Here is a 56,215-nt window from a genome sequence, read left to right on the forward strand (position 1 = left end):
GGCGAGGCCGTGATCGTCTATCCCGAGGCCACCATCAGCCGCAGCTTCGAGCTCAAGGAGTTCAAGACGGGCGCGGCGCGGATGGCGCTCGAGGCGGATGTGCCGATCGTTCCCATCGCGATCTGGGGCACCCAGCGGATCTGGTCCAAGGGCACCGAGCGCAGGCCGGGGCGGCACCGGTATCCGGTGGTGGTGCAGGTGGGCGAGGCCCTCGAACCGCACGGATCGCCCGACGATCCCGCCGCCGTCGCCGCGCTCACCGAACGACTGCGCGCCGCGATGGGCAAGGAGCTGCTGCTCGCCCAGACCGGGTTCCCGGCGCCCGCCGGTGAGGCGTGGGTGCCGGCCCGGCTCGGCGGTGGCGCACCGGCGCCCGACGTGGCTGCTGAGCTGGAGCGCGAGGAGTTCGCGCAGCGGCGGGCCCGGCGTGCGGCCCGCGCGGCCAAGAAGTCGTCATAAAGACGGATATGGTGCAGGTCACTCCGGGTTGGTAGGTTTGCCGGGATCGATCGTCAGCGACGGAGGAGACCTATGACGCAGCCGCCGAACTACCCCGGCGACAACCAGGGTGGCTTCCCGCCGCCGCAGGATCCGCAGCAGCCGGGCGGCCAGCCGGGGCAGGGATTCCCGCCCCCGCCGCAGCAGCCCGCTCCCGGCTTCCCGCCGCCGCAGGGTGCGCAGGGCTTCCCACCGCCGCAGGGCGCGCAGGGTTTCCCGCCGCCGCAGCCGGGCCAGGGCTACCCGCCCCCGCCCGCCGGTGGCTACCCGCCCGTGCAGGGCGGCTACGGCGCACCGTACGGCGGCCCGCAGAAGTTCAACCTGGGTAACGGCTTCTCCTGGGCCTGGAACAAGTTCACCAAGAATGCGCTCGCGCTGATCGTTCCCGTCATCGTGTACGGCATCATCCTCGGCGTCATCGCCGGCGTCGGCTACTCGCTGGTGTACTCGAACGGCCTCGACAGCGTGACCACCGATGACTCGGGGAACATGACGGCAGCCCTGAACCAGACGGGCACAGTCGAAGCGATCATCTTCTCGTTGATTCTGACGGTGGTCGCCTACCTCATCACCGCTGCGTACGTCTCGGGGCTGTTCGATATCGCCGACGGCAAGCAGGTGGGCATCGGCTCGTTCTTCAAGCCCCGCAATGCGGGCCAGGCCATCCTGACTGCCGCGGTGCTCGGCCTCGTGGCCGGGCTCGTCGGTTCGATCCCCTACGTGGGCTTCATTCTCCAGATCGTGGTCGGGTTCATCGCCACCTTTGCGATCCTCGTGGTCGTCGACCGCGGCGTCTCGCTGGCCGATGGCGTGAAGCAGGGCCTCGATGTGATCAAGCGTGACGTGGGCAATTCGATTCTCGTCGTCGTTGTCGCCGGTCTTCTCGTCCTGGTCGGATCGATGTGCCTCGTCGGCTCGCTCATCGCTGTGCCGGTGGCGGGCCTGCTGCTGGTGAACGCCTACCGCCTGATCTCGGGCGGCCAGGTGGCTCCGGCCACCCCGTAGCGACAGACGAAACGGCCCGCCCCGTGTTTCGGGGCGGGCCGTTTCGTGTCTCGGACCGCACGGTGGTGTTGCGCCACTTGATATGTTTGCTGCGATAAACAGTTCAATGACGGAGGAGACTTTATGACGCAGCCGCCGAACTACCCCGGCGACAACCAGGGCGGGGTGCCGCCCCAGGACCCGCAGCAGCCGGGCGGACAGCCGGGGCAGGGGTTCCCTCCGCCGCAGCAGCCCGGACAGGGCTTCCCGCCGCCGCAGGGCGCGCAGGGCTTCCCGCCTCCGCAGCAGGGTGCCGGTTATCCGCCGCCCGCCGGCGGCTACCCGCCCGCGCCGGGCGGCTACGGCGCCCCGCAGACGCAGTACAGCGTGGGCGACGCGTTCAGCTGGGCGTGGAACAAGTTCACCAAGAACGCCTGGCCGCTGATCGGTGCCGCGCTGGCCTTCGCCGTCATCATGGCGGTCGTGAGCTCGCTCGTGTACTGGGTCTTCTCGCTGACGATCACCAACGTGCAGGAGGTCGACTACGACGACGGGTCGATCGGGTACACCGGCGACCTCACCGCGGGATCGTACGTGACGGGCATCATCGGGATCGCGGTGATCGTGTACCTCGCGTTGCTCATCCAGGCCTCGTACACCACCGGACTGTTCGACATCGCGGACGGCCGCAAGGTCACCGTCGGCTCGTTCTTCAAGCCGCGCAACTTCGGCTCCGCCGCGGGCGCCTCCGTCCTGGTGACGCTGGCGCTGATCGTCGGCTACATCCTCTTCATCATCCCGGGCATCATCGCCGCCTTCTTCCTGGCGTACTCGGTGCTGTTCGCGGTGGATAAGAACATCGGTGGCGGCGCGGCGCTCAAGGCGAGCTTCAACGCCGTCAAGGCGAACGCGGGCAACTCGATCCTCACCACCTTCCTCGCGGGCCTGGTCTCGGCCCTGGGCGCGGTGCTCTGCTACGTCGGCGCACTGGTCACCGGCCCCCTCGGACAGCTGGTGCAGATCTACGCCTACCGCACCCTCACCGGTGGGCAGGTCGCACCGAAGACGCAGTAGTCCTCGGACGTCGCACAGCGGCCCGTTCCACCTCGGTGGGGCGGGCCGTTCGCGTTCTCAGGCAAGGAAATCGAGCACTGCGCGATGGAACCGGGCCGGCGCCTCGCGGTGCACGGTGTGCCCGCCGCCCAGTTCGCGGAACTCACCGTGCGGCAAGGCATCGGCCACCAGGCGCAGGTGCTCGGGCTTGAGGAAATCGAGGGGGCCGCCGGAGATCACCAGCGCCGGCTGCGGCGTGCTCGCCACCCGCTCCCACCACGTAGGGTCCGGATCGAACTGCGGCAGCACCGAATCCATCATGGTCTTGTCGAAATTGACCAGCGCGCCCGGTGATTGCACCACCTGCTTGACCGCCAGGCGCAGCCGCCGTGCCGTGATCGGTGCATCCATCGATTCCGGCACCTGGTCCGCGTGCTGGGGCAGCGGGGGCATCTCCTCGAGCGCCAACCGGCGTACCGCATCCGGCCGCCGCCAGGCCAGGCGCAGCGCGGTCTGCCCGCCCAGGGAATGGCCCACCACATCGAACCGGTCCAGGCCCAGCTCGTCCACCACCCGCTCGGCGTCCGCGGCGAGTTCGTCGAGCAGATACTCGGGGGAGTGGTCGCTGCCGCCGTGGCCCCGCTGGTCGTAGGTGATCGTCGGGCGGCCCGCGGCGCGCAATGCCCGCGCCGTGCGGCGCCAGGTCCGGTGGTCGGCGGCCATCCCGTGGATCAGCACCACGGGCGGACCCGACGGTGCCGCCACCTCGCGGCGCTGCGCGCGCAATCGCACGTCGCCGGACCGGATGTAGTGGTGTCGCACCCGGTCCATCGTGCCACTCATCCCAGGGCGTAGCTCAGCGCGATACACACCCCGGTGCCCGCGACGATGCTGAGCACCGCGTTCCGGCGGGCCAGGTGCACGGCGGCGGTGGCCGCAACTCCCGCGAGCTGGGGAATGCCGTGCGCCGAGGCCGCGTAGTCGACCGACGCCAGGCAGTACGCGGCCAGCACGATCGCCGCACCGGCGGGCATCCAGCGACCGAAGTCCGCCAGGAGGGGAGAACCGCGCAGCACGCTCGCCAGGCCGAACGGGGCGAGGCGCAGAGCGAAGGTCACCGCCGCGGTCACGGCGACCCCCGCGAGCAGATAGGACACGCTAGGCATCGGCCAGCTCCTCCTCCCGCACCGCGGTTGCGGATCGACGACCGGCGTAGTGCCGCACCATCAGCAGGCCCGCGAAGGCGGCCATCGCCACCAGCAGCATCGCGCCCGGGGTGAGGGTCACGCCGATCACCGCCGCGCCCACCGCGAGTGCCGCGGTCACGCGGTCCCGGTCCGCGCGGTAGGCGTCGATCACCAGCACCACGAACAGCGCGGTGAGCACGAAGTCCACGCCGGGAACGTCCTTGAGGAAGGCGCCGCCGGCGAGCGCGCCGCACAGCGAACCGGTGACCCACGATCCGTGCAATCCGGCTTGGGTCACCAGGATTCGCCGCCCCGTCATCGTGCCCGACGGTGCCGTGGTCACCAGCACGTAGGCCTCGTCGACGAGGGCGTACACGCTGTAGGTCTTGGCGATCCGGCCCGTCACGGCGTGCAGCGGGAAGGTGAGCCCGTAGAACAGGTGGCGCGAGTTGACCAGGAAGGTGGTCGCGGCGATCGCCGCCAAAGGCGTGGCGGCGGCGAGCATTCCGACGAGCAGGAACTCGACCGAACCCGCCAGCACCACGGCGGAGGTGATCGGGGCCATCCACCAGGGGAGCCCGTTGCTGGTGACGACGACACCGAATCCGAGGCCCAGCACGAACAATCCGAACCAGACGACGGCGACGCGGGAGGGAACCTTCACGAAGAACAATCCTATTTCGAACTTCGCGCAATAGGGTTGCCAATATTCGCCCAGAGTGGGAGAAGTGCGCAATAATAGTGTGATGGATTCCCTCGATCGAGCAATTCTGGACGAGCTGGTCCGGGATGGGCGCCTGACCAACCAGGAACTGGCGCACCGCGTCGGCCTCACACCGGCACCGTGCCTGCGGCGCGTGCGCCGGCTGGAGGCCGACGGCGTGATCACCGGCTACACGGCCGTCCTCGACCCCGCCGCGCTCGGCAAGGGATTCGAGGTCCTGATCAACGCCGATCTCTCGGCCAACGACCGGGCTTCGGTGGAGGCCTTCGAATCCCGGGTCGCCGCGATGGAGGAGGTGATCGAGGTGCGCCGCATGTTCGGGCTGCCCGACTATCTGATCCGGGTCCGCGTCGCGGATGCCGAGGCCTTCGAGAAGTGGCTCACCACCCACCTCATGGGCGACCCCGCCATCGTCCGGGTGGATTCGAGGATGACGATGAAGGTGGTCAAGTGAGCGAGGCCCCCGACGGTGCGGTGGCCGCCCGCATGCTCGCGGCGGTGTGGCCGGGCGCCACCGTGGAGCCGCTGCTGGAGAGCGAGAACGCCACGTACCGCGTGCGCGGCGGCGAACGTCCCGCCGTGCTGCGGCTGCACCGGCCCGGCTACCAGAACGATGCCGCGATCGTGTCCGAGCTGGACTGGATCGATGCCCTGCGGCGCGCCACCGATGTGTCCCTCGTCGAGCCCCTCACCACATCGGGCGGGCGCATCCTCGCCGATCCCGCGACCCGCCGCCGCGCCGTGCTATTCGCCGAGGTACCCGGCGGCCCCGTTCCCGACGATCAGCTCGACGCGGCGCATTTCGCCGCCCTGGGGGCGATCGCGGCCACCTTCCATCACCACGCCGAGCGCTGGACCCGCCCGGCGGGATTCACCCGCTTCTCCTGGGACGTCGATGACACCATCGGACGTCGCCCGCGGTGGGGGGACTGGCGCACGGGGCTGGGTGTGACCGCGGCGCACCGTCGCGCGATCGCCCCGGCGGCCGCCCGCGCGGCGGAACGGATCGACGCCCTCGGGCGCACCCCCGACCGGTACGGGCTGATCCACGGCGATCTGCGGGCCGCGAACCTGATCACCGCGGGTGACGGATTCACCGTGATCGACTTCGACGACAGCGGGTTCGGCTGGCACCTCTTCGAATTCGCGGCGGCCACCTCCTTCGTCGAGACCGATCCGCGGCTGCCCGCGTGGGCGAGCGCGTGGATCGCGGCGTATCGCGGAGGGCGTGATCTCCCCGCGGAACACGAGGCGCTCCTCGCCGATTTCGTGATCCTGCGGCGTTTGCAATTGCTGGGTTGGCTGGGCACTCACGGGCATGCGCTGGAAGCGGATCCGGCTTTTGCGGACGGCACCGCCGAACTGGCGCAGGCGTACCTGGGCGGGCGGCTACTGTGAGCGCGTGAGCTTCCCGGAATCGGTCGCCGCGCACGTGGTGCGCTACGGCGGCACCTTCGCGCCCCTGCCCATCGACCGCGCCGAGGGCACCTACGTGTACTCGGGTGATCGCCGCTGGCTCGACTTCACCTCCGGCCAGATGAGCGCGATCCTCGGGCACAGCCATCCGGCGATCGTGGACACCGTGCGCCGCGAGATCGGCACCCTCGATCACCTCTTCTCGGGGATGCTCTCGCCACAGGTGGTGACGCTGGCGGAGCGGCTCGCCGCCACCCTGCCCGCGCCACTGAGCCACGTGCTGCAACTGACCACCGGCGCCGAGTCCAACGAGGCCGCACTGCGGATGGCCAAGCTGTACACCGGCAAGCACGAGATCGTCAGCTTCTCCAAGTCCTGGCACGGCATGACCGCCGGCGCCGCCGCGGCCACCTACTCGTCGGGGCACAAGGGCTACGGCCCCACCGCGCCCGGCAACTTCGCCCTGCCCACGCCGAACGCCTACCGCTCGCGGTTCGTGGACGCCGCGGGCAAGTACGACTGGGAGTCGGAGTTGGACTTCGGCTTCGAGCTCATCGACGCGCAGTCCACCGGGTCGCTCGCCGCGTGCCTGGTGGAGCCGATCCTCAGCTCCGGCGGCATCATCGACGTGCCCGTCGGCTACCTCGCGGCCCTGCGGCGCAAGTGCGACGAGCGGGGCATGCTGCTCATCGTCGACGAGGCGCAGACCGGCCTGTGGCGCACCGGCGCCGCGTACGCCTTCGAACGCGACGGCATCGTCCCCGACATCCTCACCCTCTCCAAGACCCTCGGCGCGGGGCTGCCCATCGCCGCCGTGGTGACCAGCGCCGAGATCGAGCAGGTGTGCCACGAGCGCGGTTTCCTGTTCTTCACCACGCACGTCAGCGATCCGATGGTGGCCGCGGTCGCGACCACGGTGCTCGACGTCCTGGGCGATGGCGTCGACGACGGGGTCGCCCGGGAGGTCGCGGCCCGCGGCGCCCGGCTGCGCGCGGGACTCGATGAGCTCGCACGGCGGCACCAGGCCATCGGCGACGTCCGCGGCCGCGGACTCATGCAGGGCATCGAACTGGTCACCGACCGCGACACCAAGGAACCGGCCAACGAGCTGGGGAAGCTGGTCACCCAGCGCTGCTACGACCGCGGGCTGCACATGAACGTGGTGCAGCTGCCCGGCATGGGCTCGATCTTCCGGATCGCGCCGCCGCTCACCGCCACCGACGCCGAGCTCGACGACGGCCTCGCCATCCTCGATTCCGCCCTGACCGGATAGGCGTCGCCGGCCGGTCGGTACCGCTCCTGCGTGACTCTCCGATTCTGTCCGCACCGGACAAGTTGTCCGGTGCGGACGAAATCCGAGAGTCGTTCGTCACTGTGGGCCCTGCGGCGTACCCTCGGCGCAACGCTGGACTTCGGGGGGAGCCATGCACAATTTCGTGGAACGGACGACGCCGAAACGCGATCGGCTGTTGCAGTTCACTGCGGCGCGGGTCGGTCTCGACATCGTGCTGCGGGACGGGTTCGGCGCGGTGAGCCTGACCCGGATCGCCGAACTGCTCACTGTCACCGCGGACTTCGAGGTGTCCGAGCGAACCCTGCGCAGGCGCTACGGCACCCCGGCCAGGCTGATCTTCGGCGCGCCGTGGTGGCTCCCCGACCCGTACGCCGCCACGGCGAGGGTGTTGCACCCACGCCCGCTGCCGCAGGGACCGGTGTGGCCCACGGGCCCGGATGCCGACGCCGCCTCAGTGATCGAGGGTGACGATTTCGAATGGCCGCCCGCCGAGTTCTTCACCGCCGCCGGCATCGCGGATCCGCTCGGCGATCTCGACTACGCATCGCCGTGTCCGATCTCGCTCCGCGACTTCCTGCACGACCTGCACATCGTGGAGTCGGCGCATCTCCTGGGCGGTGATGTCGCCCGGCAGCTCGCGGCGATTCGCGCACTCGCGGGCGCCGAACCCGACGTCGGAGCGTGGCTGGCGGCAGCGACGCAAGCCCACGTCGAGCGGCTCGCACCCGTCCTCGCCACGGTGTTCGGCCTCGCAGGTCAAAGTGCGGCCCTGGCGGCCCACGCCTATGCCGGCGCCGCCCGGGAACTGGAGCCGGCCCTGTCGGCGCTGGCGGTAGCCCGTTCCCGCCTCCGCGGGGGAGACCGCGACGCCGATGTGCGCGGGGCGGGAGCCGCGCTGCACCGCGCCCGGGCGGAGGTGTTCGCGCAGTTCACCGAGATTCTGTCCGTCACGGACAGAATCCGAGAGCCGTCGGAACGGGGCACCGTCGTCTCCGTGGGCGGGCCCGACGCGGGGCTGCCCTTCCGCCGCCGCGGGCTCTGACGCCGATCAGGGCACGAAGCGGTAGCCCATTCCGGGCTCGGTGACGAAGTACCGCGGGTGGGCCGGGTCCGGTTCCAGTTTGCGGCGCAGCTGGGCCAGGTACACGCGCAGGTAGTTGGTCTCGCGCGAGTACGACGGGCCCCACACCTCGTGCAGCAGGGTCTGCTGCGAGACCAGCCGATCGGCATTGCGCACCAACAGGTCCACGATCTTCCACTCGGTGGGCGTGAGCCGCACCGGCTTACCGTCGCGGGTCACCGTGCGGGCCTCGAAGTTCACCTCGAAGGCGTCGGTGGTCACCGGGGCGGGGGCATCCACCAGCCCGGTGCGGCGGACCTGCGCCCGCACCCGGGCGAGGAACTCGTCCATGCCGAAGGGTTTGGTCACGTAGTCGTCGGCGCCGGCGTCCAGCGACTCCACCTTGTCGTCGCTGCCGTGCCGCGCCGACAGCACGATCACCGGCGAGGCGCAGAACTCGCGCAGCTTCGACAGCACCGTGACCCCGTCGATATCGGGCAGGCCCAGGTCGAGGATCACCACATCGGGTGTGCGCTCGCGCGCGATCTGCAGCGCCGACCGGCCGTCGCCCGCCGTCTCCACCTCGTACCCGCGGGCCTTGAGATTGATCCGCAGCGTGCGGCAGATCGCCGGCTCGTCATCGACCACCAGAACGAACGTCACGACATCTCCTTCGCATCCGGTGAAACCGGCTGTGCCGCCGGTAGGTCGACGATCATCGTGAGGCCGCCACCCGGGGTGTCCTCCGCGGTGATCGTGCCACCCATGGCCTCGGTGAGACCGCGCGCCACCGCCAGGCCCAGACCCACACCATTGCCCGCGGGTGCATCGCCCATCCGCTGGAAGGGCGCGAACATCTTCTCGCGCTGCGCCTCCGGGACCCCGGGACCGTGATCACGCACGTGCACCTGCAGGCGATCGCCGTCCGGGGTGTGCACCCCGGACACACCCACCGTGACCGGCGTGCCGTCCGAGTGCCGCACCGCGTTCTCCACCAGATTCGCCAACACCCGCTCCAGCAGGCCGGGATCGGCCATCGCGGTGGGCGCATCGTCGGCGAACTCGAACGACAGATCGGCATCGGGGAGTGCGGTCCAGATCGCGGGCAGCACCTCCTCGATCCCCACCTCGCGGGTGAGCAGGGTCAGCGAATCCGATTCCAGCCGCGACATGTCCAGCAGATTCCCCACCAGGGAATCGAGCCGGTCGGCGCTCTCCTCGATGGTCTCCAGCAGATCGGCCTCGTCCTGCTCGGACCACTCCACATCGTCGCTGCGCAGCGAGGTGACGGCCGCCTTGATCCCGGCCAGCGGGGTGCGCAGATCGTGGGAGACCGCGCTCAGCAGCGCCGTTCGGGCACGGTTGCCCTCGGCGAGGGCCCGTGCCTGGCTCGCGGCGGCCGTCAGCGCATCCCGGTCCATCCGCGCCGCGGCGTGCGCCGCGAAGGCCACCAGCAGTCCGTGCTCGGACGCCGACAGCGGGGCGCCGTTCACGGCGAGCGCGACGGTATCGCCGATCACCGAGGCGTCCGTCGCGTCCTCCGGGGTCGACGGGGCGTCACCGTCGGAGTACACCACCGTCCACGGGTCCGACGGGGTCTCGCGCCGCAGCAGCGAGGCACCGCGCAGGCCGAACGTGGACACCGCCTCGTCGAGCAGGGCGGGCAGCTCGTCGTCGGCGGCCAGCAGCGTGTCGGCCAGGCCCGACAGCACGTCCGCCTCCGCCCGTGCCCGTGCCGCGCGGGCCGTCTGCCGCGCGGCCAGCGAGACCACGCTGGCCACGGCTATCGCGGTGAGCACGAACATCACCACCGCGAAGACGTTCTCCCCGGACGACACCGTGAACGTGTAGAGCGGCGGCGCGAAGTAGTAGTTGAGCAGCACCGAGCCCAGCAGCGCCGCCGGCACCGCCGGGCGGATGCCGCCCACCAGGGCCACCGCCACCGTCAGCATCAGGTACAGCATCAGCTCGGTGGCGAACGAGTGGTAATCGCGGGTGTTGGCGAGCACCGCGGTGAGCGCCGGCGGGCCGGCGAGCGCCAGCACCCAGCCGGCGATGGTGCGCCGCTTTCCCAGGAGCGCCGAATCGGAGCGATCCAACCGCGGCAGGCCGCGGCGGCGCTGCGCGCCCGCGGCGCGCTCGTGCGTCACCACGTTCACGTCGATATCGCCCGAACCGTCGATCACTGCGTCCGACACCGACCGCCGGAACAACGACGCGATCGGTCGGTGCCGCGACTGGCCCAGCACGATCCGGGCCGCATTGATCGACTGCGCGTACTGCAGGATCGCCGCGGCCACATCGTCGCCGGTCACGATCTGGAAGGTGCCGCCGAGGGATTCGGTGAGCTGCCGCAGCTGCGTGAGGGCGGCCGGGGAGGCGCCGGACAGGCCGTCGCTGCGCGCCACGTACAGGGCCTTCAACTCACCGCCCGCGCCCTTCGCAGCGAGCCGGGCACCGCGCCGCAGCAGGGTGGTGCCCTCCGGCCCGCCGGTCAGGGCCACCACGGTGCGATCCCGGGTGGGCCACACCGTGGAGATGCCCTGCGCGGAGCGGTACTGCTCCAGCTTCTCGTCCACCCGGTCGGCCAGCCACAGCAGCGCGAGTTCCCGCAGCGCCGTGAGGTTTCCGACCCGGAAGAAGTGGGAGAGCGCGGCGTCCACCTTCGCCGGCGCGTAGATGTTGCCGTGCGCCATGCGGCGGCGCAGCGCCTCCGGCGTCATGTCCACCAGCTGCACCTGATCGGCCGCGCGCAGGACCGCGTCCGGGATGGTCTCGCGCTGGCGCACGCCCGTGATCGACTCGACCACATCGCCCAGCGACTCGAGGTGCTGGATGTTCACCGTGGTGATCACGGTGATCCCCGCCTCGAGCAGTTCGACGATGTCCTGCCAGCGCTTCTCGTTGCGGGAGCCGGGGGTGTTGGTGTGCGCCAGCTCGTCGACCAGGGCCACGGTGGGATGGGCCGCGATCACCGCGTCGGTGTCCATCTCCTCCAGCACCGCGCCGCGGTACTCCATGCGCCGCCGGGGGATCACGTCCAGCCCCATGAGCTGCGCCTCGGTCTGCGGCCGGCCGTGCGTCTCCACGTAGCCCACCACCACCGAGGTGCCGCGCGAGGCCCGTCGAGCACCCTCGGTGAGCATGGCGTAGGTCTTGCCCACGCCGGGAGCGGCGCCGAGGTAGACGCGCAACTGCCCCTTCGGCATTGGTCCCCTTCTTACGTCCGCAGTTACTTCCCGGTAGTGCTGAGCGCGAGGTTCAGATTCACCACATTAACCCGTTCCTGGCCCAGATAGCCCAGCTGACGGCCCTGCGTGTGCGCGCCGACCAGCGCGGACACCTGCTCGGCGCTCAGCCCGCGCGCCTTCGCGACCCGGGCCACCTGCTGCCGCGCGTAGGCGGGGGAGATGTACGGATCCACGCCGGAGAAGCTGGCGGTCACCGCATCGGCGGGAACCTCGGACGGGGCCACGGGCTTTCCCGGGACGGAGTCCTCGGCAGCCACCTTCGCGCGGCGCTCCTCGATCAGCGCCACCAGCTTGTCGCTGAACGGGCCCAGATTGGTGCCGCCGGTGGCGGTGGTGTCGTACTCGGACGCCGAGGGCCGCGCGTGGAACCACTGCGGACCGTCGAAGGGCTGCGCGAGCAGCGCCGAGCCGACCACCTGCCCGTCGCGTTCGATCTGCGAGCCGTTGGCCGCGCCCGAGAAGGCCACCTGCCCCACGCCCCAGATCACCAGGGGGAACAGGCCACCGAGGATCACGGTGAGCACGAGAAGCATGCGCAGCCCGGCGAGCAACTGGCGCGGGGCGGTGGTGAAGACGTCGTTCATGTGTCGTCCCTTTCTAGGACAGGCCCGGTAGCAGCGAGACCACGAGGTCGATCAGCTTGATCCCGATGAACGGCACGATGATGCCGCCGAGGCCGTAGATCGTCAGGTTGCGGGCGAGCAGCTTGTCGGCCGCCTTGGCCGTGTACTTCACGCCCCGCATCGCGAGCGGGATCAGCGCCACGATGATCAGCGCGTTGAAGATCACCGCCGACAGGATCGCCGACTGCGGGCTGGACAGCCGCATCACGTTGAGCACGTCCAACTGCGGCGCCAACGGCACGAACATCGCGGGGATGATCGCGAAGTACTTCGCGACGTCGTTGGCGATGGAGAACGTGGTCAGCGCGCCGCGGGTGATGAGCAGCTGCTTGCCGATCTCCACCACGTCGATCAGCTTCGTCGGGTCGGAGTCCAGGTCGATCATGTTCCCGGCCTCCTTCGCGGCGGAGGTGCCCGTGTTCATCGCAACGCCCACATCGGCCTGCGCCAGCGCGGGCGCGTCGTTGGTGCCGTCGCCGGTCATCGCGACCAGCCGGCCGCCCTCCTGCTGCCGCTTGATCAGCGCCAGCTTGTCTTCCGGGGTGGCCTCGGCGAGGTAATCGTCGACGCCCGCCTCCTCGGCGATGGCCTTCGCGGTGAGCGGATTGTCGCCCGTCACCATCACGGTGCGGATGCCCATGGCGCGCAACTGCGCGAAGCGGTCCGCCATGCCCTCCTTGACCACGTCCTTGAGGTGCACCACGCCGTGCAGCTGCGGGGCCGCACCGGGCTGCGCGTAGGCCACCACCAGCGGGGTGCCGCCGGACGCGGAGATCTCATCCACGATCAGTCGGGTGTCCACGGCGCCCAGCGTCTCGGTGTCACCGTGCTCGGTGGCCACCCACGAGAGCACGGCCGCGGACGCGCCCTTGCGCACCCGGGTGCCGTCGGGCAGGTCCACACCGGACATGCGGGTCTGCGCCGTGAACGGGACGACGGTGCCGATCTGCACGGTCGGCGCCTCGTGGCCCTGCGCCTCGGCGAGGTCCACGATGGAACGCCCCTCGGGCGTCTCGTCGGCCAGCGAGGCCAGCAGCGCGTTGCCCGCGAGGGTGTGCTCGGTGACGCCCGCGACGGGGTGGAAGGACGTGGCGCGCCGGTTGCCGTAGGTGATGGTGCCGGTCTTGTCGAGCAGCAGGGTCGAGACATCGCCCGCGGCCTCCACGGCGCGGCCCGATTTCGCGATCACGTTGCGCTGCACCAGCCGGTCCATGCCTGCGATGCCGATCGCCGAGAGCAGCGCACCGATCGTGGTGGGGATCAGGCACACCAGCAGGGCCACCAGCACCACGATGTCGATCTGGCCGCCGGAGTAGATCGCCATCGGCTGCAGCGTGGCCACGGCCAGCAGGAAGATGATGGTGAGCACCGTCAGCAGGATGTTGAGCGCGATCTCGTTCGGCGTCTTCTGCCGGTTCGCGCCCTCCACGAGGCCGATCATCCGGTCGATGAAGCTCTTACCGGGCTCGGTCTTGATCTCCACCACGATCCGGTCGGACAGCACGCGGGTGCCGCCGGTGACGGCGCACCGGTCGCCGCCGGATTCCCGCACCACGGGGGCGGATTCGCCGGTGATGGCGGATTCGTCGACCGTGGCCATGCCCTCGACCACGTCGCCGTCGCCGGGGATCACCTCGCCGGCCTCGACGATCACCTGATCGCCCACGTGCAGCTGCGAGCCGGGCACCTGCTCCTCGCCGGTCGCGGTCCTGCGGCGCGCGACGGTCTCCGTCTTCGCCTTGCGCAGCGATTCCGCCTGCGCGCGGCCGCGGCCCTCGGCCACCGCCTCGGCGAGGTTCGCGAACAGCACCGTGGCCCAGAGGAAGACGGTGACCGACCAGGCGAACACCGAGGGATTCACGATGGCGAGTGCGGTGGTGTACACCGACGACAGCCACACCACGAAGACCACCGGCTGGCGGATCTGCGTGCGGGGATCGAGCTTGGCGACCGCGCGGGGGAGCGCGGACTTCAGTTCAGCCGGGCTGAGCGCAGCGCTCACCGGGTCACCTCCGAGATCGGCGCGAGCGCGAGGGCGGGGACGAACGTGAGTCCGGCCACCAGCACCACGACGCCCACGGTGAGGCCCACGAACAGCGGGCGATGGGTGGGAATGGTTCCCGCGGTGGTCGGCACGGGCTGCTGCTTCGCGAGCGCACCCGCGAGGGCGAGGATCGCGACCATCGGCGCGAACCGGCCGAGCAGCATCGCCGCGCCGAGCGTGTAGTTGAACCACGGGGTGTCCACCGACAGGCCCGGGAAGGCGCTGCCGTTGTTGTTGGCGGCGGAGGCGAAGGCGTACAACACCTCCGACAGGCCGTGCGGCCCGTCGTTGGCCATCGCGGCGGTGCCCTGGTCCTGGATCACCGTGGACGCGGTGCCCACCAGCACGAGCGCCGGCATCACCAGGATGTACAGCGCCGCCAGGGTGATCTCCTGCCGGCCGATCTTCTTGCCGAGGTACTCGGGGGTGCGGCCCACCATGAGACCGCACAGGAACACCGTGAGCACGGCGATCACCAACATCCCGTACAGGCCCGAGCCCACGCCACCGGGGCTGACCTCACCGAGCAGCATGTTCACCAGGGCGGCACCGCCGGCCCCGGGGGTGAGACTGTCGTGCGAGGCGTTCACCGCGCCGGTCGAGGTACTCGTGGTGGCCGTCGCGAACAGCGATGTGCCCCACTGCCCGAACTGCAACTCCTGGCCCTCCAGCGGGGCGCCGGCCGCGCGCGGCGCGGTGCCCTGCCCGGCGAGCTGCGACCACGTCGAGATCGCCAGCGAGACCGAGAAGATCACGCCCATCGCGCCGAGGATCGCGTAGCCCTGCCGGTGGCTGCCCACCAGATTGCCCAGCATGCGCGGCAGCGCCACCGGGATGAGCAGGATGAGGAAGATCTGGAACAGGTTGGTCGCGGCCGTCGGGTTCTCGAACGGGTGCGCCGAGTTCGCGTTGAAGTAGCCGCCGCCGTTCGTGCCGAGGAGCTTGATCACCTCCTGCGAGGCCACCAGGCCGCCCGTGAGCACCTGCTTGCCGCCGTCGATGGTCGCGATGTCGTGCCGCTGCCACAGCGTCTGCACCACGCCCTGCGCCATGAGGATCACCGCGCCGATCACCGAGATCGGCAGCAGCACCCGCAGCGTGATCCTGGTCAGGTCCACCCAGAAGTTGCCCAGCCGGTCGGTGCGCGAGCGCACGAAACCGCGGATCAGCGCAACCGCCACGGCGATGCCGACGGCGGCGGAGACGAAGTTCTGCACCGCGAGGCCCACGGCCTGCGCGATCAGGTTCGCCATCGACTCGCCGCCGTACCACTGCCAGTTGGTGTTGGTGACGAACGAGATCGCGGTGTTGAGCGCCTCGTCGAAGCGCCACTGCCGCGGCGCGAAACCGGGCAGCCAGCCCTGCACCAGCAGCAGGATCGTGAGCCCGATGATGCTCACCGCGCTGAACGCCAGCGCGGCCACCGCGTAGGTGCGGTAGCCCTGCTCGGCCTCCGGATCGGCGCCGACCGCCTTGTACACGACCTTCTCCACGCGCCAATGCCGCGGAGTGGTCACCACGTGCGCCAGGTAGTCACCGAGCGGTCGGTAACAGATCGCCAGCGCGGCGACCAGCGTGAGGATCGTCAGAATGCCCGACGAGGTGTTCCCCATCAGAACTGCTCCGGGCGCAGCAGCGCGTACAGCAGGTACGCGAGGGTGAGGATCGCGGCCCCGAGGGCCAACGCGTTGGAGATGTCCATGGCCTCCACCTGACACCCCGAATCGGACGACAACGCCCGTCGTTAACGGCCCCCATGCGGGTCTTAACGACTTCTTGACGGATAATTCCTCGGTGACCGAACCTGCCGCCCTCGCATCCGAACGGCAGCGGATTCCGCCCGAGGTGTGGGTACTGGTCGCGGCCAGTTTCGTGATCGCACTCGGCTACGGCGTGGTGGCCCCCGCGCTGCCCGCCTTCGCCCGCACCTTCGACGTGGGCATCACCGCGGCCTCCGCCGTGGTGAGCGTCTTCGCGATCATGCGGCTCGCCTTCGCACCCGCCACCGGACCGCTGGTGCGGCGGCTCGGCGAGCGCTCGATCTACATGGCGGGCCTGCTGATCGTCGCGGCGTCCACCCTCGCGGTGGCCTTCGCACAGACCTACTGGCAGCTGCTGCTCTTCCGCGGCCTGGGCGGCGTCGGCTCGGTGATGTTCACGGTGTCCGCGATGGGCCTGATGATCCGCATCGCCCCGTCCGAGATCCGCGGCCGGGTGGCCGGCGTCTACTCGTCGAGTTTCGTGCTGGGCGGCATCTGCGGCCCGCTGCTGGGCGGCGCGCTGGTGGGCTTCGGCCTGCGGGTGCCCTTCGTGGTCTACGCCGCCGCGCTGGTGATCGCGACCGCGGTGGTGTGGTTCGCGCTGCGCAACTCGCAGCTGGCCCAGCCCTCGGCCGACGACGCCGGACCGGGGACGACGGTGCGCGAGGCCCTCGGCGATTCCGCCTACCGCGCGGCGCTGTTCACCGCCGTGATCTACGGCTGGGTGTTCTCCATGCGCGTCTCGCTGCTGCCGCTCTTCTTCGGCGACGTGCTGCACCAGCCCGCCGCGATCGCCGGCTACGCCCTCGCCGCCTATGCGCTGGGGGACGTGCTGGCCATGTTCCCCGCCGGCCGCGCCTCCGATCGGTTCGGCCGCCGCCCATTCATCGTGACCGGCATGCTGGTGATCGCCGTGGGCACCGCGGCGCTCGGCTTCACCGATTCGGTGCTCGTGGCCTTCCTCGTCACCGTGGTCGCCGGCTTCGGCACCGGCCTGGTGGCGCCCACGATCCAGGCCTCGCTGGCCGATGTGCTGCACGGCAAGGGCCGCGGCGGCAGCGCCCTCTCGGCCTACCAGATGGCGCAGGACGCGGGCACCATCAGCGGCCCCCTGCTGGCCGGCGCCATCGCCCAGTTCTTCGGCTACACCTGGGCGTTCGTGGTCACCGCGATCCTGTGCGTCTTCGCCGCCGGGGCCTGGATGCTGGCCCGCGAGACCAGGATCGCCACCGTCGCCCGGTGACGCGCCGCTACTGCCAGCTGGGCAGCCACAGCTCCAAGCGCCACCACCACATCGGGATCGGCGCGGCGGTCAGGATCGGCCACAGCCACGCGAAGTTGAGCACCACCAGCGTCGTGTACAAGACCACGACCCACTGTCCGAGCTGCTTGCGCTCGAAACCGAAGTACTTCGAGCGACCGTCCAGGCCCAGCACCTCGCGGCAGATCAGGGCGATCATGATGCACAGGAAGGGCATCAGCGTGAGCGCGTAGAAGTAGTACATCTGCCGGTCGAGATTGAGGAACCACGGCAGATAGGTGGCGAAGTACATGGTGACCGGGGCGGCGTAGGCCCAGTCCCGCTTGACGAACATCTTCCACAGCGACCACAGCACCACCGGGACCGCGATCCAGGTGAGCGCGGGCGTACCCACCGCCATCACCGCGCGCACGCAGGGGCCGTCGCCGCACATGCCGCTCGATTGGTCGGCGGTGTAGTGGTACAGCATCGGCCGCAGGCCCATCGGCCAGGTCCACGGTTTCGATTCCCACGGATGGTGATTGCCCGCCGAGTTGGTGAGGCTGTCGTGGAACTTGAGGATCGTGCTCTCGTAGTAGAACAGCGAGCGCAACGAATCCGGCACCCAGCCGAACGTGCCGCCGCTGGGCACCTGATTGCCCACCGCGTACCGGAAGACCGCGGTCTCCGAGGCGAACCACGCCCAGAAGGTGCCCAGGTACACCAGCACCGGGGTCACCCCGAGCGACATGCCCGACGGCACCACATCGCGCAGCAGCGTGCCCACCCAGGGCTTCTGCACGCCGTACGCGCGACGGTTCGCCACATCGAAGGCCAGCGACAGCACCAGGACGCCGATCAGGAAGTAGATGCCCGACCACTTCACACCGCACGCCAGGCCCACCATCAGCGCCGCCGAGAAGCGCCACCAGCGGAAGCCCAGCCGCGGGCCGTACGGGGAATCGTCGATCCGGCCCTCGACCGCCACCCGGTGCAGCCGCTCGCGCATCTGATCGCGGTCCACCAGGATCATCGAGAACGCGGCGAAGCCGAAGAAGACCAGGAAGATGTCGAGCAGCGCCACCCGCGACGAGACCATCGTGAGTCCGTCGCAGATCAGGAACAGGCCCGCGAGGCCGCCGATCAGCGTGGACCGCGACAGCCGCCGCGCCGCGCGGATCACCAGGAGGACCAGCAGGGTGCCGCACACCGCCGACATGAACCGCCAACCCATCGGCCCGTAGCCGAAGAGCCACTCGCCGATCGCGATCATCCACTTGCCCACCGGCGGGTGCACGATCAGGCCGAACCCGGGGTTGTCCTCGATCCAGCGGCCGCTGTCGAGCACCTGCCAGCCCTGCGGCGCGTAGTGCTTCTCGTCGAAGACGGGCGTCTGCACCGCCTGGGTGCCGAGGAAGCCGTCGTTGCTGGGGTAGCCCAGGGTGAAGAAGCGGGTGGCCGCAGCCACTGCGGTGAGCACGAGGGTCACCGTCCAGCCGAAGCCGCGGTCGGTGGCGCCGAAGACGGCGGGCGGCAGCGTGGGGCCCGGGCTCACGACTGCGCGGACCGGAGGGCGCTCGTGCGCGGGCGTTGCCAGTGCGGTCACCCGCCCCATCGTAGGGTGTTACCTGTGGGATCCCAGGAGGCGCAGGACGGAGCGGGTGTTCTCGTCGTGGCGGGAGTCCCGATGGGCAACCCCGGCGACGCCACCGCCCGGTTGATCGCGGCGCTCGGCGAGGCCGACATCATCGCCGCCGAGGACACCCGGCGGGCCCGCACCCTCGCCTCCCAGCTCGGTGTGGAGCTCCGCGGCCGGGTCCTCAGCTTCTACGACCACAACGAGCAGGGTCGTATCCCGCAGCTGCTCGACGAGATCGCCGGCGGAGCCCGCGTCCTGCTGATCACCGACGCCGGGATGCCCTCGGTCTCCGATCCGGGATACCGCCTGGTCGCCGCCGTCGTCGAGGCCGGGCACGCCGTCACCTGCCTCCCCGGCCCCTCGGCCGTGACCACCGCGCTGGCGCTGTCCGGGCTCCCCGTCGAACGGTTCTGCTTCGACGGATTCGCCCCGCGCAAGTCCGGCGCCCGCCGCACCTGGCTCGCCGAGCTCACCACCGAACGCCGCGCCTGCGTCTTCTTCGAATCCCCGCACCGGCTCGCCGAGACCCTCGCCGACGCCGCCGACGTGCTCGGGCCGGACCGCCGGGCGGCCGTGTGCCGCGAGCTCACCAAGACCTACGAGGAGGTGCGGCGCGGCCCGCTCGGCGAGCTCGCCGCCTGGGCGGCCGACGGGGTGCGCGGGGAGATCACCGTGGTCATCGCCGGTGCCGCGGCCGTCTCCACCGACCCCACCGATCACCTCGGTGCCGTGCTGCGCCGCGTGGAGGCGGGGGAGCGGCTCAAGGACGCCTGCGCGGCCGTCGCCGCGGAGACCGGTGCCTCCAAACGCGAGCTCTACGAGGCGGCGCTCGCCGCGCGCTGAGTCAGGATCAGCCGCAGGGCGCCCACCACCACGATCCCGCCCACCGCGAGATCCAGATAGTGGCAGGCCATCGCCCCCGCGTACGTGGGGCCGCCCCAGGCGTTCACCGTGAAGTTCGGATCCAACCCCGCCAGGACCTGCACCCCGGCCCGGAAGGCCGCGAACACCAGCAGCCCGAGCAGCGGCGCCGCCACCGCCAGTCGCAGCGGCGTGAGCGCCGGGCGGCGCGGCCGCCACCGTCGGCGCACCACGACCGCCACCAGGACCACCCCGACCACCGCCACCACCGCGTGCTGCGGCCAGGCCGCGGTCCACGGGACGAAGCCCGCCACCTGCGGATCGCGCCGCGTGTACAGCCATCCGCCGAATCCCACGCCGGCCGCGAAGGCGGCCCCGAGCAGCAGCAGGAAACGACGGATCAGGGGAGTGCGGACATCGACCATGGGGTGAGCCTCGCGCCCCGCGGCGCCCGCCGTCATCACTCCTGAGAGCGATATCCGACGATCGACGAGGCCTTGTCCAGGCACTCCCGCCACTCCGCGTCGGGCTCCGAATCGATGGTGATGCCCCCACCCACCCCCAACCGCAGGCGCCCGTCACGGGCCTCGACGGTGCGGATCGCTACGTTGAGGTCCAGGCCGGTGCGGGGGTGATCGATCCCGATCGCGCCGCAGTACGTGCCGCGGGTGTGCTTCTCCCACTCCGTGATCCGGGTCCGGGCGGCGATCTTCGGGGTGCCCGTCACCGAGGCGGGCGGGAAGGTGGCGTCGAGCAGATCGCCGCGGGTGATCCCGGGCCGCTGCCGGGCGGTGACCGCCGAGACCAGGTGCCACACCCCGGGGGCCGCCTCGATCCGCAGCAGTTCCGGGGTCCGCACCGTTCCCGTCTGCGCGACGCGGCTCAGATCGTTGCGCACCAGGTCCACGATCATCACGTTCTCCGCGACGTCCTTGCTGCTGGCGCGCAACCGTTCCGGCGGCTCGGCCAGCGGGAGCGTGCCCTTGATCGGGCGCTCGGTGAGCAGGCCGTCGCGCTCGGTGAGGAAGGTCTCCGGGGAGAAGGAGGCCACGGCGCCCCACTCGCCTGAGAGGTACGCGGCCTTGGCGGGTGAGGTGCGGGAGACGATGTCCGCGAACAGGTCCAGCGGATCGCCGTCGAGGTCGCCGTCGAACCGGGTGCACACGTTCACCTGGTACACCTCGCCGGCCCGGATCGCCTCCTGGCACGCGAGCACCGCCGCCCGGTGATCATCGCGGCGGGGCGCGCGCCAGGACGCGCTCCACCGGCCCGCCCGCCCCGGCGCGGGCGGCAGCCCGATGCCGGGATCGGTGCTCTCCCAGGTGCCGTCGGCGCGTTGCAGCAGCAGCGGGCCGGGATCGCCGCCGATCACCTCGGGGAGGAGCCGCCCGTCGCCGGGCACCGCATCCGGGTAGCCGACCAGCCCCAGCCAGGGCGCACCGTCGGGCAGGCGACCGGGCCGCAGCTGCGGGGCCGGGGCGATCACCGCGCGGTAGCCGCCCCAGGAACCCAGCAGCGCCGCGGGACGCAGGCCGCGATCACGCAACGTCCGCAGCAGCTCGACCGGATGCACCGCGCCATCGTGCCACGTGCACTCAGGGCGGATATGGGTGGTTATCCGGATGCGCCGGCACCCCGTTTCACGACAGGGTGTGAGACGAACTTCGAATCGACCGACATGGCAGAGGGTGGAGATGAATCGCGTGATCGACGGCGGCGCCGCACTGGGCGGCCGGCTGACCTGGGTGCACGTGGCGCACAGCGGTGCCCGCAGCCAGGTGCGGTTCTACGTCGACGGTGCGTACGCCGGCACCGCCGCCGCGGAACCCACGCCCGAGACCACCGTGATCGGGGTGGACCACGACGTGGTCTACATCCAGTACGGCGGCGACATCGCCCGTTTCCGGCGCACCGCCGACGATGCGGTCGAGGCCCTCGACGCGGTCCCCGTCGCGGGCGTGCTCTCGGCCTGAGCATCGTCGAATCGCGGTGGGTCCAGCGCAAACGGCCTTGCGCGCCCCCGATAAGCTGGGCCCATCATGGCTGCAGACAAGGCTTTCTACGTCACCACGGCGATCGCGTATCCGAACGGCGTGCCCCACATCGGGCACGCCTACGAGTACATCGCCACCGACACGATCGCGCGCTTCAAGCGCCTCGACGGTTTCGACGTCTTCTTCCTGACGGGAACCGACGAGCACGGCCTCAAGATGCAGCAGGCCGCCGCCAAGGAGGGCATCGAGACCAAGGCCCTCGCCGACCGCAACGCCGCCGCCTTCGAGGCGCTGCAGCGCGCCGTTGGCTCGACCTTCGACCGGTTCATCCGCACCACGGACACCGATCACTACACCGCCTCGCAGGACATCTGGGAGAAGCTCGCCGCGAACGGCGACATCTACCTCGACACCTTCGCCGGCTGGTACTCGGTGCGCGACGAGGCCTACTACGCCGAGGACGAGACCACCCTGCTCGAGGACGGCACCCGCGCCGCCATCTCCACCGGCACCCCCGTGGAGTGGACCGAGGAGGCCTCGTACTTCTTCCGGCTCTCGGCCTACGAGGACAAGCTGCTGAAGCTGTTCGAGGAGCGGCCCGGCTACCTGGAGCCCGCCACCCGGCGCAACGAGATCGTCAGCTTCATCAAGGGCGGCCTCAAGGACCTGTCGATCAGCCGCACCACCTTCGACTGGGGCGTGCCCGTGCCCGGCGACCCGCAGCACGTGATGTACGTCTGGGTGGACGCCCTCACCAACTACCTCACCGGCGCCGGCTACCCGGATGTCGATTCCGAGCAGTTCCAGCGGTACTGGCCGCCGAACCTGCAGATGATCGGCAAGGACATCATCCGGTTCCACGCCGTGTACTGGCCGGCCTTCCTGATGAGCGCCGGGATCGAGCTGCCCGAGCGGGTCTTCGCGCACGGCTTCCTGTTCAACAAGGGCGAGAAGATGAGCAAGTCGGTCGGCAACGTGGTCGACCCGTACCAGCTGATCGCCGCCTACGGCCTCGACGCGGTGCGCTTCTTCCTGCTCCGCGAGGTGAGCTTCGGCCAGGACGGCAGCTACAGCCACGAGGCCATCGTCGGCCGGATCAACGCCGACCTGGCGAACGAGCTCGGCAACCTGGCGCAGCGGTCGCTGTCGATGATCAACAAGAACTGCGCGGGCACGGTGCCCACCCCCGGCGAGTTCACCGCCGAGGACACCGCGCTGCTGGCCCAGGCCGACGCACTGCTCGCGACGGTCCGCGGACACGTCGACAACCAGGCGCTGCACCTGTACCTGGAGTCGATCTGGGCGGTGCTCGCCGAGACCAACCGCTACTTCTCGGCGCAGGAGCCGTGGAAGCTCAAGGCCACGGACCCCGCGCGGATGGGCACGGTGCTCTACGTGACCGCCGAGGTGGTCCGCCAGGTCGCGCTGCTGCTGCAGCCGGTGATGCCGGAATCCTCCGAGGAGTTGCTCACCCTGCTGGAGCAGCCGCGCGACGAGCGGACCTTCGCGGCCGTCGGCACCCGGCTCAAGGCCGGGACCGCCCTGCCGAAGCCGCAGGGCGTCTTCCCGCGCTACGTGGAGCCGGACGCCGAGTAACGACTACTTCGTCGTCGCCAGGACGGAGAACTGGGCCGAGGCCTTCTGCTTCGCCACGGCCTCGTTGGCGTCGCTGACCGTGGACACGTAGCGACCCACCGGCACGAAGCACCAGAAGACCTTGGTCGTGGGCTGGTTCGTGCAGGTCACCGAGGGCAGCGCCGGGATGCCCGCGATCGGCTGGTCCCGCGCCGCGAGGGCCTTGACGAAATCGGTGGCGGCCTTCTCGCTCCGGGTGCGGTACACCACGTTGCTGGCCTGGCCCACGAGATCGACGCCGGCGTCCTTGTACGTGGCGGCCTTGCTGATGTCGGGAATCCGGTGCAGCAGCCCGTTCAGGTCGTAGTAGCCGATGCGCAGCTCCGGGTTCGGTTCGGTGCCGCTCAGGGGCAGTGTCCGGCTGAGGATGCCGTCCTCGTCCGAGGGCAGCGAGGGCACCTGCGACGACGGTGTGGGCTTGAATCCCTTCACCTTCGGCAGCTCGAGCTGGAAGGCCTTGTTGACGAAGGTCGCGCCCTCGTCGGTGGTCGGGCCGGTGCCGCTCACGTTGATCACGAAGGCGCCCTCGGCGAGGTAGCTGTCGACGGTGCCGGGCTTGAACTCGCTGGCCAGCACGTTCGGGGTGCTCGTGATCGGCACCTGCCGCTGCGCGGTGGTGGCGCGGCGGATCGCCTCGACGGCCTTGGTCGCGTCCTGCGGGGTGTCGAAGCGGTACAGGCCGATCCGGACGGCGACCGACGGTGCCTCCAGCTTGTCGCCGCGCGTGGTGGTCATGCCGACGCGCATGTTGTTGGAGGAGAAGGCCTTGTAGGTCGCGTCCGGCACGCGCTCGCTGAGCTGGGTGCCGCGCAGCACGGGGAACGAGCGCAGCCCGGCGCCGCCGATGATCAGGCGCGGGTCCACCTCGTTGGCCTGGATCAGCGCCTCGTCGCCCATCCGGTTGCCCTCGACCACCCAGGCGGTGTCGGTGGACGCGGGCGGCTGCGGCTTGGCGGTGGTGGGGTAGGTGCCCGTGTCGAGCCCGGCGGGCACCTTCACGGTCGCGGCGGCCGACGATGCGCTGGGCGCGGTGGTGGGCTGGCCGCTCACGGTGGTGCCGCATGCGGCGAGCAGAGCGGCGGTGCTCACGACCAGCACCGGCAGGACGGACTTCTTCATCTGATTGCTCCTCGAATCGGTGGCGCCGCGTCGGCCGTTGTGGATGGCGCGGGCGCTTGGTACCGGATTAAACAGGGTCGTCGGTGTGGAGGTGCTACTTCGTGGTCGCGAGCACGGTGAATTGCGCCGCGGCCTTCTGCTTGGCGGTCGCCTCCGTCCTGTCGCTCACGGTCGACAGGTAGCGGCCGACGGGGACGTAGCACCACGTGTAGTTCGTGGTGCGGTGCGTTCCGCAGGTCACCGAGGGCAGCTGCGGGATGCCGGAGATCTGCTGGTTCCGCCCGTTCAGCCCCGCGGCGAGCGCGGTCGCCGCGGCGGCGTCCCGGGTCCGGTAGACCACGTTGCCGCGCTGCCCGACCAGATCGATGCCGGCGTTGCGGTAGTCCGCGTCCTTGCTGATGTCGGCGATGCGGTGGAGCACGCCGTTCAGGCCGTAGTGCCCGACCAGGAGGAGCGGCGTGGATTCGGTGCCGTCGAGCGGCAGGGTCCGGCTCACGATCGCATCGACATCGGTGGGGAGTGTGGCGACCCGGTCGGTGGCGGTCGGCTGGAAGGCCTTCAGCTTCGGCAGCTCCGCCTGGTAGGCCTTGGCGACGACTGCGGCGCCCTCGTCGGTGGTGGGACCGGTGCCGCTGATGTTGATGACGAACGGTCCCTCGGTCCGGTACGTGTCCACAGTGCCCGGCTTGAACTCGCCGGCGAGCACGTTGTCGGTGCCGGTGATCGCGATCCGGGGCTGCGCGGTGGTGGCGCGCCGGACGTCCTCGAGTGCCTTGAGCGCGGTCTGCGGATCGTCGAACCGGTACAGGCCGATGCGGACGGCGACCGTCGGGGAGTCGAGCTTGTCGCCACGCGTGGTGGTCATGCCGACGCGCATCGAGTTCGCCGCGAAGGCGGTCGCGGTGGCGTCGGGCACCCGCTCCACGAGGTCGTTGCCGCTCAGCACGGGGTAGGAGCGCATGATCGCGCCGCCCATGATGAGGCGCGGATCCACCTCGTTGACCTGGATCAGCGCGTCGTCGCCCATGCGATTGCCCTCGACCACCCAGGCGGCCTCGGCCGTGGGCGCCGGAAGCGGTTGTGCGGTGATGGGGAAGGTGCCCGTGTCCAGACCGGCGGGGACGATGACGGGCGCCTCGGAGGTCGAGGTGCCGGTCGAGCTCGGCGCGGTGGTGGGCTGGCCGGTCACAGTGGTGCCGCAGGCGGCCAGCAGGGCCGCGCTCGCCACGATCAGCGACGGCAGGATGGACCTCTTCATGTGACTTGCTCCTCGGTTCGGTTGCGCCGAGTCGACCAGGTGCTGCTTCGACGGCGCTTAAGGCCGGATTAAACATGGTCCCCGTGCGGGCCGTGGACGGAGTACGGGAACAATGGGGGACATGGGGAAGAAGAAGCCGCCGCCTCCGCTGCCCGCGCCGCTGGGCGGCCTGGTCGACGCCCACACCCATCTCGACGGCTGCCGGGCCCGCACTCCGGAGGACGTGCGCGCGCTCGTGGACCGCGCCGCCTCGGTGGGCGTGGAGCGGGTGGTCACGGTCGCCTGCGATCTGGAGCAGGCGCGCTACGTGATCGAGGCCTCGCGGTGGGACGACCGCGTGTACGCCGCCGTGGCCCTGCACCCGACGGACGCCCACCAACTGGAACTCGGCGGTGCGCCGGAGGAGTTGGAGCGGCTCGCGGCCGATCCGCGCTGCGTCGCGATCGGCGAGACCGGGCTCGATTGGTACTGGCTCGACAAGCGCGAGGATGTGGCCACCCCGGAGCAGCAGCACCGGGCCTTCGGCTGGCACATCGACCTGGCGAAACGGCTGGACAAGCCGCTGATGATCCACAACCGCGAGGCCGACGCCGACATCCTGGCCGACCTGGAGCGCTTCGGCGCCCCCGAGACGGTGATCTTCCACTGCTTCTCCGGCGATGCGGAGATGGCGCGCGAGTGCGTCGACCGCGGCTACGTGCTGAGCTTCTCCGGCACCGTCACCTTCTCGAACGCCGCCGAACTGCAGGAGGCCGCGCGTCTGGTGCCCGACGATCAGTTCCTCGTCGAGACCGATGCCCCGTACCTCACCCCGCACCCGTTCCGCGGCACCCCGAACGAGTCCTACTGCATCCCGTACACCGCGCGCTTCCTCGCGGAGCTGCGCGGGACGACGCCGGAGCGGATCGCGGCTTGTACCACTGCAACGGCGAAGCGTGTCTTCGGGCCACGCTTCTGACCTGCGAATATGTTCGGAAACTGGCACGTCGCCCGGTTCTCCGTTACCGTACCGTGATGTAATGGCGACCGAAACGTCGCCACTTGATCACTCGCAGTCCACCACCCGGGAAGTCACAGTGCCTGAGCTCGACGCAGACAACACCACAACGGCGGATCAGCGAGACAGCGCCCAGTCGCGCCCCGAGGTCCTCCCGCAGACCGGTCAGCGGACCGCCGAATTCGATGTCGCCCGCGTGCAGTCGCGGATGGCCGGCATCGACGGCACCACGGTCGACCTGGAGGTCGACCAGGAGATCATGGACCTCGAGTCCGAGGTCTACGGCGACGACGGGGCCCCCGAGGCCGTCGACGTCCCCGTCGAGACGGCTGCTCCCGTCGCGGAGGCCGCTGCGGCCGACGAGACCCCCGAGACCGAGGCGGCACCGTCGAAGTCGCGCCTCGCCGCCGCGGCGACGCGCCTGGAGAACGGCCCCGTCCGCGCCCTGACCGGCGCGATGCTCATCGCCGTCATGGCGGGCGGCGGCACCGCCGCGGCCATGTACACCGAGGTCACCGTCAACGTCGACGGTCAGCCGCGCGAGGTCTCCACGATGAGCCGCTCGGTGAAGTCGATCCTCAACTCTGCGGGTATCGCCGCGGGTGCCGACGACAAGGTCGTCCCGGCCCTGAACCAGACCGTCTCGCCCGACCAGCCGATCACCGTGCAGCACGCCCGTGACATCGCGGTCGACGTCAACGGCTCCGTGCGCACCGTGAAGACCACCGACCTGTCGATGGGCGCCGCCCTCGCCGCGGCCGGGCTGGGCGATCCGAAGAACTTCGTCTCCGTGCCCGCCGATGCGCCCGTCCCGCTCGACGGTGCGGCCGTCTCCGTGGTCACCCCGGTCGCGCTCACCGTGTCCGACAGCGGCACGACGGTGGGCGCCAACGCCGCGGGCCGCACCGTGGGCGAGTACCTCGCGAAGATGGGCGCGCCGCTGATCCAGCAGGATTCGGTGACGCCCGCCGCGTCCGCCCCGATCCGCCCGGGCATGACCATCAGTGTGGTCCGCAACCGCATCACCACGGTTTCCGTCACCGAGCCCTACACCGCGCCGCCGAAGAAGGTCGACGATCCGAAGCTGATCAACGGCAAGACCGAGATCAAGGATCCGGGCAAGCTCGGCAAGCAGGACGTGCAGTACCGCGAGCACGTGGTGAACGGCAAGGTCGTCTCCCGCGAGAAGCTCTCCGCCACGGTCACCGATCCGGGCGTTCCCGGCGTCACCGCCGTCGGCACCGCCCCGGGCGCGCCCTTCGTGCCGGCGGGTTCGGTGTGGGACAAGCTGGTGCAGTGCGAGGCCACCGGCAACTGGGCCATCAACACCGGCAACGGCTTCTACGGCGGCGTGCAGTTCGACTACGGCACCTGGCTGCGCCACGGCGGCGGCAAGTACGCCCCCACCGCCGACAAGGCCACCCGCGAGGAGCAGATCGACATCGCCCGCAAGACGCTCAAGGCGCAGGGCTGGGGTGCCTGGCCGTCCTGCTCGTCGAAGCTCGGACTGTCCGGCAACTCGGAGTAAGTAGACTCAGCCGTTGTGACCGGCGCCGAATTCAAGAATCAGGCTCGACTGCTCGGCCCCGCGGAGATCCGCGCGCTGGCCGGGCAGTTGTCCGTTCGGCCCACCAAGCAGCTCGGGCAGAACTTCGTCCACGACCCGAACACGGTCCGCAAGATCGTGACGGCCGCGGGCGTCCGGCCCGACGATGTGGCCCTCGAGGTGGGGCCGGGGCTCGGATCGCTCACCCTGGCGCTGCTCGACGCCGCCGCCTCGGTGACCGCGGTGGAGATCGATCCCGTTCTGGCGCAGCAGCTTCCGCAGACGGTCGCCGATCGCGCTCCGGATCTGGCGGGCAACCTCACCGTGATCGGCGAGGACGCGCTCAAGGTGACGGGCGAGCAGGTGGCTTCCGCAGGCGCCCCGACGGTGCTCGTGGCGAACCTCCCGTACAACGTGGCGGTGCCCGTCCTGCTGCACCTGCTCGCCGAGGTGCCGACGCTGCGCACCGTGCTCGTCATGGTGCAGTTGGAGGTGGCCGATCGGTTGGCCGCCGGACCGGGCTCCCGGGTGTACGGCGTCCCGTCGGTCAAGGCGGCCTACTACGGTGATGTCCGCAAGGCCGGCACCGTGGGGCGCGCCGTCTTCTGGCCGGAGCCGAACGTGGAGTCGGGGCTGGTGCGGATCGACCTGCGCGCGCCCGAGGAGCGGCCCGATGTGCCCCGCGCCGACCTGTGGGCGGCCATCGACGCCGCGTTCGCCCAGCGCAGAAAGACGCTGCGCGCCGCACTCGGCGGCTGGGCGGGTTCCCCGGTGCTGGCCGAGGAGGCGCTGGTCGCGGCCGGTATCGATCCGCGGGAGCGGGGCGAGAAGCTCACGGTGGAGCAGTTCGCCGCGATCGCCCGCGCCAAGGTCGAGCGGCCCGCCGCGGACGCCGATACCGCCCCGGCACCGTAGTCTGGACCGCGTGCTTTCCGTGGTTCCCCCGTCGCTCACCGTGCGCGCACCCGCGAAGGTGAACCTGCACCTCGGCGTCGGCGATGTGCGCCCCGACGGCTATCACGAGTTGCAGACCGTCTTCCAGGCGTTGTCGCTGCACGACGAGGTCACGCTCAGCCGCGCCGAGGAGCTGTCCCTGCACGTCTCCGGGGAGGGCGCGCAGGACGTGCCCACCGATCCCACCAACCTCGCCGCGCGGGCCGTGGTGGCGCTCGCGGAGCGGTACGGCCTCGATCCCGCGCTGCGGATCGCCATCGCCAAGGGCATCCCGGTGGCCGGCGGGATGGCCGGCGGATCCGCGGATGCGGCCGCCGCGCTGCTGGGCGCCGCGACGCTGTGGCACCTGGACCTGTCCCGGCCGGAGCTCGACGAGATCGCCGCGACCCTCGGCTCCGATGTGCCGTTCTCGCTGCACGGCGGCACCGCGCTCGGTACCGGCCGCGGTGAGCAGTTGATCCCCGCGCTCTCGCGCGGCGAGTTCCACTGGACGCTGGCGCTGGCCCGCGAGGGGCTGAGCACCCCGGCCGTCTACCGCGAGCTGGACCGGCTGCGCGAGGTGGGCGATCCGCCGCGCGCGGGCAGCCCCGACGATCTGCTCGCCGCCGTCGCCTCGGGCGATCCGAATCGCCTTGCGCCGCTGCTCGCCAACGATCTGCAGGCCGCGGCGCTGTCGCTGCAGCCGGGTCTGCGGCGCACGCTGCGGGCGGGCATGGAGGCGGGCGCCCTGGCGGGCATCGTCTCCGGCAGTGGTCCCACCTGTGCCTTCCTGTGCATCGACGCCGACTCGGCCGTCGAGGTGGGCTCGGAGCTCGCCGGTGCGGGCGTGTGTCGGACGGTGCGCGTGGCCTCCGGCCCGGTGGCCGGCGCCGAGGTGCTCCGCTAGATCAGCCTCCGCTGGACCGGCTAGGAGTCGAGCGCCTCGGTGAGCTCGAACCAGCGGGTCTCCTGATCGGCGAGCTCGTCTTCCAGTGCGGAGATCTTCTTCATCTCGTCGGCGAGGCCGGCGTAATCGCCCTGATCGTGGTCGGCGAGCGCGATCTTGGCCTTGTCGATCTGCTCGGTGAGCTTGGCCATCCGCCGCTCGACGGCGGTGACCTCCTTCTGAGCGGCCCGCAGTTCGGCGCCGCTGAGCCCGGGCGTGGACGCCGCGGGTGCGGCGGCCGCGGCCGCGGTGGTGTTCTGCTGGGCGCGGCGCAGCGCGAGGTACTCGTCCACGCCGCCCGGCAGGTGCCGCAGGCGGCGGTCGAGGATGGCGTACTGCTGGTCGGTGACGCGTTCGAGGAAGTACCGGTCGTGGCTCACCACGATCAGCGTGCCGGGCCAGGAATCGAGGAGGTCCTCCATCGCGGCCAGCATGTCGGTGTCGAGGTCGTTGGTGGGCTCGTCGAGGATCAGCACGTTCGGCTGATCCAGCAGGATGAGCAGCAGCTGCAGCCGCCGCTTCTGGCCGCCGGAGAGGTCCTTGACCGGGGTCGAGAGCTGCTCGGAGGCGAAGCCGAGGCGCTCCAGCAACTGCGAGGGCGTGAGGTCCTGCGCCTTGGAGCCGCTGCCCACGGTGAAGCTCACGGCCAGATCGGCGAGCACCACGCGGACCGGATCGTCCTGGTGCTCCTCCAGCTCGTCGAGCCGCTGGGTGAGCGTGACCACCTTGACGGTCTTGCCGCGCTTGACCGTGCCGGAGGTGGGGGAGACGGCACCGTCGACCAGCCCGAGGAGGGTCGACTTGCCGGCGCCGTTCACGCCGAGGATGCCGGTGCGCTCGCCGGGCGCGATGCGCCATTCGATGTCGCTGAGCACCTGCTTGTCGCCGTAGCTGACGGAGACGTCGAGGATGTCGACCACGTCCTTGCCGAGCCGGGACACCGCGAGCGAGGCCAGCTCGGTCTTGTTGCGGATCTCGGGGACGTCGGAGATCAGCGCGTTCGCCGCGTCGATCCGGAACTTCGGCTTGCTGGTGCGCGCGGGGGCGCCGCGGCGCAGCCAGGCGAGCTCCTTGCGGGCCAGGTTCTGCCGCTTCTGCTCGATGGTCGCGGCCTGCCGGTCGCGTTCCACGCGCTGCAGGATGTACGCGGCGTAGCCGCCCTCGAAGGGCTCGACGATGCGGTCGTGCACCTCCCAGGTGGCGGTGCACACCTCGTCGAGGATCCACCGGTCGTGGGTCACCATGAGCAGGCCGCCCTGGCCGGCGGGCCAGCGGGTCTTGAGGTGGCCGGCGAGCCATTCGATCGCCTCGACGTCGAGGTGGTTGGTCGGCTCGTCGAGGGCGAGCACGTCGTGGTCGCCCGCGAGCAGCTGGGCGAGCTGTACGCGCCGCCGCTGGCCGCCGGAGAGGGAGCCGAGGGTCGCGTCCCAGGGCAGGTCGGCGAGGAGCCCGGCGATGATGTCGCGCACCTTGGGGTTGCCCGCCCACTCGTGTTCGGGCGTCTCGCCCACCACGGAATGCCCGACGGTGTCGGTGTCGTCGAACAGGTCGGTCTGGGTGAGCACGCCCACGCGGACGCCGCCGCGCCGGGTGACGCGGCCCGAGTCGGGTTCGCGGGTGCCGGCCAGCATGCCGAGCAGGCTGGACTTGCCGTCGCCGTTGCGGCCGACGATGCCGATCCGGTCTCCCTCGTTCACACCGAGGGAGACGGAATCGAAGACCACTTTGGTCGGGTACTCGAGGTGGAGCGCATCCGCGCCCAGAAGATTCGCCATCGCGGTTCCAGATTACGCGGGCGCCTGTCAGACTGAACTAGTTGGATATGCGACTAATTCTGAGAGGCGTGCAGTGACCGACATCGTCACCTCCGTGTCCGGGGGCACCGGGCACATCGAACTGAACCGGCCGAAGGCGCTCAACGCGCTCACCATGGACATGGTGCACGCGATCGATGCGGCCCTGCAGGCCTGGGAGTCCGACGATGCGGTGACCCGCGTCCTGCTGACCTCCGCCTCGCCGAAGGCCTACTGCGCGGGCGGCGATATCCGGGCCATCCGCGATCAGGTGGTGGCGGGGGAGGACTTCACCCCGTTCTTCCGCGACGAGTACGAGATGAATCTGCGGCTCGCGGAATTCCCCAAGCCGGTGATCGCGCTGATCGACGGTGTGAACATGGGTGGCGGCGTGGGTGTTTCGATCCACGGATCGCACCGCGTGGTCTCCGAGAAGGCACTCATCGCGATGCCCGAGGTGGCGATCGGCTTCCTTCCCGATGTGGGCGCCACCTACATCCTCGGCCGCCTGCCGGAGGGCGTCGGCGAGCTGATGGGCATGACCGCCGCCCGGATCGGCGCGGGCGATGCACTGGCCGTCGGGCTCGCCACCCACTTCGTGCCGTCCGAGAACATGGGCGAGCTCAAGGACACGCTGCTGGAGGGCGGCGACCTCGACGAGTCGCTCGCCCGGTTCGGCGGTACCGCCCCGGCGGCCTCGCTGCCGCTCGATCAGGTGGCCGCGGTGTTCGGGCTCGGTTCGGCGCCGGAGATCCTCGCGGCCGTCGGGCAGGCCGACGGTGACTGGGCCGCGACCGCCCGCGAGCAGCTCGCCACGGCGTGCCCCACCTCGGTGTTCGTGACCTTCTCGCTGGTCCGCAAGGCCGCCGAGCGCACGCTGCCGCAGTGTCTCGCCGAGGAGGCGGTGGTGGGCGCCAAGCTGATCCGCCGCCCCGATTTCGTGGAGGGCATCCGCGCGGTGCTGGTGGACAAGACGCGCGATCCGAAGTTCTCCCCGGCCACCTTCGACGAGATCGATCCGCAGGAGATCACCGAGCTCGTCGGCGGCTGAGTCAGCCGCGACCGGCCGCGGTCGCCAGGATGTCGCGCAGTACCTTGCTGTCCTGCAGGTACTGCTCGTACGGGAAACCGCGGTCGGTGAGCGCCTTTTCGAGTTGTGCCGCGTAGTCGGTGCTGGAGGCGTGGAACCGCTCGGCGCCCTCCGGGGTGAGCCGCACCAGGCGCCGGCGGGCGTGGTCGGGGTCGACCTCCACGCTCACCAGGCCGTCCGCGGCGAGCGTGGAGAGCATCCGGCTGACGGCGGCGTCGGAGACCAGCATCGCCTGCGCCAGTTCGTGTTGCGTGGCGGGCTGCACCTCCTCCAGTGTGCCCAGCAGCCGCATCCGGCTGTAGCTCAGCGCACCCGGCTCGCCGTACTCGCGGGTGACGATCCCGAGCAGCATGGTGATGTGGTTCAGGACGTCGCCGAGGCCCTCGTTCGCTTCGCTCATGCACGGAGAATATCAGTCTTGATACGTTAATGTTAACAGATTTACATTCAAGTCATGAGTGATGCATACGAATTCACGGTCCAGTCCGCTGCGCCCCTGTTCCTCCCGCTCCTCGCGGTGATCGGGGCCTCGATCGGCTCGGTGCGCCACCGCGACCGGGCGCTGGAGATCTGGCAACGCTGGTGGCTGGTGGTGGCCGCGGCGGGCGGCTCGGTGTGGGTGGGGCTGAGCTTCCTGTTCGCGGGTGATGTCATGGCCGAGGCGATCGGCTTCCCCGCCGGCAACCCCTTCCAGTTCGAGATCGCCTTCGCCAATGTCGGTTTCGCCTTCCTCGCGGTGATCGCGGCGTACCGACGGCCGGAACTGCGGCTCGCCCTCGGCCTCGGGTACGGGATCTTCCTGTGGGGCGCCGCCTACGGGCACGTCTTCCAGTGGTTCGCGCACGGCGATCATCAGCCCGGCAACACCGGCGGCATCCTCGTCTTCGACATCGGGGTGCCCCTGCTGATCGTGATCCTGGCGCTGGTGGCCCGGCAGGGCCAGTCACACCCGACTGGCTATGTACTGCGTCGACGGGTCCCTCGAGGATGGGTCGCATGATCCTTTCGTGGGCCGCGATCGCGGGAATCACGGTGACCGCACTGGCGATGGTGCTCACCCCCGGGCCGAACATGATGTACCCTGGTCTCGCGCAGCATCGGTCAGGGCCGCGTCGCGGGGCTGATCTCGCTGGGCGGCACCGCCGTCGGCTTCCTGGTGTACCTGACGCTGGCGAATCTGGGGCTCGCGGTGGTCTTCGTCGCGGTGCCCTGGCTGTTCCTGGGCTTCAAGGCGGTCGGCGCCGCCTATCTCGGGTATCTGGCATGGCAGGCGCTGCGGCCCGGCGGACGAGGGCTGTTCGATACCGCTGAGCTGCCCCGCGATCCGGGCTGGAAGCTGTTCCGCATGGGGCTGCTCACCAATCTGCTCAACCCCAAGGCGGCCATCATGTACCTCGCGCTGATCCCGCAGTTCATCGATCCCGCCCGCGGTCACACGGCGGCGCAGGGCTTCCTGCTCGGAGGCATTCAGATCGCAGTATCGGTGGCCGTGAACGCCGCGATCGTGGTGGCCGCGGGAGCGGTCGCGGGGTTGATCCTGCGGCGTCCGGCGTGGGCGGTGTGGCAGCGCCGGATCACCGGAACGCTGTTGGGCGCAGTGGCTCTCATGCTCGCCCGCGAGGTCCCGCAGCGCGCCCGCGTCTGAAACCGGGCGAAAATCAGGTCGGGGCGTGTCATGTCGATCGTGATCGGTCTGCCCGCCGGTTTCCGAATCGGTCCCCTGGCGCCGGACTCAATCCGCCGCGGCCACCAGGGGCTCCAGCGTGAGGTCGGGGTGCTCCTTCTCGATGTACTGCAGCCGCCACTTGTCCGAGAACAGGGCCAGCAGGGCGCCGTCGGTGCGCTCGAAGACCTCCACGCCGCGCTGCCGGTTGAGCTCGTCGGCACTGGCGGCATCGGTGCGCCGGGCCACGCTGTACCCGAGGTGCTCCACCTGCACGTCCACGTTGAACTCGGTCTTCATCCGCGCGACCACCACCTCGAACTGCATGGGGCCCACGGCGGCCATCACGGGCGAGGCGTCGCCGCGGACATCGTTGCGCAGCAACTGCACCACGCCCTCGGTGCCCAGCTGCTCGATGCCCTTGCGGAACTGCTTGTACTTGCCGGCGGAGTCGGCGCGCACCACGGCGAAGTGTTCGGGGGCGAACGACGGGATGGGCGGGAACTGCACCTTGGCACCGTCGTACAGGGTGTCGCCGGGGGCGAGCGCGTTGGCGTTCACCAGGCCCACCACGTCGCCGGGGTACGCCGTCTCGACCGTCTCACGGTCGCGGCCCACCACCGTCATCGCGTACTTGGTCGCGAAGGGCTTGCCGGTCTGCGCGTGCTGGACCACCATGCCCCGCTCGAACTCGCCGGAGACGATCCGCATGAACGCCAGGCGATCCCGGTGCGCGGCATCCATGCCCGCCTGCACCTTGAAGACCACGGCGCTGAACGGGTCGGTCACCTCGCGCTCGGAGTCGTCGATCGCGGCCCGCGAGTGCGGCGCCGGAGCCAGCTCCACGAGCGCCTCCAGCAGCTGCCGCACACCGAAGTTCAGGATGGCCGAGGTGAAGATCACGGGCGAGGTCTGGCCGGCCAGGAACATCTCCTGGTCGTGGCCCTGCCCCATCTCGGTCATGAGCTCGGTCTCCTCGACCGCCTCGGTCCACACGTCGCCCTCGCGATCCAGTGCGGCATCGGTCGAAAGATGCTCCTCCGGAGCGATCTTCGCGCCGCCGGCGGTGCGGGTGAAGTGCACGTACTCGTCCTTGCGCACGTCGCGCAGGCCGCGGAAATCGCCCGCGATGCCCACGGGCCAGAACAGGGGAGTGGGCGTCAGGCCGATGCGCTCGGAGATCTCGTCGAGCAGCTCCAGCGGCGTGCGGCCCGGCCGGTCCCACTTGTTGATCACCGTGATCACCGGGATGCCGCGATGGCGGCACACCTGGAACAGCTTGAGCGTCTGCGGCTCCAGGCCCTTCGCGGCGTCGATCAGCATGACCGCCGCGTCGACCGCGGTCAGCACGCGGTAGGTGTCCTCGGAGAAGTCGGCGTGGCCGGGGGTGTCCACCAGGTTGATCACCGTGGGCTCGTCGCCCTCGGCCGCGCCCGAGGGCGTGTAATTGAACTGCAGCGCCGTGGAGCTCACCGAGATGCCGCGGGCCTTCTCCATCTCCATCCAGTCGGACACGGTGGACTTGCGGCCCGCCTTGCCGTGGATGGCGCCGGCCTCGTTGATCACCCGGGCGTGCAGTGCCAGCGCCTCCGTCATCGTCGACTTACCCGCGTCGGGGTGGCTGATGATGGCGAACGTGCGGCGGCGGGCGACCTCGTCGGCAATGGAACTCACGAAGAGTCAGTCTACCCGTTCGCGCAGGTAGACCACGTGGTCGGGCGGGTCGATCGGATTCTCGGCCGGGATGTCGGTGTGGCCGACGAGGGTGAATCCGGCGCGTTCGAGGGCCCGCCAGGACCGCCGGTTGCCGGCGGCCACCGCGACCACCACGCGCGCACCGTCGAGCTGCTCGAAGATCTCCGCGCACATGGCCCGGATCATCGCGGTGCCCAGGCCGCGCCCCGTGGCGTAGTGCAGGCCCACGAGGTAGTCGATGCCGTAGTCGCGCGGCCCCAGGTCCACCAGCCGCCCGACCGCGGCGGTCTCGTCCTCGTCGGGGTAGTCCACCCAGCGTTGCCGCTGGATCAGGCCCACGGGCGCACCGGCGTCGTCGATCGCGAGGAAGTCCGTGCTGGGCTCGGCACCGTCGACCGACGGACCGAAGTCCCGCTCGATCGCCTCGGGCGAGGTCTCGTGGTTCCACCAGCGCCGGTTGTGCGGCTCGGACAGCCACACCGCGAGCAGGCCGAAATCGTCCCGCGTCACGCGTCGGAACGTGATCACCAGGCGTGCACGGTGTTCTGCGCGGACTCCAGGTCGAGATCGCGGGAGATCAGCAGCTCCACCGCGTCCGCGGCGTTGGTGACCAGCAGCGGGACCTCCTTGCGCTCGGCGGAGGAGAAGGGCTTGAGGACGTAATCCGCGGGGTCCTGGCGACCGGGCGGACGCCCGATCCCGGCGCGCACGCGCAGGTAGTCCTTGGTGCCCAGGTGCTGGGTCAGCGAGCGCAGGCCGTTGTGGCCGCCCTCGCCGCCGCCGCGCTTGAGCCGCACCAGACCGAAGTCGATGTCCAGCTCGTCGTGCACGGCGATCACATCGGTGGGTTCCACCGAGTAGAACCGGGCCAGCGTGGAGACGGGCTGCCCGGAGAGGTTCATGAAGGATTGCGGTTTCGCGAGGTACACCTGGCGGCCCGCGAGCCGCGCGCCCGCGACCTCCGCCCCCGACTTCTTGTGTCGGGAGAAGGAGGTGCGGGCGCGCGCTGCGAGCTCGTCCACCACGTCGAAACCGATGTTGTGGCGGGTCCCGGCGTACTTCTCGCCGGGGTTACCCAGCCCCACGACGATCAGCGGCCGGTCGGTCACAGCAGTTACTCGGCAGCCTCGGCGGCGGCCTCGTCGCCCTCGGCGGCGTCGTCGCCCTCGGTCTCGGCGGCGGCGATCTCGGTGATGTTGACGATCAGCGCCTCGGGATCGGTGATCACGGTGACGCCGGCCGGGACCTCGAGCTGGCCCGCGGCGATCTGGGTGCCGACCTCGAGGCCCTGCACGTTGACCACGATGTTCTCGGGGATGCTCAGCGCATCGGCCTCGATCTCGACCTCGTTGAGGTCCTGCGCCACCTGGGTGCCGCCGGCCGGGTCGCCCTCGACGATGACGGGCACCGACACGGTGACCTTCTCGCCCTTCTTGATCACCAGGAGGTCGGTGTGCTCGATGTAGTTGCGCAGCGGGTGCACGACGACCTGCTTGGTCAGCGCGAGCTGCTCCTTGCCGTCGATGTCCAGGCTCAGCACGGCGTTGGTGCCGTCCTTACGCAGGATGGCGGCGAAGTCGCGAGCCACCACGGTGAGGTGCTGGGGGTCGGTGCCGTGGCCGTAGAGGACCACGGGGACGAGGCCGTCGCGACGGGTGCGGCGGGCGGCGCCCTTGCCGAACTCGGTGCGGACGGAAGCGGTGAGCTTGTTGGCGTTAGACATGATGCTCCAAATGTGCGGTGCGGCCTCGGCGATCCGAGGCGGCCCGCTCTCGCACGCACCGGGGGAGCCCGCGGGGTGGAGCGCAAGTTCGCGTCGATCACGGCGGCCGGAGCCGCCCTCGCCGAGAAGGTCGTCGCTCAGCTTACCGAATCCGCCGGTTGTCAGTGAAATCGAACCGGTCGGGCGAGCGCGGCGACGGGGAATGTTTTCGCCAACGCGTCATGTCCAGTTCGCCCCGTTGCCACGCCGCGCCCGGACCATGGTCTGGTGAACAACTCCCCGCTGTGGTCGCCGCAGGACGTCGCCGAGCGCTTCGTCGAGGCGCTGGGCAGCGGCGATTACGAGATCGCCGAACACCTGCTGGCGAAGGACGTGGTGTACACCCGCACCTCGTGGCGCACGCTGCGCGGCCGGCGCGCGGTGTCCCGCAACTTCCGGCGCCACGAGCACTCCCGGGTGCAGCTGCGGTCGGTGCTGCTCTCGGCCACGGCCGCCGACGGGGTGGCCCTCACCGAGCGGGTGACCTCGCTGGTGTACGGGCCGCTGCGCCTGCAGTTCTGGGTGTGCTCGCGGTTCGACGTGCAGGACGGCCGGATCGTCGCCTGGCGCGACTACTTCGACTTCCTGGACATCGCGAAGGCCGCGGCACGGGCCGTGGCGGGCGCGGTCTACGCCCCGGCCCGCCCGGAGCTGCCGCGCGCCGTGGTGTGACGGGGAAGGTTTTCGTGCAGCGCGGGTCCAGGGGAAGCAGCGCGCCGGCCGCGGCGTTGCACCGGGCATGACGAATCTGGGCAGTCTCGGAATCTGGCGCGCGTCCACGCAGGTCGACGGTGCCTTCGCGGCGAAGGCGGAGGGGCTCGGTTACGGCGCGGTCTGGCTGGGCGGCTCCCCGGGCGGCGAGCTCGCGATCGCCGACGAGCTGCTCGAGGCCACCGAGACGCTGCAGGTGGCCACCGGAATCCTCAACATCTGGCAGGACACCCCCGCTTCGGCGGCGAAGGCCTTCCACCGGATCGAGCAGGCCCACCCGGGCCGGTTCCTGCTCGGGATCGGTGCCGGGCACCGTGAGGCGACCGCCGAGTACCGCTCGCCCTACCAGGCACTCGTCGACTATCTGGACGCACTCGCGGCCGAGGGCGTCCCGTCCGACCGGATCGTGCTCGCCGCGTTGGGGCCGAAGGTCCTCAGGCTCGCCGCCGATCGGACCGCCGGTGCGCATCCGTACCTGACGACGCCGGAGCACACCCGGCGGGCGCGGGAGATCCTCGGCGCCGGTCCGTTGCTCGCGCCCGAGCAGAAGGTGGTGCTCGATGCGGACGACACCCGGGGCCGGGAGACCGGACGGAAGACCGTGAAGTTCTACCTCGGCCTGCGGAACTACGTGGCCAATCTGCAGCGTCTCGGCTACGAGGACGCCGACGTGGCATCTCCGGGAAGTGACCGCTTGATCGACGCCCTCGCCGTGCACGGCGACGGCGATGTGGTCGCGGCCGGGGTGCGGGCGCATCTCGACGCGGGTGCCGACCACGTGGTGGTGCAGGCACTCGGCGAGGCCCCGTGGCCCGCTCTGGAGGCGATCGCGCAGCGCCTGCTCTGAGCGTGCGGCACTATGGTGCCGTGACCGTCACAGCGCAAGCAGCCCGCAACATCGCCGACTTCGCCGTGGAGCCGTTCACGGCGCACGGGACCACGCACGACGTGTACCGCAAGGGCACCGGCCCAGCGGTGATCGTGATGGCCGAGATCCCCGGCATCACCCCGAAGGTGCTCGATTTCGCGCGCAAGCTGGTGGACGCGGGATTCACCGCGGTGCTGCCGCACCTGTTCGGCGTGCCCGGCCTCGACGCCGACCCGCGGAAGGTGGGCATCAAGGGCACGGCCACGGCCGTCGCGTCGGTCGCCCCGCTGTGCGTCAGCAAGGAGTTCACCATCCTCGCCGTCGGCAAGTCCTCCCCCGTGATCACCTGGCTGCGCGCGCTGGCCCGCCAGGAGCACGAGCGGTGCGGCGGCAAGGGCGTCGGCGCCGTCGGGATGTGTTTCACCGGAGGTTTCGCGCTGGGCATGGCGGTCGACGATGTGCTGCTGGCGCCGGTGCTGAGCCAGCCCTCGCTGCCGCTGGGCATCACGCCCAGCCGCCGGCACAACATCGACATCTCGCCGGAAGACCTGGAGACCGTGAAGGTGCGCTGCGCCAAACAGGGCCTCAAGGTGCTGGGCATGCGGTTCACCGGCGACAAGATGGTGCCCGGCGAGCGCTTCGCCTTCCTGCGTGAGCAGCTGGGCGATGCCTTCATCGCGGTCGAGATCGACGACGCCGACGCGAATCCCGATGCGCCCACGCCGCCGCACTCCGTACTCACCGAGCACCTGATCGACGAGCCGGGACAGCCCACCCGCGCGGCGCTGGATCAGGTCATCGACCTGATGCGCAGCACCCTGCGCTAGGCGGGCGGGCCGTCCGGCCTATTCGAGCCGCTTCTCCTCTTCCCGCTCCAGGCGGTCGCGCTCCTCCTGGCGGCGCTTCTCCTCGTGCTCGATGGCCTCTTCGCGGGCGTTCTTGTTGCTCATGCCTTCTCCTGTTCGTCGGTCGTCTCGGTGGCCTTGTCGTCGGACGAGGCGTCCGCGGCCTTGTCGTCGGTGGTCTTGTCGTCGGAAGCCGGGAGGCTGCCCTCGGTCACGGTTCCGTCCTTGCCCACCTCGACCACCGAGATCACCAGGCCGTCGTCGTCGGCGTCCACGCGCACGGTGTCGCCGGGCACGATCTCGCCCTTGAGCAGCATCGACGAGAGCCGGTTGTCGAGTTCCTTCTGCACGGTGCGGCGCAGCGGGCGGGCACCGAACTGGGGCTGGAAGCCCTCGTCGGCCAGCCAGTCCTCGGCCTTCTCGGTGACGTCCAGCTCCACGTCCTGGCCGCGCAGCAGGCCGCGGGTGCTCTCCAGGATCAGCTCGACGATGTTGCGGATCTGCTGCTTGTCGAGGCGGTGGAAGATCACCGTGTCGTCGATGCGGTTGAGGAACTCGGGCCGGAAGTGGGCGTGCAGCCGCTCCTTGACCTTCGGGACCACCGACTCCCAATCGTCCTCGGGCGCTTCGAGGATCAGATCGGCGCCGATGTTGCTGGTGAGGATCACGATGGTGTTCTTGAAGTCCACCGTGCGGCCCTGGGCGTCGGTCACGCGGCCGTCGTCGAGCAGCTGCAGCAGGATGTTGAAGACATCCGGGTGGGCCTTCTCGATCTCGTCGAACAGGATCACCGAGTAGGGCTGGCGGCGCACCTTGTCGGTGAGCTGGCCGGCCTCCTCGTAGCCCACGTAGCCGGGAGGCGCGCCCACCAGTCGCGAGACGGTGTGCTTCTCCTGGAACTCGCTCATATCGAACCGGATCAGCCGGTCCTCGTCGCCGAAGACGGTGGCCGCCAGGGCCTTCGCGAGCTCGGTCTTGCCGACACCGGTGGGGCCGAGGAACAGGAACGAGCCGATGGGCCGGCTCGGGTCCTTGAGCCCGGCGCGCGCCCGGCGCACGGCCTCGGAGACCGCGAGCACGGCCTCGTCCTGGCCCACGACGCGGGCGTGCAGATCGTCCTCCAGGCGGAGCAGCTTCTCCTTCTCCTCGGAGGTCAGATCGGCCACCGGGATACCGGTGCGCCGCGAGACCACCTCGGCGATGTCGGTCACCGTCACATCCGGGCCGGACGGCTCACCGTCGGGGGAGATGTTCTTGAGCCGCTGCTCGGCCTCCGCGATCTTGACCTTGAGCTCGTCCGCGGTCTTGTAGTCCTCCGATTCGACGGCGCTGTCCTTCTCCCGGTTCAGCCGCGCCAGCTCGTCCTCGACGGTGCGGGTGCCCTGGTCGGAGGTCTTGGTGCGCAGCCGGACCCGGGCGCCGGCCTGGTCGACGAGGTCGATCGCCTTATCCGGCATGAACCGGTCGGTGATGTAGCGGTCCGAGAGTTCGGCGGCGGCGATCAGGGCGTCGTCGTCGTAGTGCACCTGGTGGTGCTCCTCGTAGACGTCGATCAGGCCGCGCAGGATCTCGATGGTGTCCTCGACGGTCGGCTCGCTCACCATCACCGGCTGGAACCGGCGTTCCAGGGCGGCGTCCTTCTCGATGTACTTGCGGTACTCGTCGATGGTGGTGGCGCCGATCGCGTGCAGCTCGCCGCGGGCCAGCGCCGGCTTGAGCATGTTGCCCGCGTCCATGGAGCCCTCGCCCCCGCCGCCCGCACCGATGATGGTGTGCAACTCGTCGATGAACACCACCAGCTCGTCGGAGTGCTCGCGCACCTCGTCGAGCACCTTGGTCAGGCGCTCCTCGAACTCGCCGCGGTACTTGCTGCCCGCCACCATGGAGCTCACGTCGAGCGCGATCACGCGGCGCCCGGCGAGCGTCTTGGGCACGTCGTCGTTGACGATCCGCTGCGCCAGACCCTCCACGATGGCGGTCTTGCCGACGCCGGGGTCGCCGATCAGCACGGGGTTGTTCTTGCGGCGGCGGGAGAGGATCTCGATGGTCTGCTCGATCTCCTCGGCGCGGCCGACCACGGGATCGACCTTGCCGGCCCGCGCCTCGGCGGTCAGATCGCGGCCGTACTCGTCGAGGGTGGGCGTGCTGCTCGGGCCCTGCGCCGCCTGCGCCTGCTGCGCGGTCTTGCCGGGCTTGCCCGATTTGCCGGGCACGGCCTGGCCGGAGGACAGGCCGCCGCCCGCGAGGGTCTGCGCGGCCACGGTGTCCGGATTGTCGGCGATGCCGATGAGGATGTGCTCGGGGCCCACGTAGGACTGGCCGGACTGGGCCGCCCGCTGCTGGGCCACGCGCAGCGCGCGCCGCGAGGCCGGGCTGAGCGACGGTGCGCCGTCGGCCCCGTCGGGGCTCGCGCTGGCCTTCGCCGCAGTTTCCATCGCGGAGGCGACCCGATCGGGATCGAGGCCCACCCGCACGATGATCTCGCGCGTCGGCTCGTTCATCGCGGCCGCGTACAGCAGGTGCTCGGGCGTGATCTCGCTGTTGCCCCAATCGGCCGCGGCCACCTGCGCCTCGACGAGCAGAGTCTTCGCCTGGTCGTTGAGGAGGCGGTTCAGGTCGACCCGCTGCACGGCGGGCCGGCCCACCGAGTTCCCGAAGAACCGCTGGAAGATGTCATCGAAAACGCCGTCGAAATCACTCATTTCACTGCTTTCCATTCATCGGTCGGTGGGACGGGTGGAACGGTGGTGCACAAGTTCAGGCGGTGAGCGGTACTGCGGCCTCGGGGGTGTAGGCGAGGAAGGTGAAGGTCTCCTGCAGGTACAACTCTACCGCGTCGGCGGTGTGCGAGAGGTAGCCGATCTCCACATCGGTGCCCAGCCGCAGGTCGAAATCGCCACCGCGCGTGGTGAGCACGAAGGCGCCGTCGATCGCGGGTGCCCAGATGATGTCGCCGTCGACGAGCCGGTTGAGGTGCTCGCGCACCGGATAGCCGTGATCGGAGGTCTCGCTCACGCGGGTGTACACATCGGCGGAGAGCAGCACGGAGTACGGGCCGTCCACACCGGCGAGCCGCAGATCGGACAGCGCCTGGGAGACGACGTCGGGGATGTCGCGCGGATCGTCGGGCAGCTTGAGGTCGCCGCCGGCGGCGGTGTTGCGGATGCCGGGGATCGATGCGGCCGGATAGCCCTCGAAGATCGCCCGGTCCTCGGCGTAGGCGAGGCTGCGTGCCGCGTCCTTGACCGGATCCCAATCGGCGTCCTGTGCGCCGCGCTCCACCGAGTCGATGGCCTTGCGGCTCAGCGTGAACGGCACGCGCAGGCGCACCAGGGGGCGGCTGTCGCGCAGGTGGGCCTGCACGCCCTCGGCGGGACCGCCCACCTCGAGCAGGTGGCCGGTGCCGATCGCGCTGGCACCGGGGCCGAGCGGTTCGCCGAGGTCCACCACGCGGCGGCCGGCGATGTTGCGTTTGAAGGTGCGCGTCGCTTCGGTCTCGATCTCCGACCACGCCGCGGCGGTCACGGGGGCGAGTTCGCGGTACAGGTTGTTCATCGATCGCTTCCTTTCAGACTGCCGATCCGCAGCGAGCCGTCCGCGGCGTCGGCGGTGGGAGCGGGGGACCCCTCCGCCTCCTCCGGTGCCGCGGGCGGATCGTCCAGGAAATCGGCGGGCGGGGTGAAGAACAGGCATCCGGTGTGCGCGGTGGAGAAGTCGAGCACGCGGTCGGTGTTGCCGGGCGGATCGCCCAGGAACATGTTGCGCAGCATGCGTTCGGTGATCCCGGGGTCCCGGGAGTAGCCGATGAAGTAGGTGCCGAACTCGCCGCTGCCCACCTGCCCGAAGGGCATGTTCTGGCGCACGATCTTCAGTTCGTTGCCCTCGTCGTCGGTGATCACGTTGAGCGCGATGTGCGCGTCGGCGGGTTTGACGTCGTCGTCCATCTCGATGTCCTCGAGCTTGGACCGGCCGATCACCTTCTCCTGCTCCTCGACGGTGAGCGCGCGCCACGCGGTCATATCGTGCAGGTACTTCTGGACGTGGACGTAGCTGCCGCCCGCGAAGTGCGGGTCCTCGTCGCCCACCGTCGTGGCCGCGACGGCCACCTCGCCCGACGGGTTCTCCGTGCCGTCCACGAAGCCCAGCAGGTCGCGGTTGTCGAAGAACCGGAAGCCGTGCACCTCGTCGACCACGGTGATCGCACCGTCGAAGGCGGCCACGATCCGTGACGACAGTTCGAAGCACATGTCGAGCGATTCGGCCTTGATGTGCAGCAGCAGATCGCCCGGTGTCGACGGTGCGCGGTGGCGCGGACCGTCGAGCTCGACGAACGGGTGCAGACCCCGGGGCTTCGGGCCCGCGAAGAGGCGGTCCCAGGCGTCCGAGCCGATGGAGGTGATGAGGGCCAGGCCCTTCTCCGGGTAGCGGAAGGAGACCGATCGGACGAGTCCGGACAGGTCGCCGAGCGTATCCCTCACGTCGTCGGCGCGATCGCGGTCGATCGTGGCCACGAGGAACATCGCTGCAGTGGACAGCGGTGTGAGAACCGGTTGCGGGCGCGTCACGTTTTTCACACTAACCGAGCCCGGCGACGGCAGCAGGGGAAGCGAACGACCGCGACAATCCGATGCCGTGCGATGATGAGGGCGATCGGGGAGGGCGCAGCCCGCCTTCCCAGTCGGTTGTGGATGGGAGACGAAGATGACCTGGATCGCCGTGGTGCTGTTGGGGATCGCCGCACTGGCCGGGCTCGGATTCGCCTGTGCGATCTCGACGCCTCGCCGCCCCGCCTCCGATGCGACCTACTCGACCAATGCGCTCATCGCGGCGGGCGCGGTCACCGGCTCGGCACTGTGTGCGATCGCCGCGGCGGTGCTCACCGCCGGCGTCTGACACCGCCTCGGCGCCCGCCGGTGCGGTCTTCGCTACGCTCCGCCGTCGCCGCGGTTCCGGAGCGGTATCGCCCCGATCTCCGCGATGGAGGTCACGCGCTGCGCGTTGCGCTCGCGCTCCTGATTCCTGGATTACTGCTGATCGCATGGGGTCGTCCTGAGCTTCTCGTGTATGCGGAGTTCGGTGCTTTCGCGGGAATGTACGGCCGCGGCGAATCGGGACGGCCGCGGATCGTGCACCAGTTGCAGGCCGGCGGCCTGCTCACCGTGGGGGAGCTGCTGGGGATCACTCTGTCGCATCAGCAGGCGCCGCCGTGGGTGCTGGTGCTGGTCGGGGTGGTCTTCGCCACCGTCTGTTCGGTGCTGGCCGATGCGGTGCGCCTGCGGCCCGCCGGCCCCTTCTTCTTCCTCTTCGCGATGGGTGCCACCGCGACCTTGCCGGCCGATCTGGCGCCGCCCGGCCAGGCCCTCGCGATCTGCGTGGCCACGGTGCTCTTCGCGATCGTCGTCGGCGCGATCGGGCGGCCCGATCCGTTCCGCGGCCGGCCCTGGTGGGACGGGATCGCACTGGTCCTGCGCCGGCCGGCGCCCGGGGTCGGGACGCACGCCCTGCGGTACGCGCTCGCCGTCGGTCTGGCGGGCGGTATCGGGATCCTGCTGGGTGTGGATCACGCGAACTGGGCGATGGCGGCGGCGGCCGTCCCGCTCGCGGTGATCGACGCGGGCCGGCCCTCGGATTCCGAGTTCCGGTCGGTGGCGGGGCGCGCGATGCACCGGACGGTGGGCACCTTCGTGGGCCTGCTGGTGGCGGCGGCCCTGCTCGCCCTGGACCCGGGGCCCACCGCGCTCGCCCTGGTGGCCATCGCGCTGTTGTTCCCCACGGAGCTGTACATGGCGCGGCACTACGCGGTGGCGATCGGTTTCTTCACGCCCCTGATCATGTTGATGACGGAGCTCGCCGATCCCACCGATCCGCTCCGGATGCTCACCTACCGCGGCGTGGACACCATCATCGGTGTGTGCGCCGGCATCCTGGTGGCGCTCCTGGTGCGCGGCAGGCCCCGCCGGACCGGGCTCGTCCGCCCGGCCTGACGGGGCCCGTCCGTCAGGAACCCGCGCCGGGGCTGGCCTTGCCGTCGGCGGTGTACGACGCGGCGCCCACGCCGGCCAGCGCACCACCGGCCACGATGAGGTACTCGTCGCGGATCGGGGAACCGGCGAAGAAGTCCTCGAGGATCTCCCGGGTCCCGGCGGCGTAGCGGGCCTGCGCCGACAGCGTGGTGCCCGAGACGTGCGGGGTCATCGCGTGGTGGGGCATGGTGCGCCACGGGTGGTCGACGGTCGGCGGCTGCGGGTACCAGACGTCACCGGCGTAGCCCGCAAGCTGCCCGGACTCGAGCGCGGCCACGATGTCGTCGCGCACCACGATCTCGGCGCGGGCGGTGTTGACGATGTAGGAGCCGCGGCGCATCGTGGCCAGCAGCTCGGCGTCGAACATGTGGTAGGTCTTCGGATGCAGGGGAGCGTGGATGTCGACGACGTCCACCGAGCGCACCAGCGATTCCACCGACTCGTGGTAGGTCAGGTTCAGTTCCTGCTCCAGTTCGAGTGGCAGGCGCCGGGTGTCGAAGTAGTGCAGCCGCACCCCGAACGGCGCCAGGCGGCGCATCACGGCCTGGCCGATCCGGCCCGCGGCGATGATGCCCACGTCCATGCCCTCGAGATCGTAGGCGCGCTCGACGCAGTCGGCGATGTTCCAGCCGCCCTCGATGACCCACTTGTACGAGGGCACGAAATTGCGCACCAGCGTGAGGATCTGCATCACGGCGTGCTCGGCGACGCTGATCGAGTTGGAGTAGGTGACCTCGGCGACGGTGACGCCGGCGTTGATCGCGGCATCGAGATCGACGTGATCGGAGCCGATGCCGGCGGTGAGTGCCAGCTTCAGGTTCTTGGCCTTGGCGATCCGCTCGGCGGACAGGTAGGCGGGCCAGAAGGGCTGCGAGATCACCACATCGGCGTCGGCGAGATGCTTCTCGAACTCCTCGCCCTCCTTGTCGGAGGTCACGATCAGCTCGTGGCCCTGGGATTCGAGGTACTTCCGCAGGCCGAGCTCGCCGGAGACGCAGCCGAGCAGTTCCCCGGGAGTGAAATCGATGGACGACGGAGAGGGGATGCTCTGGCCGCCGGGATAGGCCTCGATGAACGGGATCGAATCGCGGGCGTACTCGGGCGGGTAACCGGTGACCGGGTCGGGGTACAGTACACACAGAATCTTCGCCATGATCACTCCTTGAATCGGCGAGTGGGAGAATTGATTTCGTCCCTCTGCATCTACTTTCCCGCCGATCCGCGGGGGCGTCCAATACCGGATTCCGCTCGCCCGATAGGCGGCTCCGATCACCGCAGGCGGGCGGCTCAGCCCACCGGCGGCGCACTCTCCGCGAGCGCCCGGGCGAGCACCGATTCGGGTTCCCCGCCGTGCCGCACCAGCACCACGCGCGCCGCCAGTTCGGCGCGGTCACCGAGCGCGGCGGGCGGACCGTCGAGCTCCACGACGCGGGTGCCCGACGGTGCCCGGTAGGTCGCGAGCCGGGCCCGCGGGACGATCGTGGCCCACCGTCCCGCTCCGACCATGGCGAGCAGGGTGGCGACGGAATCCGATTCGAGGCGCGGCGCGAACCGCGCACCGTGCGCCTGCGCCACCTCGTCGATCAGGTCGCGTCCGCGCATCCCCTTGTGCAGCAGGCACATCGGAAGCTGCGCCGCATCGGTCCAGGAGACGGTGCCCTCGCCCTCGGGAAGGAGATCCTCGCGCGCCACGAGCACGTGCCGGTCGGTGTAGAGCGGCGTCACGGTGAGTCCGTCGAGATCGGTGCCGTCGGAGTACACGATGCCCGCATCCAGTTCGTACCGGCGGATCCGCTCGACCACCTCGGACGAGCGCAGCCCGGCCCGGATCCGCACGCGCACCAGCGGATGCGCGGAGCAGAACGGATCGGTCAGCAGGGCGACCGCGGTGGCCGCGGCGGGGATCACACCGAGGTCGAGCTCACCTGTGAGCCCGGTGCGGAGCGCGGTGACCTCGTGTTCGAGGGAGTCGCGGTCGGCCAGGATGCGCCGGGCCCACGGAACCAGTCGCTGGCCCTCGGGGGTCAGGCCCTCGAAGGAGGAGCCGCGCACCACGAGCGGCACGTCGAGCTCGCGCTCCAGCTTGCGGATGGCCTCGGAGAGCGCCGGCTGCGATACGTAGCAGGCGCTGGCCGCCCGGGCGAAGTGCCGCTCCCGGGCCAGGGCGACGAAGTACTCGAGCTGGCGGAACAGCACCGCGCGCTACAGGATCTCGTCGATGGCCTCGGTGGGGCGCGCCATTCGGGTGCCCTTGGCGGTCACCACGAAGGGCCGCTCGATGAGCTTGGGATGGGCGACCATCGCGTCCAGCAGCTGGTCGTCGGTGGCGTCCGCGAGGCCCAGCTCCTTGTACTCGGCCTCGCGGGTGCGCACCGCCTGCCGCACGGTGAGCCCGGCGTCCTTGATGAGCGTGCGCAGCTGCGCCTTCGAGGGCACCTGGTCGAGGTACTTCACCACCGTCACCGTGGCCCCCGCCTCCTCCAGCCGCGCGAGCGCCTGGCGGGACTTGGTGCAGCGGGGGTTGTGGTAGATCGTCGCCTCGGACATCGATGCCCCTCCGGTGAGCTGTTAGGCGTTGCCGTTGAACAGGCTGGTCACGGAACCGTTCTCGAAGACCTCGCGGATGGTGCGGGCCAGCAGGGGAGCGATCGGCAGCACGGTGAGCGTGTCGAAGTGCTTCTCCGGCGGGATCGGCAGCGTGTTGGTGGCGATCACCTCGCGCGCACCGCAGTTCGCGAGCCGCTCGGTGGCCGGCTCGGAGAAGACGCCGTGCGTGGTCGCGATGATCACGTCCTTGGCGCCGGCCTCCTTGAGCACGCCCACGGCACCGGCGATGGTGCCGCCGGTGTCGATCATGTCGTCGATCAGCACGCAGGTGCGGCCGGCCACGTCACCCACGACGCGGTTGCTCTTCACCTGGTTGGCGACGTTGGGGTCGCGGGTCTTGTGCACGAAGGCCAGGGGCGCACCGTCGAGGGCGTCGGCCCACTTCTCGCCCACCTTGACGCGGCCGGCGTCGGGGGAGACGACCACCATGTTGTCGGTGCCGTAGTGCTCGCGCACGTAGTCGGCCAGCATGGTCTGCGCGTGCATGTGATCGACCGGGCCGTCGAAGAAGCCCTGGATCTGGTCGGTGTGCAGGTCGACCGTGATGATCCGGTCGGCGCCCGCAGTCTTGAACAGGTCGGCCATCAGGCGCGCCGAGATCGGCTCGCGGCCGCGGTGCTTCTTGTCCTGCCGGGCGTAGGGGTAGAACGGGAGGATCGCGGTGATCCGCTTCGCCGATCCGCGCTTGAGCGCGTCGATCATGATCAGCGTCTCCATGATCCACTGATTGACCGGGTACGGGGCGCTCTGCAGCACGAACGCGTCGCTGCCGCGCACGGACTCCTCGAACCGGACGAAGATCTCGCCGTTGGCGAAATCGCGTGCCGTCTGCGGGGTGACCTCGACGCCGAGCTCGTCGGCGACCTGCTGCGCCAGCTCGGGGTGGGCACGACCCGAGAACAGCATCAGGTTCTTCTGGTTATCGATCCAGTTGTTCACTGCTCGTCAATCCTCGCGATAGCCTTCTGGGCCGCCTCGGCCGAGCTCGTGCCCGGGCGCTTCCGCAGTACCCATTCCTCGATGTTCCGCTGATCCGCGCCGGAGACCGCCAGGGCTCCGGGCGGCACGTCGCGCTTGATCACGGTACCCGCTCCGCTGTAGGCGCCGTCGCCCAGCTCGACCGGCGCGATGAGCATCGTGTCGGATCCGATGCGCACGTGGTCGCCGATCACCGTTCGGTGCTTGTTCACCCCGTCGTAATTCACGGTGACCACGGCGCAGCCGATGTTGCTGCCCTCGCCGATGGTGGCGTCGCCGATGTAGCTCAGGTGCGGCACCTTGCTACCGGCCCCGATCTGCGCGTTCTTGGTCTCGGCGAAGGCGCCGATCTTGCCCTTGGCGCCCAGTTCGGTGTTCGGCCGGAGGTAGCTGAACGGCCCGACGGTGGCGTTCGGGCCGATCGACGAGGCGTGCACCTCGGAGCGCAGCACGGTGGCGCCGGTGGCGACCGAGGCGTCGACGAGAGTGGTGTCCGGGCCGATCACCACGTCCTCCGCGATCGCGGTGCGGCCGCGGAGGTGGGTGCCGGGTTCGAGGGTCACATCGCTGGCGATGGTCACGTCGACATCGATGTAGGTGTTCGCCGGGTCTACCACCGTGACGCCGTTCAGCTGATGCCCCGCGATGATCCGGCGGTTCATCTCGCGGGCGAGCTGGGAGAGCTGGATGCGGTCGTTGCAGCCGGCCACCAGCATGTCGTCGTCCACGTGGTCGCCGCGCACCAGCAGGCCCGCGGCGCGGGCGATCCCGATCACGTCGGTGAGGTACAGCTCGCCCTGCACGTTGTCGGGGCGCAGCTGCGCCAGCGCGGAGACCAGCTGCGCGTGGTCGAAGGCGTACACGCCGGAGTTGATCTCGGTGATCGCGAGCTGCTCGGGCGTCGCGTCCTTCTGCTCGACGATCTGGGTGACCTGCCCGTCCTGCGTGCGCAGCACCCGTCCGTAGCCGGTGGGGTCGTCGACGGCGGTGGTCAGCACCGTGACCGCCGCGCCGTCCCCGGAGGTGTGGGTGGCCAGCAGATCGATCAGGGTGGCCGTGTCGAGGAGCGGCACGTCGGCGGCGGTGACCACCACGGTGCCCGCGAAGTCGGCGGGCAGCACCGACAGGCCCGCCTGGACGGCGTCACCGGTGCCGCGCTGTTGCTCCTGGACGGCGACCAGGATCTCGTGGTCCAGCTCCGAGGCGGTGCCGAGGGCGGCCTCGGAGACCCGCTCGCGGTCGTGGCCCACGACCACCACGAGGTGGTCCGGGCTGGTGCCGGCGGCGGCGTGCAGTGCGTGGCCGAGCAGCGTGCGCCCCGCGATGCGGTGCAGCACCTTCGGGGTCTTCGAGCGCATCCGCGTGCCCGCGCCCGCGGCGAGGATCACCACCGCCGTGCCGTTGCTCATCGGGTGGCTCCTCGTGGTTCGGTGCAGGTCGTCATCGGCCGCAATCCTACGAGAACACCGTGCCGGCCCGTCCGTGGCACAATGCTTGGCGGTGGTCGCGCGCGTGTCGCGGGACCGGCGGTCTCCCGTGGTGTAATCGGCAACACTTCTGATTTTGGTTCAGACATTTCAGGTTCGAGTCCTGGCGGGAGAGCTCCAGCGGCGTCTTCTCACACCTCAGTGGAATTGCAATTCTCGTCCTCGTGTTGCGACATCCGAAACATCCTGCATAACGTAATGTGCATGTCAGAGCCTGCACTACCCAACCAGGACCATTCCGCCCGCGAGGAATCGCTCCGGAATCGCAATGATCTCCGGAATCTGCTCAATCAACTCGGGCAGAACGCTGCGAACAGCGGGGACCCGGAGGGGCATTACCGCCGGGCCCTCGGCTCATTGCTCTACGATGTGGCCGCCGATCTGTACATTCACGCCGAGAAGTTGGGAATGACTCCGGGCGAATTGCAGGGCGTGATCACCGATGCGAATGCCGATCTGGTCGCCGCAGGGAACGCCGCGGAAACCGCCCGCGCTCTCGAATTCCGGCTGGCCAGTGGCGATCAATCCGATCAGTTGGGCTCTTCCCAGTCGTAGCCGGTGCCCACGTCGGTACCGACGCACTCCAGGGTGTCGCCGGACGCGGTGGTGATCCGCTGCCCCTCCTGCGTGGCGGAGCACGAGTCGTACATCTGCGGTGTATCGGCGGAGGCGACGGCGGGAACGGCGAGGCCGGTGAGGACGAGCATGCCGGCGGTGGCGAGGGCTTTGGCTGTGATGTTCATGCTCCCGAGCCTGCGCCGCGAAGCTGGGAGCGCGGTGTCAGCGCGGTGCCGATCGGCTGGCAGTTCAGGGCTGGACGTTCACCGAGTACGCCGAGGCGGCATCCCGCACGTCCAGCAGGTACTCGCGCGACTGGTTGTAGACCATCACGCCCTTCTCCCAGCCGCGGGCGGTGGTCAGATCTCCGCCGGAGACGCACAGGTACCGGGCCGCGGTGAGCGCCGCATCGTCGATGTTGTCCGGATCGGCCTTGCCGTCGCCGTTCGCGTCCACGCCGTAGCGCTGCCAGGTCTCGGGGATGAACTGGAAGGGGCCCATCGCGGCGTCGTACTTGGCGTTCGGCCGGTGCGGATCGGTGCCGGTGGCCAGGATCTCCTGATTGCCGTTGGTGCCGTCCAGCGGCACCCCGCGGATGGGCGGCGAGACCTTGCCGTTGGGCGCGATCGTGGCCCCGCGGAAGGTGCCGTGCTTGCTCTCGATGAAGGCGATCCCCGCGAGCGTGGTCCAGGCGATCCCGCACTGCGGCGTACGTTGCCGCATCGCCTCCGCGGCGTTGCCGTAGGCCTCGAGGGAGATCCGGGGGATGCCGGTGGCCACGCTGATCGGGGTGGCCCAATCGCGGAGCAGGTCGGCGGTGCGTCCGGGACCGTTGACGTTGATGTACGGCACCGGCACTCCGGGGCCGGGCGGGATGCCCTCGGGGATGTCGACGCGCTCACCGATCGTGCCGCAGGAGGCGAGCGCCGTCGCCGCGGCCGCGACGACGACGGCCGCGCGCACGCGGGTACTGATCATGGTGTGGTCGAGCTTCCTTTTGTCCGATTACCGGATCAACGTGCGACGGTGCCCTCGGGGTTCCCGGCCGGCACGTTGTCCCAGGCGAAGGCCCACGAGTCTACCTCGCCGGAGGCGATCAGGGCCTCGGCTGCGCGCACCCGGTCGAGGAAGGCGAGCAGCGTGCCGCGGTACTCCAGCTCCGCGGAGTGATCCTCCGCGGTCGGGTCGACGGTGACGGTGCGCACCTCGTCCGGCACGAGCTCGGCGGGGAAGCCGGCGGTGCGCAGCCGCTCGAAGACCTTCCCGGCGAGCGCGAGCGCGGGCTGTGCCAGCGAGATGGAGTCGAGCACCGAGGCCTCGCCCCGGGCCTGCTTCTCCAGGCGCTTCTGCCGCTCCCAGTTCTGCGCCTGCGTGGCCACGTCGACCTCGGAGCCCTCCGCGAGGTGCGGGGTGCGGCGGCGGACCTTCGCGGTGAGCGTGCGGGCGATGTCGTCGATCCCGAAGGGCTCGTGCTCGGCCTCCTCGGCGATCCGCGCGTGGAAGATCACCTGCAGCAGCAGGTCGCCGAGCTCGCTGCGCAGCTCCGCACGCTCGGCCTCGCCCGCCGCGGGGGCATCGAGCGCGCCCACCGCATCGGCCAGTTCGTAGGTCTCCTCGACCAGGTAGCGCAGCAGGCTCGCATGGGTCTGCTCCGACTCCCACGGCCCCACGGTGCGCAGGGTGTCGATGAGGGCGACGGCGTCGAGCACGTCGAGCCCGGCGGGCCGGCGTCCGGCGATCACCTCGGCACCGTCGGCGCGGAGGGCGGCGACGGCGGGGTGATCCGGATCGGACGAGACCAGCACGGCTCCCGCGGGGACGGTCCCGTCGAGCACGGGCCGCGCGCCCGGCAGGTTCCAGGCCACCCGGACGGGCAGTTCCTCGGTGTAGAACACCGGGCCGTCGCTCAGCCGGGCGACCGCCTCGATCGGGACGTATCCGGGCAGGGCCGGATCGAGGAGGACGACGGTGCCGCTCACGCGCTCGCCCCACTGGTCGCCGCGGTCGCGCGGGGCGGCTGGTCGAGCCGCCAGTAGCCGGCGCCCTTGCCGTCCATGGCGGCCAGGAAGTCCGCGACCACCTGGAGCAGTTCGATGTCGCGCACGCGCTCGCTGCCCACACCGCCGCCCGCCACGCGGGGGATCGGGAAGGTGACGGTGCGCGTGGTGGCCCGGTACGAGCCGCCCGGGTAGAGCCGCTTGAGTCGCAGCTGCTGCGAATCGCGCAGTTCCATCGGCGCCACTCGGAGATTGGTGCCGGCCACGCTGACCTCGGTGACCCCGGCCGCTCGGGCCAGGGAGCGCAGGCGCGCGATGGCGGCCAGCCGCTCCACCTCCACGGGCGGGGGGCCGTAGCGGTCGGTGAGCTCGGTGAGCACCTCGGCCACGGCGGTATCGTCGTGGGCCGCTGCGAGTTTGCGGTAGGCCTCCAGACGGAGCCGGTCGCTGGTCACGTAGTCGGGCGGGATGTGCGCGTCCACCGGCAGGTCGATGCGCACCTCCTTCTGCTCCTCCTCGATGGTGATCGGCTTCCCGTCGGCGGCGGCGCGGTACGCCTCCACCGCCTCGCCCACCAGCCGGACGTACAGGTCGAAGCCCACGCCGGCCACGTGACCGGACTGCTCGGCGCCGAGAACGTTGCCGGCGCCGCGGATCTCGAGGTCCTTCATGGCCACGGCCATGCCCGCGCCCAGGTCGTTGTTCTGGGCGATCGTGGACAGCCGGTCGTACGCGGTCTCCGTGAGCGGCTTCTCGGCCGGGTACAGGAAGTAGGCGTAGCCCCGCTCGCGCGAGCGCCCCACGCGGCCGCGCAGCTGGTGCAGCTGTGACAGGCCCAGGTTCTCGGCGCGCTCGACGATCAGTGTGTTCGCATTGGAGATGTCCAGGCCGGTCTCGACGATGGTGGTGCACACGAGCACGTCGAACTCGCGGTTCCAGAAGCCCTGCACGGTGCTCTCCAGGGCCTCCTCGCCCATCTGGCCGTGCGCCACCGCCACCCGGGCCTCGGGCACCAGATCACGGATCTGCTTGGCGGCCTTGTCGATCGAGCTGACGCGGTTGTGCACGTAGAAGACCTGACCGTCGCGCAGCAGCTCGCGGCGGATGGCGGCCGCGACCTGCTTCTCCGCGTACGGGCCCACGTAGGTGAGCACGGGATGGCGCTCCTCCGGCGGGGTGAGGATGGTGGACATCTCGCGGATACCGGCCATCGACATCTCCAGCGTGCGGGGGATCGGGGTGGCGCTCATGGTGAGCACGTCAACGTTGGTGCGCAGTGCCTTGATGTGCTCCTTGTGCTCCACACCGAACCGCTGCTCCTCGTCGACCACCACCAGGCCGAGGTCCTTCCAGCGCACCCCGGTCTGCAGCAGCCGGTGGGTGCCCACCACCACGTCCACGCTGCCGTCGGCGAGGCCCTCCAGGACCTGCTGTGTCTCCTGCTTATCGGTGAAGCGGGACAGGCCCTTCACGGTGATGGGGAAGCCCTGCATGCGGTCCTCGAAGGTCTTCAGGTGCTGCTGGGCGAGCAGCGTGGTGGGCACGAGAACAGCCACCTGCTTGCCGTCCTGCACGGCCTTGAAGGCGGCGCGCACGGCGATTTCGGTCTTGCCGTAGCCCACGTCGCCGATCACCACGCGGTCCATCGGGACCGCCTTCTCCATATCGGCCTTCACATCGCCGATCACCGTCATCTGGTCCACGGTCTCGGTGAACGGGAAGGCGTCCTCCATCTCGCGCTGCCACGGGGTGTCGGCGGCGAAGGCGTGGCCGGGCGCGGCGTTGCGGGCGGCGTACAGCTGGACCAGCTCGCCCGCGATCTCGCGGACGGCCTTGCGCGCCTTGCGCTTGGTGTTCTGCCAGTCGCTGCCGCCCATCTTGGACAGCGCGGGCATCTCGCCGCCCACGTAGCGCGAGAGCTGGTCCAGCGATTCCATCGGCACGAAGAGCTTGTCGCCCGGTTGGCCGCGTTTACCGGGGGCGTATTCGATCACCAGGTACTCGCGGCGCGCGCCGGCCACGGTCCGCTCGATCATCTCGACGAACTTGCCGATGCCGTGTTCGTCGTGCACCACG

At 70.2% G+C, this 56,215-nt stretch carries 55 protein-coding genes, 1 tRNA gene and 1 pseudogene (1 of these 57 cut by a window edge); 25 read left to right on the top strand and 32 right to left on the bottom strand.

The window, feature by feature from the left end; translation table 11 throughout:
* From ABD108_RS20175 to ABD108_RS20185, 3 genes are all read left to right on the top strand, one after another.
* The coding region (locus ABD108_RS20175) for a lysophospholipid acyltransferase family protein (RefSeq protein WP_343931221.1) at positions 1-459 on the top strand (459 nt) is incomplete at its 5' end.
* 72 nt (positions 460-531) lie between these two features.
* Positions 532-1,503: a hypothetical protein gene (locus ABD108_RS20180; RefSeq protein ID WP_343931222.1), complete on the top strand. Its 972-nt coding sequence runs from the start codon at positions 532-534 to the stop codon at positions 1,501-1,503.
* A 123-nt stretch (positions 1,504-1,626) separates the two neighbouring features.
* Positions 1,627-2,556 carry a YciC family protein gene (locus tag ABD108_RS20185; RefSeq protein WP_305110981.1) on the top strand — a complete coding sequence of 310 codons (930 nt, stop codon included), beginning with the start codon at positions 1,627-1,629 and terminating at the stop codon, positions 2,554-2,556.
* A gap of 57 nt (positions 2,557-2,613) precedes the next feature.
* Here the strand turns inward: ABD108_RS20185 and ABD108_RS20190 are convergent, their stop codons facing one another.
* The 3 genes from ABD108_RS20190 to ABD108_RS20200 are packed head-to-tail and all read right to left on the bottom strand — an operon-like array spanning position 2,614 to position 4,386.
* Positions 2,614-3,366 carry an alpha/beta fold hydrolase gene (locus ABD108_RS20190; protein ID WP_343931223.1) on the bottom strand — a complete coding sequence of 251 codons (753 nt, stop codon included), beginning with the start codon at positions 3,364-3,366 and terminating at the stop codon, positions 2,614-2,616.
* A gap of 8 nt (positions 3,367-3,374) precedes the next feature.
* Complete coding sequence (locus ABD108_RS20195) at positions 3,375-3,701, bottom strand: branched-chain amino acid transporter permease (RefSeq protein ID WP_220658091.1); 327 nt, start codon at positions 3,699-3,701, stop codon at positions 3,375-3,377.
* The gene (locus tag ABD108_RS20200; protein ID WP_343931224.1) at positions 3,694-4,386 is read right to left on the bottom strand and encodes an AzlC family ABC transporter permease; all 693 of its coding nucleotides are present in this window, start codon (positions 4,384-4,386) and stop codon (positions 3,694-3,696) included. The genes ABD108_RS20195 and ABD108_RS20200 overlap by 8 nt, the downstream gene beginning before the upstream one ends.
* A gap of 82 nt (positions 4,387-4,468) precedes the next feature.
* Between ABD108_RS20200 and ABD108_RS20205 the strand changes: the two genes are divergently transcribed.
* The 4 genes from ABD108_RS20205 (at position 4,469) to ABD108_RS20220 (ending at position 8,198) form a co-directional block, all read left to right on the top strand.
* A complete protein-coding gene (locus tag ABD108_RS20205; protein ID WP_220658093.1) occupies positions 4,469-4,900 on the top strand; it encodes an Lrp/AsnC family transcriptional regulator in 432 nt (143 codons plus the stop codon).
* Positions 4,897-5,844: a phosphotransferase enzyme family protein gene (locus ABD108_RS20210; RefSeq protein ID WP_343931225.1), complete on the top strand. Its 948-nt coding sequence runs from the start codon at positions 4,897-4,899 to the stop codon at positions 5,842-5,844. The genes ABD108_RS20205 and ABD108_RS20210 overlap by 4 nt, the downstream gene beginning before the upstream one ends.
* 4 nt (positions 5,845-5,848) lie before the next feature.
* Positions 5,849-7,135 (top strand): aspartate aminotransferase family protein, encoded by a 1,287-nt coding sequence (locus ABD108_RS20215; RefSeq protein WP_343931226.1) that lies wholly within the window; start codon positions 5,849-5,851, stop codon positions 7,133-7,135.
* Between the two features lie 151 nt (positions 7,136-7,286).
* Entirely contained in the window at positions 7,287-8,198 is a 912-nt protein-coding gene (locus ABD108_RS20220; RefSeq protein WP_343931227.1) for a hypothetical protein, read from the top strand.
* 6 nt (positions 8,199-8,204) lie between these two features.
* On the opposite strand, the gene ABD108_RS20225 is transcribed toward ABD108_RS20220, so the two are convergent.
* From ABD108_RS20225 to ABD108_RS20250, 6 genes are read right to left on the bottom strand one after another with little or no spacing between them, the layout of a single operon-like run.
* The gene (locus ABD108_RS20225) at positions 8,205-8,879 is read right to left on the bottom strand and encodes a response regulator (RefSeq protein WP_220658097.1); all 675 of its coding nucleotides are present in this window, start codon (positions 8,877-8,879) and stop codon (positions 8,205-8,207) included.
* On the bottom strand, positions 8,876-11,425 hold the full coding sequence (locus ABD108_RS20230) for an ATP-binding protein (RefSeq protein WP_343931228.1): 2,550 nt from the start codon (positions 11,423-11,425) through the stop codon (positions 8,876-8,878). Before ABD108_RS20230 ends, ABD108_RS20225 begins: the two co-directional genes overlap by 4 nt.
* Before the next feature lie 23 nt (positions 11,426-11,448).
* A complete protein-coding gene (gene kdpC / locus ABD108_RS20235; RefSeq protein ID WP_343931229.1) occupies positions 11,449-12,051 on the bottom strand; it encodes a potassium-transporting ATPase subunit KdpC in 603 nt (200 codons plus the stop codon).
* A 13-nt stretch (positions 12,052-12,064) separates the two neighbouring features.
* The gene (gene kdpB / locus ABD108_RS20240; RefSeq protein WP_220658100.1) at positions 12,065-14,092 is read right to left on the bottom strand and encodes a potassium-transporting ATPase subunit KdpB; all 2,028 of its coding nucleotides are present in this window, start codon (positions 14,090-14,092) and stop codon (positions 12,065-12,067) included.
* Positions 14,089-15,747, bottom strand: a complete 1,659-nt coding sequence (gene kdpA / locus ABD108_RS20245) for a potassium-transporting ATPase subunit KdpA (RefSeq protein WP_305110973.1) — start codon at positions 15,745-15,747, stop codon at positions 14,089-14,091. Before kdpA ends, kdpB begins: the two co-directional genes overlap by 4 nt.
* On the bottom strand, positions 15,747-15,836 hold the full coding sequence (locus ABD108_RS20250; protein ID WP_220658102.1) for a potassium-transporting ATPase subunit F: 90 nt from the start codon (positions 15,834-15,836) through the stop codon (positions 15,747-15,749). The genes kdpA and ABD108_RS20250 overlap by 1 nt, the downstream gene beginning before the upstream one ends.
* A gap of 92 nt (positions 15,837-15,928) precedes the next feature.
* On the opposite strand from ABD108_RS20250, the gene ABD108_RS20255 reads away from it, so the two are divergent.
* Positions 15,929-17,137 (top strand): MFS transporter, encoded by a 1,209-nt coding sequence (locus ABD108_RS20255; protein ID WP_220658103.1) that lies wholly within the window; start codon positions 15,929-15,931, stop codon positions 17,135-17,137.
* 7 nt (positions 17,138-17,144) lie between these two features.
* On the opposite strand, the gene ABD108_RS20260 is transcribed toward ABD108_RS20255, so the two are convergent.
* Positions 17,145-18,749 carry a dolichyl-phosphate-mannose--protein mannosyltransferase gene (locus ABD108_RS20260; protein WP_220658104.1) on the bottom strand — a complete coding sequence of 535 codons (1,605 nt, stop codon included), beginning with the start codon at positions 18,747-18,749 and terminating at the stop codon, positions 17,145-17,147.
* A 15-nt stretch (positions 18,750-18,764) separates the two neighbouring features.
* On the opposite strand from ABD108_RS20260, the gene rsmI reads away from it, so the two are divergent.
* Positions 18,765-19,616, top strand: coding sequence for a 16S rRNA (cytidine(1402)-2'-O)-methyltransferase (gene rsmI, locus ABD108_RS20265; RefSeq protein ID WP_305110971.1), 852 nt, complete (start codon positions 18,765-18,767; stop codon positions 19,614-19,616).
* Here the strand turns inward: rsmI and ABD108_RS20270 are convergent.
* Together ABD108_RS20270 and ABD108_RS20275 are read right to left on the bottom strand one after the other, a co-directional pair.
* Entirely contained in the window at positions 19,589-20,059 is a 471-nt protein-coding gene (locus tag ABD108_RS20270) for a hypothetical protein (RefSeq protein WP_343931230.1), read from the bottom strand. The genes rsmI and ABD108_RS20270 overlap by 28 nt on opposite strands.
* A 35-nt stretch (positions 20,060-20,094) precedes the next feature.
* Entirely contained in the window at positions 20,095-21,207 is a 1,113-nt protein-coding gene (locus ABD108_RS20275; protein WP_343931231.1) for an aminodeoxychorismate synthase component I, read from the bottom strand.
* Positions 21,208-21,328: 121 nt separating this feature from the next.
* On the opposite strand from ABD108_RS20275, the gene ABD108_RS20280 reads away from it, so the two are divergent.
* On the top strand, positions 21,329-21,607 hold the full coding sequence (locus ABD108_RS20280) for an LppP/LprE family lipoprotein (RefSeq protein WP_305110969.1): 279 nt from the start codon (positions 21,329-21,331) through the stop codon (positions 21,605-21,607).
* A 66-nt stretch (positions 21,608-21,673) separates the two neighbouring features.
* Entirely contained in the window at positions 21,674-23,224 is a 1,551-nt protein-coding gene (metG, locus tag ABD108_RS20285) for a methionine--tRNA ligase (RefSeq protein WP_343931232.1), read from the top strand.
* A 3-nt stretch (positions 23,225-23,227) separates the two neighbouring features.
* Here the strand turns inward: metG and ABD108_RS20290 are convergent, their stop codons facing one another.
* On the bottom strand, positions 23,228-24,382 hold the full coding sequence (locus tag ABD108_RS20290; RefSeq protein ID WP_343931233.1) for a DUF7373 family lipoprotein: 1,155 nt from the start codon (positions 24,380-24,382) through the stop codon (positions 23,228-23,230).
* Between the two features lie 94 nt (positions 24,383-24,476).
* Positions 24,477-25,640 (bottom strand): DUF7373 family lipoprotein, encoded by a 1,164-nt coding sequence (locus ABD108_RS20295; protein WP_343931234.1) that lies wholly within the window; start codon positions 25,638-25,640, stop codon positions 24,477-24,479.
* A 121-nt stretch (positions 25,641-25,761) separates the two neighbouring features.
* On the opposite strand from ABD108_RS20295, the gene ABD108_RS20300 reads away from it, so the two are divergent.
* The 4 genes from ABD108_RS20300 (at position 25,762) to ABD108_RS20315 (ending at position 30,023) form a co-directional block, all read left to right on the top strand.
* Entirely contained in the window at positions 25,762-26,598 is an 837-nt protein-coding gene (locus tag ABD108_RS20300; RefSeq protein WP_343931235.1) for a TatD family hydrolase, read from the top strand.
* A gap of 61 nt (positions 26,599-26,659) precedes the next feature.
* Complete coding sequence (locus tag ABD108_RS20305; protein WP_343931236.1) at positions 26,660-28,165, top strand: resuscitation-promoting factor; 1,506 nt, start codon at positions 26,660-26,662, stop codon at positions 28,163-28,165.
* 15 nt (positions 28,166-28,180) lie between these two features.
* Entirely contained in the window at positions 28,181-29,098 is a 918-nt protein-coding gene (gene rsmA, locus ABD108_RS20310; protein ID WP_305110961.1) for a 16S rRNA (adenine(1518)-N(6)/adenine(1519)-N(6))-dimethyltransferase RsmA, read from the top strand.
* Between the two features lie 10 nt (positions 29,099-29,108).
* Positions 29,109-30,023: a 4-(cytidine 5'-diphospho)-2-C-methyl-D-erythritol kinase gene (locus ABD108_RS20315; RefSeq protein WP_220658115.1), complete on the top strand. Its 915-nt coding sequence runs from the start codon at positions 29,109-29,111 to the stop codon at positions 30,021-30,023.
* Positions 30,024-30,043: 20 nt separating this feature from the next.
* Here the strand turns inward: ABD108_RS20315 and ABD108_RS20320 are convergent, their stop codons facing one another.
* A complete protein-coding gene (locus ABD108_RS20320) occupies positions 30,044-31,837 on the bottom strand; it encodes an ABC-F family ATP-binding cassette domain-containing protein (protein WP_343931237.1) in 1,794 nt (597 codons plus the stop codon).
* Between the two features lie 73 nt (positions 31,838-31,910).
* On the opposite strand from ABD108_RS20320, the gene ABD108_RS20325 reads away from it, so the two are divergent.
* Positions 31,911-32,906: an enoyl-CoA hydratase/isomerase family protein gene (locus tag ABD108_RS20325; protein ID WP_343931238.1), complete on the top strand. Its 996-nt coding sequence runs from the start codon at positions 31,911-31,913 to the stop codon at positions 32,904-32,906.
* Position 32,907: 1 nt separating this feature from the next.
* Here ABD108_RS20325 and ABD108_RS20330 read toward each other — a convergent pair whose 3' ends face one another.
* Complete coding sequence (locus ABD108_RS20330; RefSeq protein WP_220658118.1) at positions 32,908-33,345, bottom strand: MarR family winged helix-turn-helix transcriptional regulator; 438 nt, start codon at positions 33,343-33,345, stop codon at positions 32,908-32,910.
* Between the two features lie 54 nt (positions 33,346-33,399).
* On the opposite strand from ABD108_RS20330, the gene ABD108_RS20335 reads away from it, so the two are divergent.
* Both ABD108_RS20335 and ABD108_RS20340 read left to right on the top strand, forming a co-directional pair.
* Positions 33,400-33,945, top strand: coding sequence for a DUF6790 family protein (locus tag ABD108_RS20335; RefSeq protein ID WP_343931239.1), 546 nt, complete (start codon positions 33,400-33,402; stop codon positions 33,943-33,945).
* Positions 33,945-34,590: pseudogene (locus ABD108_RS20340) on the top strand (LysE family translocator). The gene ABD108_RS20335 and the pseudogene ABD108_RS20340 overlap by 1 nt, the downstream one beginning before the upstream one ends.
* An 87-nt stretch (positions 34,591-34,677) precedes the next feature.
* On the opposite strand, the gene ABD108_RS20345 reads toward ABD108_RS20340, so the two are convergent.
* The 4 genes from ABD108_RS20345 to ABD108_RS20360 are packed head-to-tail and all read right to left on the bottom strand — an operon-like array spanning position 34,678 to position 38,026.
* Positions 34,678-36,282, bottom strand: coding sequence for a peptide chain release factor 3 (locus ABD108_RS20345; protein WP_343931240.1), 1,605 nt, complete (start codon positions 36,280-36,282; stop codon positions 34,678-34,680).
* Between the two features lie 6 nt (positions 36,283-36,288).
* On the bottom strand, positions 36,289-36,831 hold the full coding sequence (locus tag ABD108_RS20350) for a GNAT family N-acetyltransferase (RefSeq protein WP_255585677.1): 543 nt from the start codon (positions 36,829-36,831) through the stop codon (positions 36,289-36,291).
* A complete protein-coding gene (gene pth / locus ABD108_RS20355) occupies positions 36,828-37,412 on the bottom strand; it encodes an aminoacyl-tRNA hydrolase (RefSeq protein ID WP_343931241.1) in 585 nt (194 codons plus the stop codon). The genes ABD108_RS20350 and pth overlap by 4 nt, the downstream gene beginning before the upstream one ends.
* A 5-nt stretch (positions 37,413-37,417) precedes the next feature.
* Entirely contained in the window at positions 37,418-38,026 is a 609-nt protein-coding gene (locus tag ABD108_RS20360; RefSeq protein WP_220658122.1) for a 50S ribosomal protein L25/general stress protein Ctc, read from the bottom strand.
* 267 nt (positions 38,027-38,293) lie between these two features.
* Between ABD108_RS20360 and ABD108_RS20365 the strand changes: the two genes are divergently transcribed.
* The 3 genes from ABD108_RS20365 (at position 38,294) to ABD108_RS20375 (ending at position 40,471) form a co-directional block, all read left to right on the top strand.
* Positions 38,294-38,737 (top strand): limonene-1,2-epoxide hydrolase family protein, encoded by a 444-nt coding sequence (locus ABD108_RS20365; RefSeq protein ID WP_220658123.1) that lies wholly within the window; start codon positions 38,294-38,296, stop codon positions 38,735-38,737.
* Positions 38,738-38,804: 67 nt separating this feature from the next.
* Positions 38,805-39,623: an LLM class F420-dependent oxidoreductase gene (locus tag ABD108_RS20370; protein ID WP_343931242.1), complete on the top strand. Its 819-nt coding sequence runs from the start codon at positions 38,805-38,807 to the stop codon at positions 39,621-39,623.
* Between the two features lie 20 nt (positions 39,624-39,643).
* The gene (locus tag ABD108_RS20375; protein ID WP_344186334.1) at positions 39,644-40,471 is read left to right on the top strand and encodes a dienelactone hydrolase family protein; all 828 of its coding nucleotides are present in this window, start codon (positions 39,644-39,646) and stop codon (positions 40,469-40,471) included.
* Positions 40,472-40,590: 119 nt separating this feature from the next.
* Here ABD108_RS20375 and ABD108_RS20380 read toward each other — a convergent pair whose 3' ends face one another.
* Genes ABD108_RS20380 through ABD108_RS20390 form a run of 3 tightly spaced genes read right to left on the bottom strand, consistent with a single transcriptional unit; the run spans position 40,591 to position 45,063 of the window.
* On the bottom strand, positions 40,591-43,191 hold the full coding sequence (locus ABD108_RS20380; protein ID WP_343931243.1) for an ATP-dependent Clp protease ATP-binding subunit: 2,601 nt from the start codon (positions 43,189-43,191) through the stop codon (positions 40,591-40,593).
* A 55-nt stretch (positions 43,192-43,246) separates the two neighbouring features.
* The gene (locus ABD108_RS20385) at positions 43,247-44,044 is read right to left on the bottom strand and encodes a family 1 encapsulin nanocompartment shell protein (RefSeq protein WP_220658127.1); all 798 of its coding nucleotides are present in this window, start codon (positions 44,042-44,044) and stop codon (positions 43,247-43,249) included.
* Positions 44,041-45,063, bottom strand: a complete 1,023-nt coding sequence (locus ABD108_RS20390; RefSeq protein WP_343931244.1) for a Dyp-type peroxidase — start codon at positions 45,061-45,063, stop codon at positions 44,041-44,043. Before ABD108_RS20390 ends, ABD108_RS20385 begins: the two co-directional genes overlap by 4 nt.
* 127 nt (positions 45,064-45,190) lie before the next feature.
* Between ABD108_RS20390 and ABD108_RS20395 the strand changes: the two genes are divergently transcribed.
* Together ABD108_RS20395 and ABD108_RS20400 are read left to right on the top strand one after the other, a co-directional pair.
* On the top strand, positions 45,191-45,382 hold the full coding sequence (locus ABD108_RS20395; protein WP_220658129.1) for a hypothetical protein: 192 nt from the start codon (positions 45,191-45,193) through the stop codon (positions 45,380-45,382).
* A gap of 167 nt (positions 45,383-45,549) precedes the next feature.
* Positions 45,550-46,473: an FUSC family protein gene (locus ABD108_RS20400; protein WP_255585678.1), complete on the top strand. Its 924-nt coding sequence runs from the start codon at positions 45,550-45,552 to the stop codon at positions 46,471-46,473.
* Positions 46,474-46,486: 13 nt separating this feature from the next.
* Here ABD108_RS20400 and ABD108_RS20405 read toward each other — a convergent pair whose 3' ends face one another.
* The 5 genes from ABD108_RS20405 to glmU form a co-directional block, all read right to left on the bottom strand.
* Positions 46,487-47,665, bottom strand: a complete 1,179-nt coding sequence (locus ABD108_RS20405) for an NAD-dependent formate dehydrogenase (protein ID WP_343931245.1) — start codon at positions 47,663-47,665, stop codon at positions 46,487-46,489.
* A gap of 134 nt (positions 47,666-47,799) precedes the next feature.
* Positions 47,800-48,708, bottom strand: a complete 909-nt coding sequence (locus ABD108_RS20410; RefSeq protein ID WP_343931246.1) for a LysR family transcriptional regulator — start codon at positions 48,706-48,708, stop codon at positions 47,800-47,802.
* A 6-nt stretch (positions 48,709-48,714) separates the two neighbouring features.
* Positions 48,715-49,059: an arsenate reductase (glutaredoxin) gene (gene arsC / locus ABD108_RS20415; RefSeq protein WP_220658133.1), complete on the bottom strand. Its 345-nt coding sequence runs from the start codon at positions 49,057-49,059 to the stop codon at positions 48,715-48,717.
* A 21-nt stretch (positions 49,060-49,080) separates the two neighbouring features.
* Positions 49,081-50,058 carry a ribose-phosphate diphosphokinase gene (locus tag ABD108_RS20420; protein WP_220658134.1) on the bottom strand — a complete coding sequence of 326 codons (978 nt, stop codon included), beginning with the start codon at positions 50,056-50,058 and terminating at the stop codon, positions 49,081-49,083.
* A complete protein-coding gene (glmU, locus tag ABD108_RS20425; protein WP_343931247.1) occupies positions 50,055-51,506 on the bottom strand; it encodes a bifunctional UDP-N-acetylglucosamine diphosphorylase/glucosamine-1-phosphate N-acetyltransferase GlmU in 1,452 nt (483 codons plus the stop codon). The genes ABD108_RS20420 and glmU overlap by 4 nt, the downstream gene beginning before the upstream one ends.
* 121 nt (positions 51,507-51,627) lie before the next feature.
* On the opposite strand from glmU, the gene ABD108_RS20430 reads away from it, so the two are divergent.
* Both ABD108_RS20430 and ABD108_RS20435 read left to right on the top strand, forming a co-directional pair.
* Positions 51,628-51,699 (top strand) — tRNA-Gln (locus ABD108_RS20430).
* A gap of 89 nt (positions 51,700-51,788) precedes the next feature.
* Positions 51,789-52,139, top strand: coding sequence for a hypothetical protein (locus tag ABD108_RS20435; RefSeq protein WP_343931249.1), 351 nt, complete (start codon positions 51,789-51,791; stop codon positions 52,137-52,139).
* Here ABD108_RS20435 and ABD108_RS20440 read toward each other — a convergent pair.
* The 4 genes from ABD108_RS20440 to mfd all read right to left on the bottom strand — a co-directional run.
* Positions 52,115-52,327, bottom strand: a complete 213-nt coding sequence (locus tag ABD108_RS20440) for a hypothetical protein (RefSeq protein WP_220658137.1) — start codon at positions 52,325-52,327, stop codon at positions 52,115-52,117. The two genes, ABD108_RS20435 and ABD108_RS20440, sit on opposite strands and share 25 nt — an antisense overlap.
* A 64-nt stretch (positions 52,328-52,391) precedes the next feature.
* Positions 52,392-53,120, bottom strand: a complete 729-nt coding sequence (locus ABD108_RS20445) for a lytic transglycosylase domain-containing protein (RefSeq protein WP_343931250.1) — start codon at positions 53,118-53,120, stop codon at positions 52,392-52,394.
* Positions 53,121-53,155: 35 nt separating this feature from the next.
* Entirely contained in the window at positions 53,156-54,121 is a 966-nt protein-coding gene (locus ABD108_RS20450) for a nucleoside triphosphate pyrophosphohydrolase (protein WP_343931251.1), read from the bottom strand.
* Positions 54,118-56,215, bottom strand: partial view of a transcription-repair coupling factor gene (gene mfd / locus ABD108_RS20455; protein WP_343931252.1) — the 3' portion only. It continues 1,565 nt past the right edge of the window; the window shows 2,098 of its 3,663 coding nt (coding positions 1,566-3,663); its start codon lies off the right edge, out of view — the gene reads right to left on this strand; the stop codon is at positions 54,118-54,120. The genes ABD108_RS20450 and mfd overlap by 4 nt, the downstream gene beginning before the upstream one ends.

The organism is Tsukamurella strandjordii, assembly GCF_039525985.1.
GTDB lineage: Bacteria > Actinomycetota > Actinomycetes > Mycobacteriales > Mycobacteriaceae > Tsukamurella > Tsukamurella strandjordii.

Bases quoted from the DNA above. Each gene is read 5' to 3' on its own strand.
- ABD108_RS20370 (WP_343931242.1), top strand. From the start codon at position 38,805: ATGACGAATCTGGGCAGTCTCGGAATCTGGCGCGCGTCCACGCAGGTC.
- ABD108_RS20250 (WP_220658102.1), bottom strand. From the start codon at position 15,836: ATGGACATCTCCAACGCGTTGGCCCTCGGGGCCGCGATCCTCACCCTC.
- metG (WP_343931232.1), top strand. From the start codon at position 21,674: ATGGCTGCAGACAAGGCTTTCTACGTCACCACGGCGATCGCGTATCCG.
- ABD108_RS20395 (WP_220658129.1), top strand. From the start codon at position 45,191: ATGACCTGGATCGCCGTGGTGCTGTTGGGGATCGCCGCACTGGCCGGG.
- ABD108_RS20385 (WP_220658127.1), bottom strand. From the start codon at position 44,044: ATGAACAACCTGTACCGCGAACTCGCCCCCGTGACCGCCGCGGCGTGG.
- ABD108_RS20435 (WP_343931249.1), top strand. From the start codon at position 51,789: ATGTCAGAGCCTGCACTACCCAACCAGGACCATTCCGCCCGCGAGGAA.
- ABD108_RS20360 (WP_220658122.1), bottom strand. From the start codon at position 38,026: ATGTCTAACGCCAACAAGCTCACCGCTTCCGTCCGCACCGAGTTCGGC.
- ABD108_RS20305 (WP_343931236.1), top strand. From the start codon at position 26,660: ATGGCGACCGAAACGTCGCCACTTGATCACTCGCAGTCCACCACCCGG.
- ABD108_RS20330 (WP_220658118.1), bottom strand. From the start codon at position 33,345: ATGAGCGAAGCGAACGAGGGCCTCGGCGACGTCCTGAACCACATCACC.
- ABD108_RS20300 (WP_343931235.1), top strand. From the start codon at position 25,762: ATGGGGAAGAAGAAGCCGCCGCCTCCGCTGCCCGCGCCGCTGGGCGGC.
- kdpA (WP_305110973.1), bottom strand. From the start codon at position 15,747: ATGGGGAACACCTCGTCGGGCATTCTGACGATCCTCACGCTGGTCGCC.
- ABD108_RS20440 (WP_220658137.1), bottom strand. From the start codon at position 52,327: ATGAACATCACAGCCAAAGCCCTCGCCACCGCCGGCATGCTCGTCCTC.
- ABD108_RS20230 (WP_343931228.1), bottom strand. From the start codon at position 11,425: ATGCCGAAGGGGCAGTTGCGCGTCTACCTCGGCGCCGCTCCCGGCGTG.
- glmU (WP_343931247.1), bottom strand. From the start codon at position 51,506: ATGAGCAACGGCACGGCGGTGGTGATCCTCGCCGCGGGCGCGGGCACG.
- ABD108_RS20190 (WP_343931223.1), bottom strand. From the start codon at position 3,366: ATGGACCGGGTGCGACACCACTACATCCGGTCCGGCGACGTGCGATTG.
- ABD108_RS20205 (WP_220658093.1), top strand. From the start codon at position 4,469: ATGGATTCCCTCGATCGAGCAATTCTGGACGAGCTGGTCCGGGATGGG.
- ABD108_RS20185 (WP_305110981.1), top strand. From the start codon at position 1,627: ATGACGCAGCCGCCGAACTACCCCGGCGACAACCAGGGCGGGGTGCCG.
- ABD108_RS20295 (WP_343931234.1), bottom strand. From the start codon at position 25,640: ATGAAGAGGTCCATCCTGCCGTCGCTGATCGTGGCGAGCGCGGCCCTG.
- ABD108_RS20260 (WP_220658104.1), bottom strand. From the start codon at position 18,749: ATGGGGCGGGTGACCGCACTGGCAACGCCCGCGCACGAGCGCCCTCCG.
- ABD108_RS20270 (WP_343931230.1), bottom strand. From the start codon at position 20,059: ATGGTCGATGTCCGCACTCCCCTGATCCGTCGTTTCCTGCTGCTGCTC.
- ABD108_RS20220 (WP_343931227.1), top strand. From the start codon at position 7,287: ATGCACAATTTCGTGGAACGGACGACGCCGAAACGCGATCGGCTGTTG.
- ABD108_RS20195 (WP_220658091.1), bottom strand. From the start codon at position 3,701: ATGCCTAGCGTGTCCTATCTGCTCGCGGGGGTCGCCGTGACCGCGGCG.
- ABD108_RS20320 (WP_343931237.1), bottom strand. From the start codon at position 31,837: ATGGCGAATCTTCTGGGCGCGGATGCGCTCCACCTCGAGTACCCGACC.
- kdpC (WP_343931229.1), bottom strand. From the start codon at position 12,051: ATGAACGACGTCTTCACCACCGCCCCGCGCCAGTTGCTCGCCGGGCTG.
- ABD108_RS20280 (WP_305110969.1), top strand. From the start codon at position 21,329: ATGAATCGCGTGATCGACGGCGGCGCCGCACTGGGCGGCCGGCTGACC.
- ABD108_RS20445 (WP_343931250.1), bottom strand. From the start codon at position 53,120: ATGATCAGTACCCGCGTGCGCGCGGCCGTCGTCGTCGCGGCCGCGGCG.
- ABD108_RS20380 (WP_343931243.1), bottom strand. From the start codon at position 43,191: ATGAGTGATTTCGACGGCGTTTTCGATGACATCTTCCAGCGGTTCTTC.
- ABD108_RS20180 (WP_343931222.1), top strand. From the start codon at position 532: ATGACGCAGCCGCCGAACTACCCCGGCGACAACCAGGGTGGCTTCCCG.
- ABD108_RS20335 (WP_343931239.1), top strand. From the start codon at position 33,400: ATGAGTGATGCATACGAATTCACGGTCCAGTCCGCTGCGCCCCTGTTC.
- ABD108_RS20290 (WP_343931233.1), bottom strand. From the start codon at position 24,382: ATGAAGAAGTCCGTCCTGCCGGTGCTGGTCGTGAGCACCGCCGCTCTG.
- ABD108_RS20405 (WP_343931245.1), bottom strand. From the start codon at position 47,665: ATGGCGAAGATTCTGTGTGTACTGTACCCCGACCCGGTCACCGGTTAC.
- arsC (WP_220658133.1), bottom strand. From the start codon at position 49,059: ATGTCCGAGGCGACGATCTACCACAACCCCCGCTGCACCAAGTCCCGC.